General features: G+C 49.8%; 53 protein-coding genes (1 of these 53 running past the window's edge). 22 read left to right on the forward strand and 31 right to left on the reverse strand.

Translation table 11 applies throughout. From position 1 onward, the window contains the following. Nucleotides 1-565 precede the first annotated feature (565 nt). The gene (locus tag IE055_RS15900; protein WP_189402675.1) at nt 566-1,177 is read left to right on the forward strand and encodes an outer membrane beta-barrel protein; all 612 of its coding nucleotides are present in this window, start codon (nt 566-568) and stop codon (nt 1,175-1,177) included. 174 nt (nt 1,178-1,351) lie between these two features. Here the strand turns inward: IE055_RS15900 and IE055_RS15905 are convergent, their stop codons facing one another. From IE055_RS15905 to IE055_RS15920, 4 genes are all read right to left on the reverse strand, one after another. Then, entirely contained in the window at nt 1,352-3,301 is a 1,950-nt protein-coding gene (locus tag IE055_RS15905; RefSeq protein ID WP_189402676.1) for an acyltransferase family protein, read from the reverse strand. 968 nt (nt 3,302-4,269) lie between these two features. Then, nucleotides 4,270-4,734, reverse strand: coding sequence for a hypothetical protein (locus IE055_RS15910; RefSeq protein WP_229794328.1), 465 nt, complete (start codon nt 4,732-4,734; stop codon nt 4,270-4,272). An 85-nt stretch (nt 4,735-4,819) separates the two neighbouring features. Then, nucleotides 4,820-6,256, reverse strand: a complete 1,437-nt coding sequence (locus tag IE055_RS15915) for an SEFIR domain-containing protein (RefSeq protein WP_189402678.1) — start codon at nt 6,254-6,256, stop codon at nt 4,820-4,822. Between the two features lie 1,100 nt (nt 6,257-7,356). After that, complete coding sequence (locus tag IE055_RS15920) at nt 7,357-9,057, reverse strand: DUF8614 domain-containing protein (protein WP_189402679.1); 1,701 nt, start codon at nt 9,055-9,057, stop codon at nt 7,357-7,359. A 106-nt stretch (nt 9,058-9,163) separates the two neighbouring features. On the opposite strand from IE055_RS15920, the gene IE055_RS15925 reads away from it, so the two are divergent. Further along, complete coding sequence (locus IE055_RS15925) at nt 9,164-10,090, forward strand: M14 family metallopeptidase (RefSeq protein WP_189402680.1); 927 nt, start codon at nt 9,164-9,166, stop codon at nt 10,088-10,090. 9 nt (nt 10,091-10,099) lie between these two features. Here IE055_RS15925 and IE055_RS15930 read toward each other — a convergent pair whose 3' ends face one another. The 8 genes from IE055_RS15930 to IE055_RS15965 all read right to left on the reverse strand — a co-directional run bounded on the left by IE055_RS15930 (nt 10,100) and on the right by IE055_RS15965 (nt 16,474). Next, entirely contained in the window at nt 10,100-10,729 is a 630-nt protein-coding gene (locus IE055_RS15930) for a hypothetical protein (RefSeq protein ID WP_189402681.1), read from the reverse strand. Nucleotides 10,730-10,732: 3 nt separating this feature from the next. Beyond that, nucleotides 10,733-11,503: an AMP nucleosidase gene (locus tag IE055_RS15935; protein ID WP_189402682.1), complete on the reverse strand. Its 771-nt coding sequence runs from the start codon at nt 11,501-11,503 to the stop codon at nt 10,733-10,735. 83 nt (nt 11,504-11,586) lie between these two features. Beyond that, nucleotides 11,587-12,030, reverse strand: coding sequence for a YbjQ family protein (locus IE055_RS15940; protein WP_189402683.1), 444 nt, complete (start codon nt 12,028-12,030; stop codon nt 11,587-11,589). After that, complete coding sequence (locus tag IE055_RS15945; protein ID WP_189402684.1) at nt 12,023-12,343, reverse strand: YbjQ family protein; 321 nt, start codon at nt 12,341-12,343, stop codon at nt 12,023-12,025. The genes IE055_RS15940 and IE055_RS15945 overlap by 8 nt, the downstream gene beginning before the upstream one ends. Nucleotides 12,344-12,423: 80 nt before the next feature. Next, nucleotides 12,424-12,870 carry a VOC family protein gene (locus tag IE055_RS15950; RefSeq protein WP_189402685.1) on the reverse strand — a complete coding sequence of 149 codons (447 nt, stop codon included), beginning with the start codon at nt 12,868-12,870 and terminating at the stop codon, nt 12,424-12,426. Next, the gene (gene hemB, locus IE055_RS15955) at nt 12,870-13,877 is read right to left on the reverse strand and encodes a porphobilinogen synthase (protein WP_189402686.1); all 1,008 of its coding nucleotides are present in this window, start codon (nt 13,875-13,877) and stop codon (nt 12,870-12,872) included. Before hemB ends, IE055_RS15950 begins: the two co-directional genes overlap by 1 nt. A 35-nt stretch (nt 13,878-13,912) precedes the next feature. Further along, a complete protein-coding gene (gene mtgA, locus IE055_RS15960) occupies nt 13,913-14,710 on the reverse strand; it encodes a monofunctional biosynthetic peptidoglycan transglycosylase (RefSeq protein WP_189402687.1) in 798 nt (265 codons plus the stop codon). 9 nt (nt 14,711-14,719) lie between these two features. Next, complete coding sequence (locus tag IE055_RS15965) at nt 14,720-16,474, reverse strand: GspE/PulE family protein (protein WP_189402688.1); 1,755 nt, start codon at nt 16,472-16,474, stop codon at nt 14,720-14,722. A 111-nt stretch (nt 16,475-16,585) separates the two neighbouring features. On the opposite strand from IE055_RS15965, the gene IE055_RS15970 reads away from it, so the two are divergent. Both IE055_RS15970 and IE055_RS15975 read left to right on the forward strand, forming a co-directional pair. Then, on the forward strand, nt 16,586-17,068 hold the full coding sequence (locus tag IE055_RS15970) for a hypothetical protein (protein ID WP_189402689.1): 483 nt from the start codon (nt 16,586-16,588) through the stop codon (nt 17,066-17,068). Then, nucleotides 17,068-17,556 carry a hypothetical protein gene (locus tag IE055_RS15975; protein ID WP_189402690.1) on the forward strand — a complete coding sequence of 163 codons (489 nt, stop codon included), beginning with the start codon at nt 17,068-17,070 and terminating at the stop codon, nt 17,554-17,556. Before IE055_RS15970 ends, IE055_RS15975 begins: the two co-directional genes overlap by 1 nt. A 12-nt stretch (nt 17,557-17,568) precedes the next feature. Here the strand turns inward: IE055_RS15975 and IE055_RS15980 are convergent, their stop codons facing one another. Then, nucleotides 17,569-18,561 carry a serine/threonine protein kinase gene (locus IE055_RS15980; protein WP_189402691.1) on the reverse strand — a complete coding sequence of 331 codons (993 nt, stop codon included), beginning with the start codon at nt 18,559-18,561 and terminating at the stop codon, nt 17,569-17,571. A gap of 61 nt (nt 18,562-18,622) precedes the next feature. Here IE055_RS15980 and IE055_RS15985 point away from each other — a divergent pair, with 61 nt between their 5' ends. Next, entirely contained in the window at nt 18,623-19,444 is an 822-nt protein-coding gene (locus tag IE055_RS15985) for a glycerophosphodiester phosphodiesterase family protein (protein ID WP_189402692.1), read from the forward strand. 93 nt (nt 19,445-19,537) lie between these two features. On the opposite strand, the gene mscL is transcribed toward IE055_RS15985, so the two are convergent. The 3 genes from mscL to IE055_RS16000 all read right to left on the reverse strand — a co-directional run bounded on the left by mscL (nt 19,538) and on the right by IE055_RS16000 (nt 21,717). Beyond that, nucleotides 19,538-19,969, reverse strand: a complete 432-nt coding sequence (gene mscL / locus IE055_RS15990; RefSeq protein ID WP_189402693.1) for a large conductance mechanosensitive channel protein MscL — start codon at nt 19,967-19,969, stop codon at nt 19,538-19,540. 122 nt (nt 19,970-20,091) lie between these two features. After that, nucleotides 20,092-20,895: an endonuclease/exonuclease/phosphatase family protein gene (locus IE055_RS15995; RefSeq protein WP_189402694.1), complete on the reverse strand. Its 804-nt coding sequence runs from the start codon at nt 20,893-20,895 to the stop codon at nt 20,092-20,094. Nucleotides 20,896-20,910: 15 nt separating this feature from the next. Beyond that, a complete protein-coding gene (locus IE055_RS16000) occupies nt 20,911-21,717 on the reverse strand; it encodes a class I SAM-dependent methyltransferase (RefSeq protein WP_189402695.1) in 807 nt (268 codons plus the stop codon). Nucleotides 21,718-22,265: 548 nt separating this feature from the next. Between IE055_RS16000 and IE055_RS16005 the strand changes: the two genes are divergently transcribed. Then, nucleotides 22,266-24,473: a primosomal protein N' gene (locus tag IE055_RS16005; protein WP_189402696.1), complete on the forward strand. Its 2,208-nt coding sequence runs from the start codon at nt 22,266-22,268 to the stop codon at nt 24,471-24,473. A 16-nt stretch (nt 24,474-24,489) separates the two neighbouring features. Here IE055_RS16005 and IE055_RS16010 read toward each other — a convergent pair whose 3' ends face one another. Beyond that, nucleotides 24,490-25,011: a glycine cleavage system transcriptional repressor gene (locus tag IE055_RS16010; RefSeq protein WP_189402697.1), complete on the reverse strand. Its 522-nt coding sequence runs from the start codon at nt 25,009-25,011 to the stop codon at nt 24,490-24,492. A 121-nt stretch (nt 25,012-25,132) separates the two neighbouring features. Further along, nucleotides 25,133-26,692 carry a protein adenylyltransferase SelO gene (locus IE055_RS16015; protein WP_189402819.1) on the reverse strand — a complete coding sequence of 520 codons (1,560 nt, stop codon included), beginning with the start codon at nt 26,690-26,692 and terminating at the stop codon, nt 25,133-25,135. A 102-nt stretch (nt 26,693-26,794) separates the two neighbouring features. Here IE055_RS16015 and IE055_RS16020 point away from each other — a divergent pair, with 102 nt between their 5' ends. Next, nucleotides 26,795-28,486 carry a DUF3592 domain-containing protein gene (locus tag IE055_RS16020; RefSeq protein ID WP_189402698.1) on the forward strand — a complete coding sequence of 564 codons (1,692 nt, stop codon included), beginning with the start codon at nt 26,795-26,797 and terminating at the stop codon, nt 28,484-28,486. On the opposite strand, the gene IE055_RS16025 is transcribed toward IE055_RS16020, so the two are convergent. Together IE055_RS16025 and IE055_RS16030 are read right to left on the reverse strand one after the other, a co-directional pair. Continuing rightward, a complete protein-coding gene (locus IE055_RS16025; RefSeq protein ID WP_189402699.1) occupies nt 28,473-30,077 on the reverse strand; it encodes an AmpG family muropeptide MFS transporter in 1,605 nt (534 codons plus the stop codon). The two genes, IE055_RS16020 and IE055_RS16025, sit on opposite strands and share 14 nt — an antisense overlap. 21 nt (nt 30,078-30,098) lie before the next feature. Beyond that, a complete protein-coding gene (locus IE055_RS16030; RefSeq protein ID WP_189402700.1) occupies nt 30,099-30,914 on the reverse strand; it encodes an exodeoxyribonuclease III in 816 nt (271 codons plus the stop codon). Between the two features lie 65 nt (nt 30,915-30,979). On the opposite strand from IE055_RS16030, the gene pyrE reads away from it, so the two are divergent. Both pyrE and IE055_RS16040 read left to right on the forward strand, forming a co-directional pair. After that, nucleotides 30,980-31,639 (forward strand): orotate phosphoribosyltransferase, encoded by a 660-nt coding sequence (pyrE, locus tag IE055_RS16035; RefSeq protein WP_189402701.1) that lies wholly within the window; start codon nt 30,980-30,982, stop codon nt 31,637-31,639. 31 nt (nt 31,640-31,670) lie between these two features. Beyond that, nucleotides 31,671-32,891: a multifunctional CCA addition/repair protein gene (locus tag IE055_RS16040; RefSeq protein WP_189402820.1), complete on the forward strand. Its 1,221-nt coding sequence runs from the start codon at nt 31,671-31,673 to the stop codon at nt 32,889-32,891. Here IE055_RS16040 and IE055_RS16045 read toward each other — a convergent pair. From IE055_RS16045 to IE055_RS16075, 7 genes are read right to left on the reverse strand one after another with little or no spacing between them, the layout of a single operon-like run. Next, the gene (locus tag IE055_RS16045; RefSeq protein ID WP_229794331.1) at nt 32,860-33,405 is read right to left on the reverse strand and encodes a DUF7010 family protein; all 546 of its coding nucleotides are present in this window, start codon (nt 33,403-33,405) and stop codon (nt 32,860-32,862) included. The two genes, IE055_RS16040 and IE055_RS16045, sit on opposite strands and share 32 nt — an antisense overlap. A gap of 33 nt (nt 33,406-33,438) precedes the next feature. Next, nucleotides 33,439-34,833, reverse strand: a complete 1,395-nt coding sequence (locus tag IE055_RS16050) for a right-handed parallel beta-helix repeat-containing protein (RefSeq protein WP_189402702.1) — start codon at nt 34,831-34,833, stop codon at nt 33,439-33,441. An 18-nt stretch (nt 34,834-34,851) separates the two neighbouring features. Continuing rightward, the gene (locus IE055_RS16055) at nt 34,852-36,030 is read right to left on the reverse strand and encodes a dipeptidase (protein WP_189402703.1); all 1,179 of its coding nucleotides are present in this window, start codon (nt 36,028-36,030) and stop codon (nt 34,852-34,854) included. 10 nt (nt 36,031-36,040) lie between these two features. Next, nucleotides 36,041-37,603 carry a DNA recombination protein RmuC gene (locus IE055_RS16060; RefSeq protein ID WP_189402704.1) on the reverse strand — a complete coding sequence of 521 codons (1,563 nt, stop codon included), beginning with the start codon at nt 37,601-37,603 and terminating at the stop codon, nt 36,041-36,043. Nucleotides 37,604-37,607: 4 nt separating this feature from the next. Next, nucleotides 37,608-38,150, reverse strand: a complete 543-nt coding sequence (locus IE055_RS16065; protein ID WP_189402705.1) for a DUF2058 domain-containing protein — start codon at nt 38,148-38,150, stop codon at nt 37,608-37,610. Continuing rightward, nucleotides 38,147-39,025 (reverse strand): Hsp33 family molecular chaperone HslO, encoded by an 879-nt coding sequence (gene hslO / locus IE055_RS16070; protein ID WP_189402706.1) that lies wholly within the window; start codon nt 39,023-39,025, stop codon nt 38,147-38,149. Before hslO ends, IE055_RS16065 begins: the two co-directional genes overlap by 4 nt. Continuing rightward, nucleotides 39,022-39,822 (reverse strand): undecaprenyl-diphosphate phosphatase, encoded by an 801-nt coding sequence (locus IE055_RS16075; RefSeq protein WP_189402707.1) that lies wholly within the window; start codon nt 39,820-39,822, stop codon nt 39,022-39,024. The genes hslO and IE055_RS16075 overlap by 4 nt, the downstream gene beginning before the upstream one ends. Nucleotides 39,823-39,900: 78 nt before the next feature. Here IE055_RS16075 and IE055_RS16080 point away from each other — a divergent pair, with 78 nt between their 5' ends. The 4 genes from IE055_RS16080 (at nt 39,901) to IE055_RS16095 (ending at nt 43,250) form a co-directional block, all read left to right on the forward strand. Next, a complete protein-coding gene (locus tag IE055_RS16080; protein WP_189402708.1) occupies nt 39,901-40,641 on the forward strand; it encodes a pteridine reductase in 741 nt (246 codons plus the stop codon). Nucleotides 40,642-40,739: 98 nt separating this feature from the next. Beyond that, nucleotides 40,740-41,537: a DODA-type extradiol aromatic ring-opening family dioxygenase gene (locus tag IE055_RS16085; RefSeq protein ID WP_189402709.1), complete on the forward strand. Its 798-nt coding sequence runs from the start codon at nt 40,740-40,742 to the stop codon at nt 41,535-41,537. Nucleotides 41,538-41,631: 94 nt separating this feature from the next. Next, entirely contained in the window at nt 41,632-42,414 is a 783-nt protein-coding gene (locus IE055_RS16090) for a DUF4097 family beta strand repeat-containing protein (RefSeq protein WP_189402710.1), read from the forward strand. A 62-nt stretch (nt 42,415-42,476) separates the two neighbouring features. Further along, nucleotides 42,477-43,250 carry a type 1 glutamine amidotransferase domain-containing protein gene (locus IE055_RS16095; RefSeq protein WP_189402711.1) on the forward strand — a complete coding sequence of 258 codons (774 nt, stop codon included), beginning with the start codon at nt 42,477-42,479 and terminating at the stop codon, nt 43,248-43,250. A gap of 58 nt (nt 43,251-43,308) precedes the next feature. Here the strand turns inward: IE055_RS16095 and IE055_RS16100 are convergent, their stop codons facing one another. After that, nucleotides 43,309-45,402 carry a winged helix-turn-helix domain-containing protein gene (locus IE055_RS16100; protein ID WP_189402712.1) on the reverse strand — a complete coding sequence of 698 codons (2,094 nt, stop codon included), beginning with the start codon at nt 45,400-45,402 and terminating at the stop codon, nt 43,309-43,311. A gap of 160 nt (nt 45,403-45,562) precedes the next feature. On the opposite strand from IE055_RS16100, the gene IE055_RS16105 reads away from it, so the two are divergent. Continuing rightward, a complete protein-coding gene (locus IE055_RS16105; RefSeq protein WP_189402713.1) occupies nt 45,563-47,557 on the forward strand; it encodes a serine hydrolase in 1,995 nt (664 codons plus the stop codon). A gap of 183 nt (nt 47,558-47,740) precedes the next feature. On the opposite strand, the gene IE055_RS16110 is transcribed toward IE055_RS16105, so the two are convergent. Next, nucleotides 47,741-48,871 carry an acyl-CoA dehydrogenase family protein gene (locus tag IE055_RS16110; RefSeq protein ID WP_189402714.1) on the reverse strand — a complete coding sequence of 377 codons (1,131 nt, stop codon included), beginning with the start codon at nt 48,869-48,871 and terminating at the stop codon, nt 47,741-47,743. A gap of 537 nt (nt 48,872-49,408) precedes the next feature. On the opposite strand from IE055_RS16110, the gene IE055_RS16115 reads away from it, so the two are divergent. From IE055_RS16115 to IE055_RS16130, 4 genes are all read left to right on the forward strand, one after another. After that, nucleotides 49,409-49,981, forward strand: a complete 573-nt coding sequence (locus tag IE055_RS16115; protein ID WP_189402715.1) for a hypothetical protein — start codon at nt 49,409-49,411, stop codon at nt 49,979-49,981. A 748-nt stretch (nt 49,982-50,729) separates the two neighbouring features. Next, on the forward strand, nt 50,730-51,215 hold the full coding sequence (locus IE055_RS16120; protein WP_189402716.1) for an RrF2 family transcriptional regulator: 486 nt from the start codon (nt 50,730-50,732) through the stop codon (nt 51,213-51,215). 44 nt (nt 51,216-51,259) lie between these two features. Then, on the forward strand, nt 51,260-51,676 hold the full coding sequence (locus IE055_RS16125; RefSeq protein ID WP_229794332.1) for an ester cyclase: 417 nt from the start codon (nt 51,260-51,262) through the stop codon (nt 51,674-51,676). Between the two features lie 131 nt (nt 51,677-51,807). Then, nucleotides 51,808-52,311: a GrpB family protein gene (locus IE055_RS16130; protein WP_229794333.1), complete on the forward strand. Its 504-nt coding sequence runs from the start codon at nt 51,808-51,810 to the stop codon at nt 52,309-52,311. A gap of 104 nt (nt 52,312-52,415) precedes the next feature. On the opposite strand, the gene IE055_RS16135 is transcribed toward IE055_RS16130, so the two are convergent. Then, nucleotides 52,416-53,315: a LysR family transcriptional regulator gene (locus tag IE055_RS16135; RefSeq protein ID WP_189402718.1), complete on the reverse strand. Its 900-nt coding sequence runs from the start codon at nt 53,313-53,315 to the stop codon at nt 52,416-52,418. 131 nt (nt 53,316-53,446) lie between these two features. Between IE055_RS16135 and IE055_RS16140 the strand changes: the two genes are divergently transcribed. The 4 genes from IE055_RS16140 (at nt 53,447) to IE055_RS16155 (ending at nt 57,320) form a co-directional block, all read left to right on the forward strand. Continuing rightward, a complete protein-coding gene (locus tag IE055_RS16140) occupies nt 53,447-54,313 on the forward strand; it encodes an MBL fold metallo-hydrolase (protein ID WP_189402719.1) in 867 nt (288 codons plus the stop codon). Next, nucleotides 54,307-54,927, forward strand: a complete 621-nt coding sequence (locus tag IE055_RS16145) for a DsbA family protein (protein ID WP_189402720.1) — start codon at nt 54,307-54,309, stop codon at nt 54,925-54,927. Before IE055_RS16140 ends, IE055_RS16145 begins: the two co-directional genes overlap by 7 nt. A 117-nt stretch (nt 54,928-55,044) precedes the next feature. Continuing rightward, the gene (locus IE055_RS16150; protein ID WP_189402721.1) at nt 55,045-55,548 is read left to right on the forward strand and encodes a hypothetical protein; all 504 of its coding nucleotides are present in this window, start codon (nt 55,045-55,047) and stop codon (nt 55,546-55,548) included. Between the two features lie 302 nt (nt 55,549-55,850). Continuing rightward, nucleotides 55,851-57,320, forward strand: a complete 1,470-nt coding sequence (locus IE055_RS16155) for a right-handed parallel beta-helix repeat-containing protein (RefSeq protein ID WP_189402722.1) — start codon at nt 55,851-55,853, stop codon at nt 57,318-57,320. A 104-nt stretch (nt 57,321-57,424) separates the two neighbouring features. Here IE055_RS16155 and IE055_RS16160 read toward each other — a convergent pair whose 3' ends face one another. After that, nucleotides 57,425-57,671, reverse strand: the 3' end of a protein-coding gene (locus tag IE055_RS16160; protein ID WP_189402723.1) for an ATP-binding protein. It continues 533 nt past the right edge of the window; only the last 247 of its 780 coding nucleotides appear in the window; the start codon falls outside the window, past its right edge; the stop codon is at nt 57,425-57,427.

Consider the following 57,671-nt stretch of genomic DNA (forward strand, 5'->3'; position numbering starts at 1 on the left):
GTCCTTTTCAGTTGGTCCTTTTCAGTTGGTCCTTTTCAGTTGGTCCTTTTCAGTTGGTCCTTTTCAGTTGATTCTGAGCAACACGAAGCATCTCTAACACACTACACGATGGCACCAGTACCGCGAGAACGGGAGGTCATCACCATCTTCCCGCCGGCGTCATTCTGAGCGAAGCGAAGAATCTATCTTGTCATCGCCCATAGTAAGCCGAGTAAGAACATCGTCAGATTCGATAAACCTTCCAATAGCTTATTGCTGACTCGAGGCGTTGAACTTCGCTACCTTGATACACCCCAGTCTTTGTAAATGCAAAGCCCGAAGCCTATGCGCACATTAAAAACAGATGTCGGTCCAAATCAAAAAGGAGGAATAAATAGGCACCGGAAAAACTGTGTCAGCCGTACAGCAATGTCATGGTCGCGCTCGAAGACCGATAGCCAATTCTTTTAGTTACCGAGATCTTACAATCCAATTAAAAAATGGTTATCCAAAGTAAGAATTCGGAAACCACCGCTAGGATATCCGAATCGCTAACACGGACACCACCTTTCAAAGGAGGGAATCGATGAAAACCATCATCCTAGGACTAGTATTCTCACTCACCTCAACTTCTGCCATGGCAGAGAGAAATTTTTCATTCGACATTCTCGCTGGCCAAGCCGAACAAGCGCTTGTCTCGCCAGTGGCGCCAGCTGCCTTTAACATAAGCGGCGACGATCTGTCGTTCGGGCTCCGCGGAGGCTACAGGTTCAGCGATCACTTAGGTGCGGAGATCGCATATCATGACTACGGTGGTGCGGTGCAGACCCGAGTAGATTCAGCGCTCTACGTTATTGATGATGAGAGTAATCTCACCGCAATCAATCTAGGCCTTGTCGGAATGTTCTCCATAGGAGACAGGCTAAGCATCAATGCTAGAGCAGGCATTGCTGTTTGGGAGTTGGCACTTAGGCGTCGTGACACGGCGTTTCCTGGGCAAGTATTTAGAACAGGAACTGACGGCGAGGATCCCTACGTGGGCATTGGTCTTGCATATAAGATATCTGAGCGACTTTCTATGGGTGTCGAGTACGCATGGACGGACGTAAATCACAAATTTATATTCATGAGTGGCAACAGCATTGAAGGTACCAATGACCTGCGAAACCTGTCTTTCACAGTCGGTTCTCGGTTCTAGAGGTTAGATCGGTTAGATGGACACTCATCCCAATCAAACAGGTTAGATGGACACCCATCCCAATCAAACAAGCATACCATCGTCATTCTGAGCGCAGCGAAGAATCCCCAGTATAGGAATTTAAGCTTCCTTCAGGGCTTACTTAGACTATGGGTCTCCACCTCGAAGTGCGCATCAATTACTCGACAGCAAGTGTTGAAACCAATCAGTATCGTGGATGTCCTGCGCAAGGAATTTTGCGCCGTTTTCGCTTAAGTGGTTTTCGTCAAAAATAATGACGTACCCATCTTTAGTGAGTCTTTGACAACCATGTGTGTTGCAGAAGCGATCGAGTAAATCGAAATAGATGTAGTCGTCCGCCAGCTCTTTTAGTTGCGTGTTGATTTCGACTGTTTTTGGGTGCGGCGGTGTTCTCAACTCATGCGACTGAGGAGAAAAAGCGTGGCGGCTAACGAACTGTATGCCATTGTTTATCTGCACCTTGGACCCAAGCACCATCACCTTCGCTTTGGTCAGGCTTTTGAGGTGCGCGACTGTTTTGGGTATCGCGTTAACTTGATTTAAGTGCCACAGGTGACTGGCTAACACGATGCTGTCAGCGGCTTTAAACAAGTGTAGTTGCTCAAGAACCCTCGCGTGCTCGCGTTCACAGCGTGTGGCGGCGCCGCCATAAAGTCGTTGATACTGATTGCTCGAGAACCCAAACAGACTCTTGCAGTTGTCCCCAATTATCACGGCGGCGATGTCTAATTGATGGTCAGCGTCGGCGGCAATTAACACGTTGACTAAATCGGCCGCCATACTGTCACCGATAATCAGAACTTTGTTGCGATTATCGTTTTTAAAGCCATTCTCAAGACGCTTAATGTTGGCCCAAAAGAAGTCGGTGTAGTCGCCTTTTTGGTAGCTAAGCTGTGCGACAACGTCGGCCGGGTGGCGCCACAACCAGCCTTTCGACGTCACCGCGTTTAGACTGATTGCAACAGTGAGTAACGCGGCGAGTGTGGAGGCCAGTAGAAAAGGTCGGTTTGGTGATGAGTTGGAGTTGGTAGCACCAACTTTTATTTTCCTAAATGGTTGTTCAATGTACCGAACCATCAGATAGGCAAGCAGCACTGAGACGACGATCAACATGGCCGTATCCAATAGTGTGAGGTCGCGCGCAATCCAATAGGTGTAAAACACAATCATCGGCCAATGAATTAGATACAGCGAATAGCTTATTAAGCCCAGGCCTACCATGCCCCGATTAGACACAATCCAACTTAATCGATGCTTAGCGCCGCTGTAGATCATGAGCGCCGCGCCCAAGGTTGGTATCAACGCAGTCACGGACGGGAAAATCATTTTGCTGTTGAGCAGAAGAAACGAGCTCAATACCATGACGAGACCGATGGCAAAAAGACCCTCGGCGACAATCCGGCGTTGCGGGCCCCTGGTCCAAACCAGTAACGCCCCAATCACAAACTCAAATACGCGAAACGGCAGCCAGTAAAACGCAGTGGCGGCGGCACTGAGCGTCGTCTCACTGTCGGTCGAAGTCAACCATGCTAGCAGCCCGCTGTTGTCACTGAATAGTGCGATGTTCAACAGCAGACTTGCTACCCCCAACAGCAATACAACGATGGGTATGAATGACTTTCGTTTAATCGCAAATAGGCCGGTCAAGAGCGCCGGCCAAATTAAATAAAACTGCTCCTCGACTGACAAAGACCAAGTGTGCAACAGCGGCTTGAATGCGACGTCGGCGTCAAAGTAATCGCTGAGGTTCCAAAAGAAAATATTACTGACACTGAAAATTGCCGCGACTAAAGACTGCGCAAACTCAATAAGGTGCGTTGGCGAAAACAGCCAATACGCAAAGACCATGCAAAACAGAAAGGTGGCTAACAATGCGGGTAGCAGTCTGCGGATGCGGCGAACGTAAAAGTGCTTAAAACTAAACCTACCAGTCTCTATCAATTCCGAATGAATGAGTTTGGTGATCAAGTAGCCGCTGATGACAAAGAAAATATCAACGCCAACAAAGCCACCTGGCAACCACGTTTCTTGCAAGTGGTAGAGCACCACACTCGCCACCGCGATGGCGCGTAATCCGTCTATATCTGGGCGGTATGTGAGCATTGTTAAAACGAAAAGCTGGAGGTGGGCTTAGGAGTGAAACGACTCGGGCAAGAATAGCTTAAAACAGTGATCTAAACTGAGTTGTTTGGGTTTTGTTGTAGGCGTCGAAGCAGTTTAGCGAAGAATCTGCAACCAAATTCACTTACAGGCTATTGACAGTTTTGCCTAAATGCCGAGTAAGCGGCTTAGCAGACCTTGAGGCTGGTTAACTTTTGATCAGGCAAATATCCGCGACATGAGAAAGTACACTAGGCGAAAGTATGCAGCACAACAGCAAAGAGATAATGCGGCCAAGGCACACGCACGAGGTCTTAACTGAGTTACCGCTCCATACAGAAGAACCAAAGTACCGAATAGCAACCCACCATGACTCAATACCAAGAACGAAATAGAAAATGCCTTGAAGCCTGCTACGCTGCTAATGAATCCCTCAATTTTCGGGATTTCCATGTATTTGATTAGTACAATGCATAGCATTATTAACTGCATTGAAATTGACCACGCGCTCAGTGCACATAGTCCTATTATTTCGACCTTACTCGACTTCATGCGACGGAAACTCAGACCTTACCAAACTCAGAGATGAAACTTGAAACTTAGACATATATGGATACCTCCCTACTGTCAAGCCAAGCAGCGGCCTGACTCTCACTCAGTGAGCCGTTAGCTTGGATTAATCACGGATTGCCGACGACCAGGGGTCGAGTTGCGCTGACATATGTACGGTTTCTAACTGCTCGCGTTTGTTCGAGCGAACCTTGATGATGATCCGCACCTGAGCGGTCTAAACACCCACACAGCGTCGTGCGCCTTGTCCATCACAGACTCAGCTCAGGCGGGACTAACTCTTAACTCATCGTTATTAGAAATGGACACCCATTCAATTCGGTACTGACAAAGCTTAGTATACGAGCTGTGATAGGAAACCGCTCTTTCGAAAGTAGCTGTCCAGGTTTACACGAGAATATTCATAGAGCACCACATTTTGCGGCACTCATTTCTTTAAAGGGTTTGTTGTCCTTTAGACTGGCAAAACCACCCATCATTGGACAGACAAAACCCTTGTCATCATTTGGATCAATACCCTCAAGGTAATAGGAAACGGATACGACCCATCTTTCTAATTCTTTAAGTTCCCCAGTCACACTCGTCACTTGGTATTTATTGTGCGAATTAGTGCTCAGCTCCATTGAAATATTTTCTTCCTCTTTACCCATGTTGCGAATCAGGGACATATCTTGGAATCTGAAGCCTTCATAATCAGTAGGAGTGAAAATTTTGAAAATATACTGCCCTTTTTCTGGCCTATACGGAATTGCAAAAATTTCGATCTCTGCGTTTACATTCTTTTCTTGTACACAATCAAGCCCGTAGCCAGGGCTTGGTAGTGCTAACAGTAAAGAAATAAGGCCGGCTTTTAAACTAGGATTCATTTTGAGAGTTGAGTGGATGTCCATTGATTACTTCGAATCTGCAATTTTCGAGCTTAGCGTAAAACAAGTTCAACAATATGAGCTGTTATGCCTTTGTTGCCAGATGCTCAAAACCTAGCAAGGCTGAAGGACTAAAAGAATCAAAATCCCACCTAGGCAATGCTTGCCAATTTTCACTATATAGGGTTAGTAGTTCTTTTAGACCATCGGGGTCTTGTATATTGAGCAAGCATTTAACTTTGTCGAAGTAGTCTCTTGATATAGAGCGCGCAAAAACTTCGAAAGCACCATGATGTCTGCCCGCGTATAGCAGTGTTTCAGGCCACCAACGGTCATAAGGGTTTTCTTTATCAATTTCTGCTCTCATAAATAGAATAAAATCGGCCTGCATCAAATAACGAAAATCAATGCCAGATGTTTTTGAGCGCTGTTCGAGCAGGTCAGCTCTCAATGATAACCTACCAAGCTCTAACCTTTGGTTTCGACGATCCAAGCATTCCATGTATACACGAAACGCAGTAAAACTAACCATCACATCACGCCCGTACTCTGAATTACCTGATACGTAATATTGCCGGCCTACGAGTACATTTGCCTGCTCGTATCTTTCTGACTTAACTAAAATCGCGACCGCATATAGAAATAGCTCATGCACAATAAATTTGTAGTTATCGAAATCCCATTTTCCGCACCTGGTTATATGTTCAGGCCTATGCATATATGGGATCAGGGTTTCAAAAAAGCGATGTAGCTTTGACAGATTTTCATCGCTCGGTGCGTACTGAGAAATCGTAATAAACAACTGAATTGCCTCATTCCTATTTGGGATGAATTGTTCGATATTTTCTATAACTGCATCATCCGTTTCCCCTTCAACTTCTGATAGTCGAAATTTTTCAAGATTGGACGAAAAAAGCTCCAAATACTCATCTAGTGCTCCGGAAGAAAATGCTTTGTTCTCTTTTAGAGCGGAGATTACTCTTTTATGAGATGCTGAAGTCCCTAGAGAAATGTGGCCGGACTCATCTAAAAAAGCTGGACGCTTGCCTACTTCAGGCTTTACATACAACGGCTTGTTGTAAGTCCAGCGCAATAACGTCTCGAAGTTTTCCGCATAACGTTCGGATTCACTTAAATCGATGTATATTCGAGATTTATAGTAGGTAGGCAAACATGGCTTTCCTTCATCGTCTTTCTCAGCAACTACGGCAACAAATTTATCTTGCTCTTGATTGTCATATACTTCTTTGGAGATTATTTGCGTTTCAGTGCCGACGCCTCCATTTCGACCATCCGCTTTGGCAGCGTACAATTTGTCTGTCACAATTATGACCTTAGAAATCTCGGGGTCTGTAACCATTTTTTCCATAAATGCTACAGAGTCATGCCCTTCCTTCAAGTCCCACTTGTCGAGAATCACATCGATTCCAGACTCTCTTAACTCAGTTGCCAAATCTAATACCCACTGCTCATGAGACGGGCTTGACCAACTATAAGAAATAAATAACTTCGGTGCTTCCATACTGGGTAAAAACTCCTCTAGGTATAACGCAAAGTCAAGGTGTAGACGGCGCGAAGCGGATCGTGTCCGGCGGAGGGCACATGTTTTTGCGCCCAGAGTATATTGGGCGCTTCGTTAGGCATTTGCGATATGAATTAAATAGCATTTCGCACTATCCTTAGATTTATGTACAAAATCATTGGAGACAGTGATTAATGAGCCGAACAAACCTACCCCCTTAATTGAACTGATTTTGTCGTCATTTGTATGCGCTCCACCATGAACGATTATATTACGGACCTTTCTAAGATTTTGTAGGTCGCAATAAGCATTGTGAACAGGAGCGATATCGATGTTGCTTACTTTACATAGATATTTGTTGTAGGCAGATAGATCGTTGTCGCTACGAATGTCCTTATGCGATAGAGATAGCTGGAATTTATTTTGGTGATAATTACACAGCTCGCGCAGCCAAAATTCCAAGCACCCGTATAAGTCGGTAATCATGGTAAAGCGTGCACTAGCATTCAAATAGCTCCATTCTGGCTCAGATTCAATCGCATCTGAAACGAGCTTGAAGAATTTATCGAGCTCTGAAAAATCGTGTTCTATTCGCTGAGAGAGTTCCAACTTCTTTTGGTGCTGATCAGCTTACTATCGAGCGCGCCTGAATCCGCCCAAATTGATATTTGGAGATACTCCCATAACGCTCGGCTTTACCCCTACTTTTCTTCATTCCCTCGCTCTCCCTTGGTGTGATAGTGCGCGTGCACGCTATTAATCCTAGCAGTGCGTAATAACATTCTCAATGGAATATCTTAGGCTTTGTTTTTTTTGCTTTGTTTATTATTAGGAATCGCACAGTTTGGGTGTGTTTGGGCAGACAGTGATTTATGGAGATTCTTCGCGTTGCTCAGAATGACGGTGGCGGGCTCGGTTAGAGGGACTTATGGGGATTCTTCGCGTTGCTCAGAATGACGGTGAGGGGCTTGCTTTGATATGAAGGACGCGATGCTAGCTTGTGAAACGCGGTTACTGTGGAACGTGTTTTACAGTGCATAAATGACATGAAAAAGCCCCCGAGTTTCGGAGGCTTTTTTTGTTTACGTCTTGAGGTGAGCTTACAAACCTAACACGTCTTTGCCTTGCTTGTAGACGATGTCTACTGGGATGCTGGCGGCGGCTAAGTGGTCTAGGTCCGCTTGTAGTTGTGGGCTGACTGAGCCTTTAGCTTCGACAAATTCGGCGACTTTGTTGTAGTCGCCATCGCCTTGTAATATGAGTAAATGCTCGCTCAAGGATTTGATTGCGGCTTCGAAGGCGTCACGATTTACTCGGTAGGTTCCAGTTGCTTCGTCACGCGTGAATGCACCGGCGTCGCTGAAGTAGTTGAAGCGAATCATGTTGGCTCGACCGTGTGCGCTACTGGCACCAAAGCGAACTGAACGGAAGATACCGGCGAGGAAGGTGACGTAGTTGTCCATGAGTTCGCCTTCGCTGATCTCATTCTTCTCACGCAGGGCTTGAATCATATACACGCCGAGGATATCGGCCTTGCCTTCTTCGAGTGCCGAGGCATGTTCTTTGAGCGCTTGACGCACTGTGCCGTTGCCGGTGATGGTGTTCTTAATGCCGAGGCCGTGCGCCACTTCGTGAAACATGGTGTTGGCAAAGAAGGCATCGAAGGTGATGTGTTTGCGTTGGTCTTCGGCAATTAACTGCTCCGAAATTGGCAGCAAAATTTTGTCGAATTTGGCGCGCATGGCGTTTTTCAACTGCAAGCGACGCGTGCCTTTTTCGAGTTGTACTTGCTCGTCGTTTGGCAGATTGATGGCAATCGTTTTGGCACCCGAGTTACAGTCGCCCGCGCAATAGGCCATGTCATACGCGTTCAAGTCGGCGTCGGAACCTGGCACCTCTGCTTTGTACTGATCCGGCACGGGTAAACCTTGTTGCAGTTCCGGCATGTATTTTGCAAATCGCGCCAAGCGTTCGCTCCACGCCATATCCTTGACCAACACGAAGGTTTCAAACGCAGCGCGATAGCCAAACAAGGCGTCTTGATAGGTTTCGATCGGGCCAATCACGACTTCAACCTGATTGGTTTTATTGTCCATCCAAGCCATGTCCGACGCTTGGTAGTCGTTAGTGCGGAGTGCTTGTGCACGCAACTTCAGATAATTGGCAAAGCCTTCGTCTTCAGCCAGTTCAGACGCCTGTTGCAGTAAGTCGGCGACTTGGGTGATTTGATCAACGTACGCTTCGGTGTAAGACACCAAACTCAAGCTGCCATCTTCGGCGCGCTTCACAATAGAGTACAAACCGTCTTTGCCCTCTTGCTCCCAGGCTTCGAACTCTTCTTTGCTCATGTCAGCCGGGTAGTAACGTGCACCAGCTGGGCGCGGGCCAGCACCGTCAATAAACGGTTTATCGGCATCGAGGCGATCCCATGGGCCGTAGTTGTACACCGCAAACTGACGTGCCTTTGGGTCTTCAATACCGCTAAGCAGCTCGTTTTTGTCGCCCCATACTTGCAGCCAGAAAATTTCATCGGTGATTTTGGCGGCGTCGATCAACAGACTCACCATCTGTTTTTGTTGCTCGCTCAGGCTGCTGAGGTCGACGTCTAACTCCACTTCGGCGTAGATGTCGAATCGCGATGGTTTTTCGGCCTCAGGGGCAGACTCTGTGACAACCGGTGTAGCGACCTCAGCCGCAGGCGTTGCAGCTTGCTCTTCGGCGGCAGTTGTGGCGGTTTGCTGCTCACAGGCAGCCAAGGAAGCAGCCAACAATAGTGCGGATGCGATAGTAGTTTTCTTCATGGTAATTTGTGACTCGTGTGAAAGCGCACTACTATAGCAAACCAAATTAGAATCCGCGCGTTCCGTGAAAGTACCTTAAGGCACGCGCCAGTGAGCAGAATCCGACATGACCGAACCCTCTAATTACCCTATCGGCACACCCGGCAAAAAATGGGGCGACGCTGAACGACAACAATGGCTCGACGCACAGTCCGTCAAACGGCGCTACCAGGATCAGGTTTTAAACGCGCTTTCGCAGCTGCCCAAAGGCTTTCAGTGTGTTCAATACGGCGCACTGAGCTACAACCCGGCGCGCTACCCCCTGTTCACCATTCAGCCTAAGAGCTGGGATTCGAATAAGCTAACCGCTCTGGTGACCGGTGGCGTGCACGGTTATGAAACCAGTGGTGTGCAAGGCGCACTGCGCTTTATTCACACCAAGGCATCAGCCTACGCTGATCGATTCAATCTGGTCATTGCGCCCTGCATTAGTCCCTGGGCCTATGAAACGATTAATCGTTGGAACCCCTTTGCGGTCGACCCTAACCGTTCATTCGTCACAGACAGCCCGGCAGAGGAATCAGCCGCGTTGATGGCGTATATCGAGTCATTAGATTGCACCTTTGATTTGCATATTGACCTGCACGAGACCACCGATACCGACAACTCCGAGTTCCGACCAGCATTGGCTGCACGCGACAACGTGACACACAAAATCTGGGATATTCCGGATGGCTTTTACCTGGTTGGCGACAGCGAGAACCCTCAGCACGACCTGCAAGGCCACATCATTCAGGCGGTTTCGAAGGTGACGCACATTGCGCCAGCAGACGCCGATGGACGCATTATTGGTGAGCCAATCACTCAGACTGGTGTGATTAATTACCCGGTGAAAGCACTTGGCCTGTGCACCGGGTTAACGAGTGCCGCGTTTGGCACCACAACGGAGGTGTATCCGGACAGCCCCAAAGTCGACGACGAAAATTGCATCTTGGCCCAGGTTGCCGCGATAACCAGCGCGCTAGACTACGTTGCAGCCAAGTTGGCAGATTAGTAGGCCCCGCTATTGCGCAAACGAAGCCATTAAGAAATTAACTTGTTCGACGCGCTGCTGCGCGTCGACCCGCATCTGTGCATACGCGGCACCAAAGTCCTCGCAAGAGAAGCCAGCGCGATTGCCAAGCTGTTCGCTACCCGCTCGCAGCGCGCTGTGGTACGCAGATTCCAACTCAGGCCAGGCACCAGAAATATCTGCACGCACCAGCGACAGGCTGGACTCGAACTTTTCATCCAGCGCGCAGTACTTGGCACCAGCATCTAACTTGCCGAGCAGTTGATACAGATCACTGAACAGCGCCATTTGCAGGCCGTTGCCTTGATCGAACAAATCGGAGATGTCGGCGCTGCGCGCCCGAATACGCTCTTGTACTTCTTGGAACGCACTCACTTCGGACTCGCTGAGCGCCCGAGCTTGTTCGGTCTCGACCAACGTAAATGCCTGTTGGACATCGGCATCGTTGGCTGCTAACAAAGCCGCCAACTCAGTAGCCCAGGTGGTCAGACCCTGAGTCTTTTGTTCCAAGGCACCATGCTCATTGGCGTATAAGTCGCTCGGCCCGGTGTCCGGTGTGCATCCGGAAACACCAATAAGAACCAGCAAAACACACAGTATCTGATTACGCTTATTGGCCATCACCTAAAACTGCAAGTGTTTCACGGTGAGCGCGTTATTGATCAGCTGCTTGAGACTATCAATACCGATTTCCACGTGCATGTCGGCATGGCTCTTGGTGGCAATCGCATCGCTGGCATCGGTTTTGACGCCTTCTGGCGTCATCGGCACATCGCTGACCAACAACAAAGCGCCAGCGGAAAATTTATTCTTGAATGCTGCTGAGAATAAGGTCGCGGTCTCCATGTCGATCGCCATGGCACGGGTTTTGCCTAGGTAGCGTTTAAACCGTTTGTCATGCTCCCAAACTCGCCGATTGGTGGTGTACACCGTTCCTGTCCAGTAGTCGCGCTTGTGGTCACGAATCGTGGTACTGATGGCTTTTTGCAGCGCGAACGCCGGTAATGCTGGCACTTCGGGTAGCATGTAGTCGTTGCTGGTACCTTCACCCCGAATCGCGGCGATCGGCAGAATCAAATCCCCCACCGAATTCTTCTTTTTCAGCCCACCACACTTACCAAGGAACAAAACGGCCTTCGGCTTAATTGCGCTCAACAGGTCGCAGATGGTCGCGGTATTGGGTGAACCCATGCCAAAATTGATCATGGTAATACCACCACCGGTTGCACAGGGCATGGGGCGGTCTCGACCGACGACTTCGGCGCCAGTTTGCTTGGCAAAGTTATCCAAATAATTGGCAAAATTGGTCAGTAAGATGTACTCACCAAACTTATCCAGCTCCATCCCGGTATAGCGGGGCAGCCAGTTTTCTACAATTTCTTTTTTAGTTTTCATGCCGCTACAATTCCATTTTTTAGCGGTGATAGCAAGCACCGAATGCGTCTATTTACCCAGAGAACCAGGGGGTAATTTTTGACTTATCGCCGCACCGCGCTGCCATAGACCAGCACTTCGACTGAGCTCAAGGTGTTCGAGGCACCCTGCGAGGTCGCAGCGGTCTCAAATCGCACGTTATAGATACAATCTGCGCCTTGCTCCTTGGCCATCTGTTTCATACGCAGAATCGCTTCGCGGCGACCACGCTCCAACAATGTTTCGTAGCTGCGTAACCGACCACCAAAAAATTTCTTGATGGTGGCCACCACGGTTTTGAAGTAATCCGAGGACACGACCACGTTGCCTACCACCAAATCACCGCCCGCTTGAAAACCATGATCAGCGGGGAGCTTGTGATCAAATACCGTGATATGGCCCAAGGCCTGTTCACGCACCGCCAGGTCTGCGTAGTGGTTTTTCTCGCGGTACGAGCCCACGCCGTACCCAAGCCCCAGCAGGGTAACAAAGATAACAAGCTCAAGCATCGTCGAGTATCACGGCCGTACCGTACGCAAACAACTCGGCCGCACCTTGCGCAACAGAGGCAGTGGCGAAACGCACATTGATAACGCCGTTAGCACCCAGCTGTTGTGCTTGTGCCAGCATGCGTTCCTTAGCTTCTTCACGCGCCTCACTCATGAGTTCGGTGTAGCCGACTAGCTCGCCACCCAGAATGTTTTTAAACCCCGCCATAATGTCGCGACCGACGTGTTTAGCACGCACGGTACTGCCCTGCACCAAGCCAAGGTGTTGTTTGATGGTTCTACCCGGAATGACTTCCATATTCGATATCAGCACGAATAACTCCGTTGATTGTGATTGACTACTATGTAAATGCGGGCAACTCGGCTGTTTTTAAACCCGAAGGCCGCACCAAGCTACCAGGTGCCGGTATTCGGCATAGACGCCCATGGCTCCTCAGCTGGTAACGCATCGCCTTTTTGCAGCAATTCGATGGAGATGCCATCCGGTGTTCGGATAAACGCCATATGCCCATCACGAGGTGGCCGGTTAATCACCACACCTTGGTCCATCAGCGACTGACAAAGCGCGTAAATGTCGTCAACGCGATAAGCCAGATGACCGAAACTGCGACCACCGTCGTATTGGTTTTCATCCCAGTTGTAGGTGAGTTCCACCAGCGGGGCTTTATCTTGTTTGGCCCGTGCAAGATCGTGCGGTGCGGCCAGGAACACCAGCGTAAAGCGACCGGCCTCATTTTCCATGCGATTGGTCTCGATTAGACCCAATTTATTACAGAAGAAATCCAGTGCCGCGTCTAGATTACCAACGCGCAACATGCTGTGCAGATATTGTAAGCTCATCAGTTTTTCTCAGTGGTTAGCCAGTGTGCGACATCTTCCGCAAAGTAGGTGAGGATCGCGTCAGCACCAGCTCGTTTTATGCACAATAGTGACTCCAGTACGCAGTCGCGCTCATTGAGCCAACCTTGTTGTGCCGCCGCTTTAAGCATGGCGTATTCCCCGCTGACCTGATACACCATGGTTGGCACTTGTAACTCCGACTTGATGCGTTGCACGATATCCAGATAGGGCAAGCCTGGTTTCACCATGACATAGTCTGCGCCTTCGGCCACGTCTAACTGGACTTCATGCACCGCTTCATCCGAATTCGCCACGTCCATTTGATACGTGTACTTGTCTGCGCCCGCTAAATTGCCGGCCGACCCAACTGCGTCTCGAAACGGGCCATAAAATGCCGATGCGTATTTGGCCGAATAGGCCATGATCTGGGTGTTTACGAAGCCTTCAAGCTCCAGCGCAGCACGAATTTCCGCCACGCGTCCGTCCATCATGTCCGACGGCGCAACAATATCGGCACCGGCCTCGGCGTGCGACACCGCTTGCTTGACCAGAACGCTGATCGTTTCGTCATTTAATACATAGCCAGCCTCATCCAGAATTCCGTCCTGACCATGCACCGTAAATGGGTCGAGTGCGACATCGGTAATCACACCAATCTCTGGCACCGCCTGCTTGATGGCTCGGACTGTGCGCTGGGCCAGACCATCAGGATTGTATGCTTCTTCTGCCATTAACGATTTGTTTGCTTCGCCAACGACCGGAAATAACGCGATCGCCGGCACACCCAATTGATCCAACCGAGTGGCTTTGTTCACCACCAGATCCATGGTCATGCGCTCCACACCGGGCATTGACGGCACCGCTTCTGTGCGGTTTTCGCCTTCAATCACAAACACCGGTAGAATTAGGTCGCTGATGCTTAAGGTGGTCTCACGCATCAGGCGTCTGGCAAATTTAGCGCTGCGGGCACGCCGCATACGGGTGGTAGGATATTGTCTGTTCGTCATAGTGTCGATTCGAAAATTATCGTGTTACTCATCGGCTATAGGTCCCGCACCATGCGGCGGCCACCTACGCGCGGCATTTGATCTTGAATATACGCCGCGCGCTCTTTCAGATAGTCTGATGGGTCAGCGGGATTGGAGCGCGATGGTGTTGGCAAACTGGCCGCGATCAAGGCCGACTGATACGGCGTTAGGTCACGCGCTGGAACGCCGAAATAATACTCACTGGCGGCACCGATACCAAATACCGATTTACCGAATTGTGCAAAATTGACGTACAACTCCAGAATCCGTTGTTTAGGCACAATCAACTCCATCCAAACCACGAGCCAAGCTTCCAGTCCTTTGCGCAGGTAGCTGCGTTTGGGCCATAGAAACAGGTTTTTGACGGTCTGTTGGGTAATCGTGCTGGCACCGCGCGAAATGCCGTTCTCACGATCCTCAAGCACCTCGCGTATCTGCTTGATATCAAACCCAAAGTGATTCGGAAACTGCTGATCTTCTGAGGCGATTACCGCATTCGGGAAATACAAGGAGATGTCCTCGAAATCGACCCATTTATGTTTGATATTTGTATTGTTGTTACGAATGTTCAGCTCGATGAAACTGCTGGTCGGCGGATTGTAGTATCGCAGCACCACCATGGGTAAGGCCGAGATAAAACAAACCAACAGGATCAATCGAAACGTCCAGCGCCAAAACCAGCCACGTTTGCGTCGACCTCGACGGTACCTGCGAGCGCGTGGTTCATTCGGCTGCTTACCAATAAAATTGCTGCGCAGACGCCGGCGCTGCACTTCCGCATTTGAGCGGGTAGGTCGCATTAATTCAGACATAACAATACGTTACGCCACAAATGGGGTAACGCGCAATACTTCTTCGATGGTCGTGAGCCCTTGAGAGATTTTCTTCGCGCCACTGTGACGCAAGGTCAGTAAACCATCGGTTTTGGTTTGAGCGCGCAGCGTTTCAAGGTCGGAGTCAGGCTTCACTCGGGTTTTCAACGTGGAGGTCATCTCCAGCATCTCATACAAACCGACGCGCCCTAGGAAACCCGTTTGGCGGCACTCGATACAACCCACGGGTTTGCAAGGCGCCTCGAGCTCCAAGTCCATGCCATCCGTAAAACTTGCCCATACGGCCGGATCCAGTTCATCCGGCTGCTTACAGCTCGGGCACAAGGTGCGCACTAATCGCTGCGCCATCACACCCAGCACCGTGGCATTGATAAGATAAGCCGGCACACCCAACTCCAGTAATCGCGTTATGGCGGACGGCGAATCGTTGGTGTGCAATGTGGATAAAACTAAATGACCAGTCAGCGCCGCTTGGATCGCCATCTCCGCGGTGTGCAGATCACGGATCTCACCGATCATGATGATATCCGGGTCCTGCCGCAGCAAAGCCTTGACGCCAGCAGCAAAGGTCAGATCAATCGACGCATGCACCTGAATTTGATTGAAAGAGGGCTCAACCATCTCGATCGGATCTTCAATGGTACACACATTGACTTCGCTGGTGGCCAACTGTTTGAGCGTGGAATACAACGTAGTGGTTTTACCGGACCCGGTCGGACCGGTGACCAGAATGATGCCATTAGTATGCGAGGTTAGCTGGTTCCATACGCTTAACTCACGATCACTCAAGCCAAGCTGTTCGAAACCACGCTGCAAAACTTCAGGGTCAAAAATCCGCATCACCATCTTCTCACCCATGGCGGTCGGGATGGTGGATAGACGTAGTTCGATTTCTTTATCGTCCGGCGTGCGCGTTTTCAAGCGGCCATCCAAGGGACGTCGTTTCTCGGCGATATCCATACGCCCGAGGGTTTTCAGGCGACCGATAATTGCCAGTAGTACGTTAGGCGGAACTTGATACGCGTGATGCAAGATACCATCAATTCGAAAGCGCATTTCTCCCATGGCTTTGCGTGGTTCCAGGTGGATATCGCTGGCACGCTGTTCAAACGCGTACTGCAATAGCCAATCCACCAGCTGCACGATGTGGTGGTCTTCGGCGTCCAGCTGGCCGCGACGTCCCAGGTCGACCAGTTGTTCCAAGTTTTGCTGAATACTGACACCAGTGCGCTCGTCGGAAATCGTTGAACGGCTGATTGAATTAGCAAGCGTGTAGAACTCTGAGACATACCGGTCAACTTCGTTCGGGTTGGCGAACACAATATGAATTTCTTTGCGCAACAAACCTTCGAGGTCGTCTTTCCAGGACAGATCAAAGGGGTCCTTGACCGCCAGCGTGACGAACTCGGGCGAGTTACTGACGGCCAGAAATCCGTGTTTTTTAGCAAACTGCGGTGCCACCACTTGTGTCACTGAACCGATATCGATCTTCAGTGGATCGATGACGAAATACGGTATGTCGACTTGCTTGGCAAACCACTCAGACAAGTACTCCAACGTTATTTTTGTGCCCGTCTGCTCATGGGTTGGCAGGCTTTTGGCGATACCAGCCAGCGGATGCATCAGATCGGTGTGATCATTGAGCAAATTTGCATCAATGCGTTTAGCTTCGGCCACAGAAATCATCTGATCTTTGAACATCGCCTTCAAGATCGACTTGTGTGTTAATTTATCAATCGGCATTCACTACATCCGGAAATTGAGTCTTTGACGATGTTATGACATGAGGTGCTATCATGCCAGTCATATTACATTAGCGATCCTTGTGATCGACATTAAACTTCTGAGAAACCTGTGATTAGAGTTGTCATTGTTGTCTTAGTTTTGGTCTTGATCTGGATACTATTTTTATCCAATTTTCCAAAACGAACACGCATCATTTTGGCCAGCGCAACCGTGCTAGTGGCCCTGCTTGGTGCCTGGTTTGACGGCTTGGGCCAAAACCCGAAAACTGGTGTGATCGACCCGAGCGAACTCACGGTGTGCGGCTTAGAGGTAGCCCACACCTATCGAACCAACTTTGACGTCACATTGTGTGTCAAAAATACTGCTACCCAGGCCGATGTCACACGCCTTCGCTACACCATTATTGCTGAGCAATGTGATGACTCCGGAGCTTGCGAGCAATTGGCACAGGCCACGCGTGACACCTTGTTTGCCATTCAGGCCAACACCCAAACCAGCAAAACGCAGAATCTCGACTTTAAACCGGTTGACGCCTCGGTAGCCAACCTAACCTGGCGCGCCACCATCGACGGCGTCAAAGCGACCCAATAGTGCCACGCGAAACCCTGCTCAAACTTGTGCAATGGATGTTCTTGATGCTGGGACTGGCATTCCTGTTTGTGTTGTTCCGAAGCTTAAGCGGACCGCCGCTAACAGTCGATACTGGACACCCATTCGACGATGTTGAAACTGGCGAAACAGCGCTACGACGTATCAATGGTGACCGTGTCTGGGCTACTCGACTGAGCGCACTGCAACGCTCACAGGCGATAGAACTAGCCAACGTGGTAATGGACCCGAATAGCGGTTGCAAGGCCGTTGTGGCGGTTTGCGCGCTGCACGCCGAGACCCAACAGAACGGCATCGAAATTGCCTTCAGCCTCAAAGCACCACCTCAATTGTCGCGCCAGACGCCTTGGTATGGGGGATTTATCGATCCAACGACTGGGGCTGTTTATGATCGCCTCGGCAGAGCCTATCGACTGAATGACAACACTGCCCCTAATGCACTGCCGATTGCCACCACCATCATGGACTAGCTCGACAACCGTTTAACCGTACCAGACTAGCGGTTCTTCGTGCAGGACCGCCGCCTGCTCTCGCAGGCTGAGAATATGGTCCTCCCAGCAACGCTGCGTATTAAACCAAGGGAAAGCTAATTTAAAGGCCGGGTCGTCCCACCGTTTGGCCAGCCACCCGAAATAATGGATCAAGCGCAGTGTCCGCAAGGCTTCGATAAGGTGCAATTCCCGCGCATCGAAATCACAAAACTCGGTATAGCCAGCTAAAACCGCATCCAACGCGACGGTCTGATCCGCACGATCGCCAGCAAGGAACATCCATAAATCTTGTACTGCTGGCGCCATGCGCGCGTCATCAAAATCCACGATATGTGGTCCATCATCAGTCCACAAAATATTGCTCGGGTGACAATCACCATGGGTACGAATCATGCGCACTTCGCCAGCGCGCTCATAACACAACGCCACTTCTTTAAGCAGCTGCTCCGTTAAGGACGTGTAAGCATCAACTAGGTCCGCAGGGATAAACCCATTTTGCAAAATAAACTCGCGCGGTTCATAACCAAACGAGTTCGAATCCAATGTTGGTCGAAACGCAAACACCCCGCTTTGACTTACACGGTGAATACGCCCCATAAAACGACCAAGTTGCTCCAGATGTTCATCACTTTCCAGGTCCGGCGCACGACCTCCGCGATTAATAAATAAGGCAATTCGGTGTGCTTCAGTTTTAAGTAATGTCTGACCGTCGACGTTCATGGGTGCGACCACCGGAATCTCTAGATCCGCCAATTCCTCAGTAAACTGGTGTTCCTCTAGAATCGCATCATCGGTCCACCGGTGCGGTCGATAGAACTTGGCCACCAGACTTTGACCGTCTGCTAGGCCAACACGATACACTCGATTTTCATAACTATTCAGTGCTAAAAGTCGACCGTCACATTGAAATCCAAATCGCTCGATACTATTTAACACTTCATCGGGCGACAGGTTGGCAAAGGCATTATCTAGAAGTTTGATCACTCAGTTCAATGGCGCAAAAGGCTGGCCGCATACAGAAGGTTAATGGTAAGGTGAGGATAACATGGTGGATAACGGGGAGGACGATTTGCTTGTAACGAGTGACGATCTTCGGTTGGAAGGTGCACCGCCGATTCTGGTGGCACATCGGGGTTATTCAGGACGCTACCCTGAAAATACATTGTTGGCTTATGAGGCAGCCTATCAACATGGCGCGCGCTTTATGGAGCTGGATCTGCAAATGACAGTGGATCACGTACCGATTTTACATCACGATGTGAGCCTGGCTCGGATGGCTGGCATAGACGTGGATATTCGTGACACCCAAGCTAAACACATTAAAGCCATGCGGGCCAGCTACCCGGCCCGGTTCGCCACCGAGTTCAATGACAACCCCTTCACTACGTTTAAGAAATACGCCAAATGGGTCGCCACAGTGCCGGAAGTCACGACGTTTGTCGAGATCAAACAGGAGTCGATTGATCGGTTTGGCATCCCTTTGTTTGTCGATCAGGTCGAGCATTGTATCAACAAAACAAACACCGCTACACAATGCGTGATTATTTCATTCAACGCCGATGTCATTGACTACACACGAAAAACTGCGTCACTTCGAACCGGCTGGGTTCTGCCGGCGTGGAATGACCAAACAGAAGCCATCGCTCAGCGACTGCAACCAGACTTCATATTCTGTGACAAAAACTTATTGCCGACAGAGGACGAACAGATCTGGCGCGGCAACTGGGAATGGGCAATCTACAATCTCGACGATGTGCCGTCTGCCATACAGATGGCTAATCGAGGCATGCACTACCTAGAAACCAACCAAATCGGCACCTTAATGCGGCATGACGGATTGGCAAATCGTCGGCCAAAAACACCTTGAAAGGCGAACGTTGCTGCGAACGAACGCCTAGAATAGGTACCGTTAACCGACTGAAGTTTGGGCTCTTGCCGCTCCTTGGCAAGAACTGAAATCCTACTGTTTCGCCAACTGGTCGCGGATTTCAGTCAACAACTTAACTTCCGCTGAAGGCTCCGCAGGCGCTGCGGCTTTCTCTTCTTCCATTGCCGCTTTGGCTTTGTTCATACCCTTGATTACCATGAACAGCACGAAAGCCACGATCAGAAACGTGACGACGGCATTAATGAACACGCCGTAATTCACCGTGACAGCTCCGGCCTCTGAAGCGGCTTCTAAGGTAGTGTACGTGGCGCCTTCCACTGGATTGTCGATCACCACGAATAAATCACTAAAATCAACGCCACCGGTCACATAGCCAACCATAGGCATAATGATGTCGTCTACGAACGACTTGACGATAGTACTGAATGCGGCACCGATCACGATACCGACGGCCATATCGACAAAGTTACCCTTCATCGCAAATTCTTTAAACTCTTTTAGCATGGGCTGCTCCTCATGTAAGAATGGTTAAATGTGGTAGTTCTTTTTGCCAACATGGAACTAACGAGGTCTGCTGCAACAACACAGACACAGCATTATATCGCTTGAGGCCAAGGACCGTTGAGCTATTTAAAATCCAGCGTCACCTCATAATACGGATGATCCGACACACCGATCTCGACCATCTGACCTTCCAACACCTTAAAACCACGAGTTAGAATCCAGTCGATGCGATCACGATTCTCAAGATCAAGTCCAGCCACTGACACCGCATCCAGCACATCAATGTCTTTGAGCGCATTGGCCAATGCCGTCGTCTGCGCACGACTATTAAAGTCTCCGACCAAGATTGCACGCGGGTACTTAGCAAACTCCTGCAGCACGAGCTCCAGTTGTGTTTCGCGACCACCGCGTGTGTGCAAGTGCGTGTTGATGAAATGAAAACTCTGACCTTTCCATGCAACTTCCGCCACGGTCATATTGCGAAAGCTCTTATTGGATTGATCGGGCAGCATCTCGACCACCCAGTCTTTGATCTGGAGCTTACTCAACAGCGCGTTGCCGCGATGCTCTCTGAGCCATCGTCGACGTGTCGCGCAGAACAACCAACCGAAGCCACCGGCCTCGGCAATACGCTGCGTCTGAGCGCGCCCAATTCCTAACAAATTGCTCAGGCTGGGTGCATAGACTTCCTGCACGCCAACCAGATGTGCTGCCGCCATTACGCGAGCGCTTGCCAGTAGGTCGCGACGGCCATTCGCATCTTTGCCGGTTTGAATATTGTAGGTCGCAACCCTCAATAAGTCTGGCTCGCTGAGGTTAGCAGGCAAACCAATCAAACCATGACCGGCTTTGTCGCCCGCTGGTTTCGACTTTCTGGCGGCCAAAACCAACACAAGGATAAGAACAATGACGAAAATCCGAGACACGGTGCGACCCCCTGGTTACTTACTCGCGACTAAATATGCAACATAAGACAAGCAAGCCTCGCCCTGCTCGGATTTGGTAAATACGCCATTACCACTTTCACCATCGTCGTCCGTACCTTCCCAATAGCAGTCGACACTGCTGAAACCGGCGTCTTGGAGTATTTCCCGCAGCTCTGGCAGACCCCATAAACGCCAGTCGTAGGTAAAGGCATCGGTCATTTCAGTGCCGTCAGGAAATCGGAAGTGAATGTGCAACCGCGCTTCACCGGTGATCGGATTAATACTGTCTTGATCCCAAACGTAGGTGAAACTTTCATCATCCATTTCGGTCTCTTCTTCTAGCTCCTGAATACTTTCCGGTCCGCCGTGCAGGTCGCATACAAAGATGCCGTCCGCCGCCAGATCATTATAGACCCCAACAAAATACGCCAGCATTTCAGCGCGTGTTTTGAATACCCAGTAAGAAAAGTTTTGTGCGCAACGCACATCCGGCGCTTTTCGGCTCGGTGTCCGTGCATCCTCTTGATACTGCTGGACACGCTTGGCGACCGCACCCAAAGGTTGAAGATTATTTGCCAATCCCCAGGCCAACGGTTCCGGATCAATATCGTATGACTCCGTGGTATAGCTTTTACCCAATTTGGCCCATTCGCCGGACATAAGACAGGTACCACAGAAGTCCTCTCGTAGATGTTTTGGCTTCTTGCCGCGAATGGCCTTGTAAGTATCGACAAGAAATTGCACATCCTGATCGGCAGACTGCACAGCCTGTTGGTAAAGTACGTATTTATCGGCTGTCTTGGCGGTCAGTTTTTTGCCCATAGAGTATCTGCGGCGCGTGAGTTAAAAGTCGTCTACAGTGTAGCCGAAAAACCGATTGGCCAGTAGCGAAAACCCGCGTACATGGACAACCGACAAGAGACGCTGGGCACGAAGACAAGGCCACGCTTTCGAGATGCCGTATACTTATCCCACCTCATCAATATGAGTGAGCCAGTAATCGGCAATTGTTGAAAGATCGTTACAATAACAATCGCTAACTTATTGAAATATTTAGAATCTGGCAGACACGACTTTTATGGCCCAAAACGCACTTATACACATTTATTTTATGTCAAGAGATTTGTAGTTTTTTTTTGTGTTGTAATTTGAGTGTCACAAACCAGTTTACGTAAGTTATTGATTTTAATGATTAAAATAGATTGCTCAAAATTTAGGCAAAATTTGCAAAGCCAATGGTTACGGTGTGTTACGGCTGGTGTGGTGGTTTTATCAACAAAGTTATCCACAGGCTCTGTGAGTAAGTTTTTAAGTCCAGCATTCACGCGGCCTGCGCCGCGACAACGGGCAAGGCACGCGCAGCAAAACCTATGACCACACCTATAATCTCAGTCGCGGTTCCGGTCCCTTTGAGGCAGACTTTCGATTTTTTACCATCCGATGAATCGCACATACCGCCGGTCGGCGCTCGCGTAAAAGTCCCCTTTGGGACGCGTACATTAATCGGCATTGTGGTGGCTCAGAAAGAGTCCTCAGACCTGCCACAAAGCCGATTAAAACCGATCAAAGAAACGCTTGACCAGCATGCGGTGCTGCCGCCGGATCTGTTGCTGCTCGCGAACTGGATTAGTCAGTATTATTTAGCGCCCTTGGGTGAAGTCTGTGACCTAATGTTACCGGTTGTTCTACGCCAAGGCGGCGATGTGGCGCCACCTGCGGTTAAAAGTTGGCAATTGACTGAGTTGGGGCGCAGTTCACCGGCCGATGAACTGAATCGTGCACCACTGCAGCTCGCGATCATCAAACGCTTTATGCAACACCAAGTACTCAACGCCAGCCACTTCAAAGATGAGACTTCGAGCTGGCGACAGGCTTTGCGCGCGTTGATTGAAAAGGGATGGGTAAGCGAACATACCGCTCACCCAAAGCTCAGCGGCCCAGCAAGCAACACCAATTCGATCGATCTAAATACGGATCAACAAACAGCATTTGATGCGATCCGCACGTCCCTCGAGGAACAACAGTTCTCTTGCACTTTATTACATGGTGTTACTGGTAGCGGAAAAACCGAAGTGTATTTCGCCGCAATGGAGGAAGTACTAAGCAAACAGCGCCAAGTTCTTCTGCTGGTACCCGAAATTGGTCTAACGCCGCAGCTAATGGACCGTATCGCAGCACGCTTCTCGGTGCCTGTGGTGAGCATGCATTCAGCGCTTAACGATCGCGAACGACATATCGCTTGGTGGCACGCCGCCAACGGTGACGCCAGAATCATTGTAGGCACACGATCGGCGATATTTAGCCCATTCAACGACTTGGGTTTGATCGTGGTGGACGAGGAGCACGACGCATCCTACAAACAACAGGACGGAGTACGGTACCAAGCACGCGATGTGGCTATATTCCGCGCCAAGAAGGCCGACATTCCGATTATTTTAGGATCTGCCACACCGGCGCTGGAAACCTATGCCAACGCGCAGTCTGGAAAGTATCAACTTTGCAGCCTTAACCGCCGTGCGACCGACACCGCACTGCCAAGGGTTGAACTGGTCGACCTCAACCTGCAACCCAGTAATGACGGACTGAGTCCCGCTTTAATGGAGGCGATCAAAGGCACGCTTGCCAATTCACAACAGGTCATGTTGTTTCTTAACCGACGTGGATTCGCACCAGTATTGTATTGCGCTGCCTGCAAACAAACGGCAACGTGCCATCGCTGCGACTCACACCTGACGATCCACCGCCGTGCGAATCGTATGCGCTGCCATCATTGTGGCTATGAAGGCAGAATTACTCCGCAATGTGATCACTGTAAGGCAGACGAGCTGGTTGAAGTCGGCGATGGGACACAGCGCGTGGAGGAGGCGCTGACACTGCGCTTTCCGGACGCCGCGGTGCTGCGTATCGACCGTGACAGCACACGACGCAAGGGTGAGTTAGAAGCCATGCTGGGTCAGGCCCGAGATGGAGACGCAGACATCATCGTTGGAACGCAGTTGATCACCAAAGGCCACGACTTCCCAAATATTGGTTTGGTTGGCGTACTGGATGTCGACCAAGGTTTATACAGTACGGACTTTCGCGCTCCCGAGCACTTGTTTCAGCAGCTGGTGCAGGTCTCTGGCCGCGCGGGACGCCGCGATACCGTGGGGCGTGTGGTAATACAAACTCGGTTCCCCGATCACCCACTGTTTGAGTCGGTACGCTCACACGACTTCAATACCTTTGCGCAACAATTACTAACCGAACGTCGAGCAGCAGACTTTCCGCCATTTGGCTATTTCGCCTTAATTCGAGCCGAATCACCACACCAAGCAGCGGCCATGCAGTTTCTGCGTCGTGCCAAACAAGACATTCAGCCACAACCTGGTGTCATGGTATTGGATGCGGTTCCCGCACCAATGGAGCGCCGAGCCGGACGATACCGAGCCCAACTGTTAATTACCGCCGAACAGCGGTCTACCCTGCACACGACGCTACAGCACTGGCTATACCATTTGAGTACCGACAAAGATGCCAAGAAACGAGCCAGCTCGGTACGCTGGAGCCTGGATATCGACCCGCAGGATTTTTACTAAACTAAGCGACCTAGTGTTACTCGTCGAGGATCGACACCATTAGGTCATCCGACACACTCTCTAACAACGCCTCCAAGGCTTGCTCACTCACACCGTCCGGCAACGCTAGAAACAGGTGCGCGCGGAATAATGGGTAACCTGCCATCGACGCGCTTTCACACTCCGTGTCAATGTTGTCGACATTAACATTGGCATCGGCGAGCTTGTCGGTAATTTCTTTAACAATACCCGGGCGGTCATTGGCTTCGACCAAAATCTGTACGCTGTCAACTTCCTCCTGATCGGGCTCCACACTTGACGCGTCCTGCACGGTTACAAAAATCCCTTCTGCACTCAAGTCACGCAGCGCCACCAGCAAGGCCTGCTTATTCGTTTCTTCAACGGTGAGGTGCACGATACCGGTGAATTGCCCGCACAAACGAGACAAACTGCTTTCGAGCCAGTTGCCATCATGTTGAAGCACAGTATTTGACAGCGTTCTCACGATGCCGGGACGGTCTTTGGCGAACAGGGTAATTACAATTTTTTCCGTAGACATGATGGATTACTTACCACTAATAAAGGCTTATACTGATGTCGAGTATACTGCCAACGCACGAGCTTTGGGGGATTAACTCAAGCCCCTCGTCACCCATTCTTAGTTGCTGCGCAGCTCGTGGTCAACTAGAACAAGATAACATGGAGCAGCCGGCTTTGGTCTTAGCCCAGTCCGGTCTTCGAGCAGCGAAATGAGCGTACTCCGGTTGTGCATCATACGGTTTTCGCAACACCTCCAGCAAGGTATGAATGCGAGAATAATCGCCTGCCTCAGCCAGCTCAATCGCCTGCTGTGCAAGATAATTACGAAAGATGAATTTGGGATTCACCGCATTCATTGCTGTCGCGCGCTCTGCCTGAGACCGACCGTCTTGTGCTAGCCGTGCTTGGTAGGTCGTCAGCCACGTGGTAAGCGCCGACCGATATTCGACACTGATTTGCTCATCGTAGAAGGCGGGTTTAAACGTCGATACCGTCAACTCTGGTTGCGCCAAGCATCGAAAAAACAAAGTCAGGTCGGTCTCGGTCTGTGTCAACAACGACTCCAGGTCTGCTATCAACGCTCCATCCTCCGACTGGAATGCGATCAATCCCAGTTTGCTGGCCATCATGGCTTGCCACTGCGATTGATAACTGGCTTGAAATGCTTCCAGAGAGGCCTCCAAGGGCATACTGTCATTCACCAGCGGATACAATGCGTTGGCGAGTTGATAGCAATTCCACAGCGCCACGTTCGCTTGTTGACCGTACCGGTAACGACGGTGCTGTGCATCCGTGGTATTGGGGGTCCAATCAGGGTCGAAGTTATCCAACCAGCCATACGGTCCATAGTCGATCGTTAAACCCAGAATCGACATGTTATCGGTGTTCATCACGCCGTGTACAAAGCCAACACGCATCCACTCGACAACCATGCGCACGGTACGCTGACAGACCGCATCAAAGAATGCGGCAACCAGCGAAGATGAGTCAGGCTCAAAATCCTCCAGCAACTGCGGAAAATGCTGTTGGATAACAAAATTCGTCAACATGCGCAGCTCTGTTAACTCGTCGCGTGCGGCAAACAACTGGAAATTTCCGAAGCGCACAAAACTGGGGCTGACACGGCACACCACCGCACCGGGCTCAAACTCGGCATTCCCGTCGTACATCATGTCACGCATTACCTGCTCGCCGGTTTGAACCAAGCTCAAGGCACGCGTGGTCGGAACCCCAAGGTGATGCATTGCTTCGCTGCATAAAAACTCGCGAATCGACGAGCGCAACACCGCCAGCCCATCGGCGGTGCGTGAGTAGGGTGTGGCCCCAGCACCCTTGAGTTGCAGCGCCCACGGCTGACCATCCTGACCGACAACTTCGCCCAGATTAATCGCACGTCCGTCGCCCAGCTGTCCGGCCCAATTACCAAATTGATGTCCGCCATAACACATCGCAAATGGTTGTGCGCCAGCAGGCACTGTGTTGCCGGAAAATACGTCTAAGAAATCTTGACTACGACAATCCCTCGCATCCAGTCCAATCAGCTCCGCGACCTCGCTCGCAACCGCGACCAAACTCGGGTTGGCCACCGGCGTTGGGGTGACCCAAGAATAGCCGGCTTTATGCACCTGACGTCGTTGGTTGGTGGTTTCTGGGTCGGCGGGCAAGGCCGCGACAAAGCGATTATCAAACTGCAAATGCATGGTGAAGAAATGGCACTCTCGCCCTAGGGTATGGTACTTTTGCTGCAAGCATAACAAAGTTACTGCCAAGGTCGTGCAGTGATCGTGGATGGAGTAAAACAAGTGAAAGGAAATTTGGTTGGGATCCTGTTCTTTGGTGTCTTTGCTGCCGCTGGCGTCGGTATTTTCGCGTTTCAGGGTTTACCGTCGATTACCAACTCACTGGATGCACGCTCATGGAATCAGGCACGAGCGGAACTGTTATCGCACGAATTAAAATCGTACCGTGGTGATGATTCAACCACCTACAAAGCTGTTGGTGAATATCGCTATCAATACAACGGACAATACTACACCTCGGATCGCCTAAGCTGGTCATCAGGCAGTGACAATATCGGCTCGTATCAACAGGACCTTCATCGCGAGCTGTCCCGTATTGCGAGCCGCGGCGGCGAGTTTCTGGTCTGGGTTGATCCAGATGACCCTAGCTCAGCCGTGTTTGACCGTGATATGCGCTGGGGAATGCTGCTATTTTCTGGCATGTTCCTACTGATCTTTGGTGGCATCGGCTTCGGTGGTATCTACGCCATGATCAAATACCGTAACGCCGGTGAAAAACTGGCCGGTGTCAGTGACGCCACGCCGTGGCTGGCTTATGAAGAATGGAAGGATCCAGTACGTTTGTCGAACAGCAAAACCGGTACCACGTTTATGCTTTATTTTGCGCTGTTCTGGAACGTGATTTCATTGGCGGGCTTCTTTGCCGCAGCGCAGGCGATTATGAAGGGTCAGTACGCCGCGTTGCTGGTGTTGATTTTTCCAGCCATCGGCATCGGCCTGCTTTACTACTGGTATCGACTCAAGAAGAGCTACGACCTTACCGGCCCAATGCCCTTCACCATGGACCCGCACCCTGGTTCGATCGGCGGCCAATTGGGTGGTCACATTGACCTGAACATCCCAGTTCGTCAACAACCGAAATCCACTGAAGTTCGCTTACAATGTTTACGCAAATATCGCAGCGGAAAAGAGACACGCACGAACGTGCTGTGGCAACGCCGCATGATCCCGATCTTAAGTTCCACCGGCAACGGCCTGCGAGCCAGCTTTTGCTTCGATCTCGATGACACTCGTTTAGCGCCGTCAGACCCACCGCTGGGGCTACCCCGCGTGCACTGGGAACTCAACTTTGTTGTCCAGCTGGCGGATGGTACCAAGATTGATCGCACCTACGATGACCTGCCAGTATTCGAGACCGGCGAAGCTTCCTCCATCCGAAACCCAGAAGCGCACATAACGACGTCAACAGCAATGGCCTCGGTCCACCAGTTTCTCGTAGGCAACGTGCTGGACTTGCAGCGTTCAGCCGGTGCGTACAGCTTGACATACCCTGCGTTTCGACAAATATCGGGGCTTTTTATGGCGATTGTCGGACTCGTTTTCGTCGTCGCCGGACTGATGATTCCAGACCGGGTATTCAATATTGTGTTTCCACTTATTGGCGGGCTTACCACGATTGCAGGGCTAATATGGTTCGGCGGTGGCCTCACGGTACGATTTGGGCCAGAAGGAATTACCGCGAACCGCTCCGTTTTAGGCATCCCCTTAAAAAAGCAGTTTGTTCCATCATATTCCTTCAAAGAGTTTAAAGAACATGAAAGTCACAGCACAACCAGCGGTAAAACGACCAAGAAATACTATGCGTTGTTCGCACATGGTCGCCAAGGAGAAATCGCATTGGTGGCCAAAAACCTAAATGGATTAGAAGAAGTCGATGCTGCCAAAGAAAGGCTGCTACAAATTATCCAACCTTAGCTCGAGTTACTGGCTTTAGATCCACATGCCGAGAGACATAGAGAATGAGCACGATCACCGGCAAGCCTAAAGCACTGGCAAACAGAAAGAAGTTGGTGTACCCAAACATGTCCACCAGTGTCCCCGAATAACCGCCCAAAAACTTAGGGATCAGTGTCATGATGGAACTGAATAAAGAGTACTGAGTCGCAGTAAACGAAACATTGGTCAAACTCGACAACCAGGCAATAAACGCGATCAAGGCGATGCCCTGGGTGAGGTTGTCCATAATAATCACAAGCGTCAACTCTCGTGGCAAGGTTAAGCTGGTCCAGCCGCCCCAACCCTCACTAAAAGAAAAACTTGGCAATGGAATCGCCAGAAAGGTGAACTGGTCTCCGACCACGGTCAGCCAAACGAATAGCAAATTCGTCAGCACCACCAGCACTGCGCCCAATAATAAACTGCGCAACACGCCAATCTTCAACGCGAGAAACCCACCTAGAAAGCTACCCAAAATGGTCATCAAAACGCCAAACACTTTTGTCACGCTGGCGATTTGGGATTTGGAGTAACCCATATCTTGATAAAACACATTGGCAATGATGCCAAGCACGATATCTGATATTCGGTAGCAGCCAACAAGTATCAGCACCCAAACCGCCAAAGCACCGTAGCGCTTTAGGAAGTCCTTGATTGGTGCCACATAACCTTGCTCAACCATCAGTGGGTTAGCAAACTCCAAACGCAGACTCATGCGCGCGACCCAATACGCCACACTCAACGCCACACACAGCACTAGCGCACCGTAGACAAAAGAGATCAGATGTTGCAACCCGCCTTGGGCCAGCTCAGGCGCGCTTGGCGCTAGCCAAAATACGGCTACAGCGGCCACCACAGAGATGACAAACACCTCGGTAAAACGCATATAGTCACGCGTTGGGTAGGGGTAGTCGACACCTTCATGCTCAGGCTCTCGCACCATCAAAGTCGTGAGCACGCCGACCAGCATGAATCCCGCCATACAATAATAAGTGTTGCGCCACGCCGAATAGGAATAGACGTCAGTCGTGCTGCCAAAATATTCAGCCAGATACAGGGCGCCGGCCCCGGCAACAATCATCGCTACTCGATAGCCAGTCAAGTAAGTGGAGCTCAAAATTGCTTGCATGCGCGCATTGGACGACTCAATCCTAAATGCGTCAATCACAACGTCCTGGGTGGCTGATGAAAAGCCCAGCATTACGGCCGCCAAAGCCATTGCCACCAGACTGGACTGCGGATCGACGTTCGCCATCCAGCAAATCGCACCAATCACCGCCAGTTGAGAGATCAGTAGCCAGCCACGACGCCGTCCCAATGCCTTGCTCAAAATCGGCACCGGCACTTTATCAATTAAGGGTGCCCACATAAATTTGAATGAGTACCCGAGCGCAGCCCAACTGAAATACGTAACCGAGGACTTCTCAACGCCTGCTTCGCGCAGCCACAACGACAAACTGGAGAATATTAGCAGAATGGGGATGCCCGCGGAAAACCCCAGTAACAGCATGATCCAAACCGGTTTCTCTCGCCACCAGCGGATTGGTTCGTGTATCGCCTCGTGCGTCATCGAAGTTCCGGGCGACTAGCCTTAAAGGTCGTATTCAATCGTCAGTGGCGCGTGATCCGAAAACCGCTCGTCTTTATAAATGTGCGCCGAACCCGGTACCACCTTGTCTTTCAAGTTGTCGCTGATTACGTGGTAATCAATCCGCCAGCCAGTGTTATTTGCCCAAGCCTGACCGCGGTTTGACCACCAGGTGTACTGTTCAACTTCCTGGTTTATTAAGCGAAAGGCATCATGAAACCCCGCATTCCCGCGCACGGTCTCACTGGTCTCGCTCTCGGATTCACCAAACAGCCAGTCCATCCATTGCCTTTCCTCGGGCAAGAAGCCAGAGTTTTTTTGGTTGCCTCGCCAGTTCTTAATATCCGCCTTTTTATGCGCGATATTCCAGTCCCCGCAAATAATAGTCTTACGGCCCGATGCAATAATCTCTGCCAGCCGCGCTTCAAACCGCGCCATCATGTCGTACTTAAACACCTGACGCTCTTCTTTACTCGACCCGGACGGCATATACAAGGACACCACGCTCAGATCACCAAAGTCAGCCTGAATGTAGCGTCCCTCAGCGTCAACATCTTCAAACCCATCACCCAAGCCAACATGTACTGCGTCCGGCTCGTGTCGACAATGCAGACCAACACCACTGTAGCCCTTTTTTTCAGCTGAATGGAAATACGTGTAGTAGCCTTCTGGGTGATACGGCGCACCTTCGATCTGATCCGGCTGCGCTTTAAGTTCCTGCAAACAAACTACATCCGCATCCATCGTTTGCAACCAGTCATACATTCCTTTGCGAGCTGCGGCACGAATACCATTAACATTGATCGATATTACTTTCATGATTTTGAGTGGCGAATTCTGTGTCAGCGGGTATCATACTTGAATTGCCACAAAGATTAACGACTATGCTTCCATACCAAGAACAATTTATCGATTTTGCGCTCACAACTGGCGTACTTCGATTTGGCGAATTCAAACTGAAATCCGGACGCACCAGCCCCTACTTCTTTAATACCGGCTTGTTTAATAGTGGGGCGACTATGCTGCAATTCAGCCGCTATTTTGCAACCAGCATTGAACATTCCGACATCGAGTTTGATGTCTTGTTCGGCCCTGCATACAAAGGTATCACTCTGTCTTGCGCGGTAGCAATGGCACTGTCAGAAGCCTCTGGCAAGGAAATCCCCTTCGCGTTTAATCGCAAAGAGAAAAAAGACCATGGTGAAGGCGGTAACATGGTTGGTGCGGAGCTTCAGGGTAGAGTCGCGATTATTGACGACGTCATCACGGCCGGCACGGCTATCCGCGAATCAGTTGCCATGATCGAAGCCACTGGTGCAAAACCGTCTGCGGTATTCTTGGCCCTCGATCGTCAAGAGAAAGGGCAGAAAGGCGGCGAAGTCACCGAGATGTCCGCGATTCAGCAAGTCGAAGCCGAGTTTGACATCCCAGTTAAAGCCATTGCCACACTGGATGATTTGATCGAATACTTAAAGCAGCGCCCTGAGCAGGCCGAGAACCTTGAGCGCATGCACACCTATCGCGAAATCTACGGCATCCAATAGGCGTGCCCTGACAAATATTCTCATGAGCAGCATCAAGAGGTACCTGGTTGGCGGCGCGATTCGCGATCGTCTTCTGGGCCGAGAGGGTTTGGATCGCGACTGGGTGGTGGTTGGTGCCACGCCCGAACGCATGGTCGAACTCGGTTATCTGCCGGTAGGCAAAGATTTTCCAGTGTTTATCGACCGCGATAGCGGCGAAGAACATGCACTCGCACGTACCGAACGCAAAACGGCCAAAGGCTACCAAGGATTTCAGTTTAACGCGTCGCCCGATATCACGCTGGAGCAAGACCTGCAACGGCGTGACCTGACCATCAACGCGATGGCCGAAGATGAAAGCGGCGTTATTATTGATCCATTTCACGGCCAACAAGACCTACAAGCGGGAATTCTGCGTCATGTTTCGGACGCGTTCGTGGAAGACCCGGTGCGCGTTTTACGCACTGCCCGATTTGCCGCACGCTTCAAATTTAAGGTAGCGGCAGAAACGCAGGCATTGATGAGTAAAATGGTGGCCAATGGTGAGGTCGATGCGCTGGTCCCCGAGCGCGTTTGGGCAGAGATGCGTAAAGCACTGGATACCGACGCACCGCAAATTTTCTTCCAGGTATTGCGCGACTGCGGTGCGCTGGCGCGCGTGTTACCCGAAATCGATGCCTTGTTTGGCATTCCGCAAACGGCAAAGTATCACCCTGAGATAGACACCGGCGTTCACACCATGATGGTGGTGGAACAGGCGGTTCGCTTGAGTGACGACCCGCTGGTTCGATTTGCGTCATTGGTGCACGATTTAGGTAAGGCAGAAACACCGAAAGACGAATTACCCTCGCATAAGGGCCATGAACGGCGTGGTCTGCCCTTAGTTCGTACACTCTGCGCGCGCCTGCGCGTGCCAAAAAAGTTTCAGTCTCTGGCGCTGGCGGTCTCTGAGTACCACTTGCACATGCACAAAATGTTCGAACTGCGACCTCAAACCATTCTTACCATGCTGGAGAACACACGGAGTCTGATGGACGACGAGCGCGCACAGCAAATCGCCCTATGCTGCATCGCAGATGCGCGAGGACGAACCGGTTTCGAAGACCACGACTACCAACAAGCGGCATTGTATTTACGCTTTCAGCAGGCGGCAAAACAGGTGGATGCTGGCGCTCTAGCGAAAGGGCTAACCGATGGCAAAAAGATCCAGCAGAAAGTGCATCGCGCTAGACTTGATGCAATTAAAGCGGTGCCTCGCGTCGTGCCAGATTAAAGATCACCGCCGCGCCCAGCACCTCGATCACGCCACCAACAAATGCGCCGACTAAAAATGCGACTTGCAACACAAAGCAGGCCGCACCGCTGATCGCGAGCAAACCACCGATTACCCAGTACATGCGCATTCCATATAGGGATGAGAACATCAGGTAACGGCCACCGATGATTAACAGCATCACGGGGTAAAAATACTGGCTGTTTATTTGCAGCATCGCAAACGCCAAAAACAAACCGATAAACAATAAAATGGTGGTCTCTAATGCCAGCGGCAGCAACGGGTTACCCGGCATATGCTTACCACGTCGACCCAGCCACTTGGCCAGCAAACTGCCGACCGGATGAATCGCCATTCCACCAATGAATAAGGTGAATACACTGGCCTTCTGTGACACAACTAGCCCTACCAGACCGGCCAACAACCACACTAAGCCGGACACCAGCATGCCGGGCGCACCACCGAAGTATCCCGACCGCATATCGTGTTGTGCTGCGTTGAATTCTATCGTCATTGCCCCTTCAGGTTGACTAATTCACGTATTGCATCATCGCAGACACGGAGTGGTCCACGGCGCAGAAGACAGCGGCAAAACGACTGGCTCACCGTTGTGTGTATTGCCTTCAGCGCGGCCAGTAGTTCGTCGAATGCGGTAGGACCAACAGTAACGAGGGCTACCAGGGTCTGGGTGCGTCGACGTCTGATTATCAATCACCACCGCATTGTCAAACTCATTTAAAGCCAGAAAATAACCCGACCAGATATTACGTCGTATATCGGCATCAGCGCTTTTGTACATGTACATGCCACACCCGTTGCACACATTGTCGTGCACATAGGTGACTTCATTGTGCCCCTTTGGACCACCTCTGGAATACTGAATGTATCCCAGCAATCCATTCACCGAGCGACTTAACATGGTGATGCGATTATGTGCAATCACATGACTGGTTTTGTGCCAGGTGACAATCGGCCCATCAACGTAGGTGTTGCCCACACCTTGCTCCATCACGTTGTCGATAATAAACGTATTGCGCCCAGTACTGCTGACAATATCGCCGCCACGATTATGATGGAAATAATTTTTGCGGATCACAATATCACGATCACGCCGACCCGCGCCTTCGATATCAATCCCGAACTGCGGTGACGTCCCTTTGATGTGGTGAATTTCATTATTTTCAATTAACACACGCAGGCTGCCGACCAGTGAAACGCCCTGGCGACGGTTATTAAAAATGTTGTTGTTACGAATTGTAATGTCGGTCGCTTCATCCAATAGCAATAAGCCGTCACCAGTTAGATCACGAATCACCATATCCTCGACCAGCACACGCTGGCTGTTACTCCAAATACAAATCCCATGCCCTTCATCGTGCGCGGTGCCGCCATCCGAGCCTCGCGGTACATACTGATGCGTGGCCCGGTCACCGACAATAGTGCCGCCCTGAATCGTCACATTTTGCTCGCCGCTGACTCGCAGTACGCAATAGTTCCATTTGTCGTTGGCCGCCATACGCAACACGGTATTCGAACTCAGCACCAAACGCATATTACTGTGCAGATCGAGGCCTTGCTGATAAATGGCATTGCCATACTTGCCCAGCAAATACTGCCCATTTGGAATAATGACCTGATTGAAACCCTCTGCGTCTGCCCAATCCAGCGCGGCTTGCAAACCATTCGTAGTCGCAACTGAATTGCGTCCATCATTGGGAATATTCCAGCGCGTGAGCTCGACCGTGTATGAGTTTATTGGTGTGTGACTCGGCAGCTGGACTTTGAAGTCGATGGGCACCGGAAGTGGCTTCACGCCACTTAAGATGGCCGGCATGACGTCCAGAATAAAATCATCATCATCGGCCTGCACCTGGATCGGCCCCATCGCACTCAGCAACAACAGCAAACTTAATTGGAAAAACGTTTTAGCGGACAGAAACATCGTAGTAGACCTCGAGAATTAGCGTTCCGGCAGATAGCGAGCGAGAAATGCCGCCATATTTCCACCCATGACTAGGCGTACTTGAGCTTCATTCAGCCCTTTGGACAAGAGTGCATCGGTAAGCGCCACCAGCTCACTGGCATCAAACCCAGTCATCACACTGCCATCGAAGTCCGATCCTAGCGCAACGTGGTTCTCTCCGACTAAATTAACACCGTATACGATGGCATCCGCCACAGCGTCTGGAGTCACTCCACATACCGCAGCACGCCAATAACCGACCGCGATCAAGCCGCCTTTCTGCGCGATCTGCTGCATTAAGTCGTCGGCTATATTGCGTTCGGTGTTGCAATGCCCTTTAAATCCAGTATGGCTGACCACCAATGGTCGCTGCGCCATGGCTAGCACGTCGCGTACCACCGTCTCCGACGAATGCGACACGTCTAATACGATACCCAGTGCTTCGATCTTTGCAACTACATCACGACCAAAGTCAGTCAGCCCGGCCGCGACGACGCCATGCAATGAGCCGCCTAAACGGTTGTCGAAAAAGTGGTGCAGACTCATCATCCGAAACCCATCATCAAACAGACGTTGCACATTCTCCAAGTCTCCGTCTAAGGCGTGTGACCCCTCCGTGCCTAGCAGCGCACCGATTAACTTTGGCTGCGTTGCCCTGCGAGATAGAAACGTTTGTAGCTCGGCTTGGCTGCGAATGAGCATGATGTCGTCCGGATTCGCCGCAACCGTTTCGCGTAACCGTTGAGACTGGTAGCGTGCTCGCTCAAATAAACTGTTCCATGTACGCACCGGCCAACGCTGAGTCAACGCGAGCGACGTAATGTCATCATGCGCGTCAGCATCGTTTTTGTGAATATTTAGGCCCTTGGGCGATTTTGTGACCGTGGTAAACATCTGCAAGCCCACGTTGCCTGCTTGCAATCTTGGAATATCAACGTGGCCGTAATCGTGATGATCTTCTAAACGTCGCTGCCACAGTAAACTGTCCGCATGCCAATCACCAATCAAGAGCTCTGCATGCAATCGTTCCGCCTGCTCAGATACTGGCGCGTGGTTGAGTTTCGCCACCTCGTTAAGGCGCTTGTCGACGATCTTCGGCGCAAATCCAAAGAACCCAACAGCCAGTATTAATATCAGCCCCAGTACCGCTTTTACCAGCGTTCGTCGTCGTGCCATTGAGGGTCTCTCACTCGTTGTTATTATTGTTATCGTGGTCCGGCTTCGCGTCGATGCGCTGCGCAGTGAGTTTCGATGTATCAAACTCAATGTGTGAATGTTCCAACTCCGGCATGGTTTTGTTGGCTTTGGCCGACAGCTCATTAAAACGCTGAACTTTGCCTTGCAAACCTTGGTTGCCAGACAACGCGGTGACCGTTTGATTGAAATGCGTACTAGCGGTATTCAGTGTCTTGCCGAGCTTTTCCAAGCGCTCCGACACCAACACTACGGAATTGAAGATATCACCTGCGCGCTCACCCAGTAACCGGGCTTCTTTGTTACTGCGATCCAACATCCACAAGTTGGCGACTGTGCGCAAAATTGGGATCAGTGTGGTGTGCGACACCAACACCACGTTCCGTGTGTAACCAAAACCAAACAGTTCTGGGTCGTGCTTTAAGGCTTCGATGTAGGCGGGCTCGACCGGCATAAACATCAAGATAAAGTCGGGACTGTGGACGCCGTACAAATTGGTGTAATCCTTAGACGCCAGATCCATGATGTGACCCCGAACCGCTGCCACATGGGCTTTCATGGCCGCATCACGCTCAGCTTCATCCGCGCTGAAAGCTCGCTCATAGGCATTCAGGGACACCTTGCTGTCGATGACAATACACTTATCACCTGGCAGTTTAATCAAATAGTCGGTCTGCTTGCGGCGACCACTATCATCCACAAATGACGACTGCTTCTCATAATGGTCATGCTCCACCAGCCCACTCATTTCCAGTGTGCGTTCCAACTGCGCTTCGCCCCAGGCACCGCGCTGTTGTGAGCTGCCTTTCAATGCACTGGTGAGATTATTCGCTTCATCCCGCATTTGAATGCCCATCTTCATGACATTCTCGATCTCGGTTTTGAGGCTGGTATTGCCTTTGACGGCTTCATCGTGCACTTGATTAATGCGTCTTTGAAAGCCATCAATCTGCTCTTGCAATGGTTTCAGTAAGGCGCCAACACCTTCTTTATTTTGCTCCGCCAACATGGCTTGACGCTCACGAATGATTTCTTCAGACACCACTTTGAATTCGTTCTTTAGCTGCGCCTTCTGCGACTCGAATTGAACTTTGAGTTCCCGTAATTTTTCCTGCTCAGACTGCATACGCGCATTCTGCTCACGCACGTCGGCCTCCAAACGCGCGACTTTGCGCTGATAATTCTCCAGCATCTCGCGCAGCCCAAGCCGCTCTTTTTCGTTGGCAGAAAGCTGCGCCACTTTTTCATCGCGACTGCTTTTAAGCTCGGCTGTTTCGCTGGCCAACCGCGTGATCTCAAGTGCGGCTTTATCAGCCTTGTCAGCCAATTGTTGACGGTCGAATTCTAAATGCTCGACTTTCTGTGACTGTGTGGCCAAGCTAATCGCCTGCGTTTGCGTTAACTCAGCCAATGCGCTTGCACGTTTTTTGCCACGCAACGCCAAGACTAACAGGCACACCAGCAATATGAGCACGGAACCAACCAACCAATATAGCGAGATCGCCTGGCTTAACCATTCGATACTACGCTGGAGAAACGGGTGCGTATCGCTCATTGGCTTACCACATCAGATCATCAGGAATTTGATAATCCGCATACGGGTCATCCGCAGCCGGTGCATCCGCTTTGTCATTGGCCAATTGAATCACACGATGGGACTCGCGCTTGGCCACCTGCTCGGCCACCTTCTTAGGCACAATCTCATACAGTTCATTGTCCATGGCAACGATGACCACTTGATCGTTGCTTAACAAGCGGTGCTGTTGCTCAGTCACATAGATGGTTTTGACTTTTTTCTTATGCGTAAAGTTGAACGCGGTTTCGCCTTCTTTGCGATCCAGCTTACCGCCGTCCACTAGCTGCTTGATTTGCGCATACCGCGCTTTTCGCTCAGCTTCGGCTTTTCGTTGCGCATTGAGGGCCTTATCCTTCTTCGCCTTATCAAGCATTGCACGCTGAGCGCGCAAGGTCGTGTCGCTTAATTTATTGCGCTTTTTCTTAGGGGCACTCGGGGCTTTTTTCTTTGCTGACTTGGCGTTTTGAACGTCTTTCTTTTTGACGAGTCCGGCAGCAAGCAGCTGATCTTTCAGTGAGGTACTCATGACGTAAACAGGTTGGTTAGGTCGTTAAAATCGAGTTCGTAGCGCTGGAAGCAAAAGTGGCAATCGACCACCAAAGCTGGATGCCCAGCGTCTTGTTGTTCCTGAATCAATGCACGTACGTCTTCTTCACCCAATGCGGCGACTGCATCCAGCGACTTCTGTGCTGAACACACGCAGCCAAACTCAACCGGGTACGTATCAAACAAGCGACAGGCTTCCTCGTGGAATAAGCGGCGAAGAATATCCTCCGACGACAAGGTCAGGGCTTCTTTCTGCGTCAAGCTCGACAGTAACATTTCAAGACGTGAAAAGTGTTCCACGCTGAGCGCGGCGTCGCGTACTTTTTCTTGAGGCAAGGCATGCAAGGCAATGCCTAAGGCTACATGCCCATCAGTGAAAAATTGAAACAAGCTAGGCAGTTGCTCCGAACGGGCAAAGTAATCTTCCAAACACTGGCTCAGCGTTGGCTGCTCAATCGGCACAATGCTCTGGTAGCGCTCGCCTTCTTCAGGGGTGATGGTGATTGCCAACGTTGAACCATTACCCATCTCATTCAAATGAATGGCCGAATCTGCCGGCAGATTTTCAGACGTGTACTCAGCAATCGCACGCACCCGTCGATCAGCCATGCAATCCGCCATCATCAAGGAGATCGCACCAGCCGTACGCAACTGGATCGTCACACCACCAGGCACTTTAATTGAATCGCGCAACAAGGTTGCGGCCAGCGCAAATTCATTCAGCGTATGCGCCAAATGGGGCGGGTAATGATGGGTATCCTGAATGGTTTGACTGGTTTTATCCAACCGTACAATACAGCCACGTACATCGAGCTTGTCGAAGACAAAGCGCTGGCGAAAATCGGTGTCACTCATACCATTAATCCTACTATAACCAGGCTCAATAAAATTCGGTAAATAACAAATGGCAACATGCCAACTCGCTCGACAAAACGCATAAAGACCTTCATGCATAAAAATGCGACTGTCGCCGACACCACCACGCCAACAGCAATAGCGTACCAGTCTGCCGAAGCCGCCTGTTGGGTCAACTCCATGGTCTTCAGCAAACCTGGCAAAGCGATCGCTGGAACCGCCATCAAAAACGAGAATCGTGCTGCTGCAGTGCGGGTATAACCCAAGGCAAGTAGCGCGGTCATGGTGATACCCGAACGCGAGGTACCGGGAATCAAAGCCAGCGCCTGTGCGGCACCGACCAGCAAAGTGTGCTTCCAACCCAAGCTTGTCATTTGACGTTGATTGCGATCGCCACCTCGATCCGCCCAACCCAACAGCAGACCAAACACCAATGTGCTCGCCGCAATAACCAGCGCCGAGCGCAGATTCAGTTCAATCCAGTCACCAAGTAGCAGGCCAACCAGCCCCACTGGGATAGTTGCCAAGATCACCAGCCAGCCCAGCTGACCGTCGGCATTCCATCGACGCGTACCCCAACCAACCAACCAAGCGGGAACGATGCGTCGAATTTCCGGCATTAAAAACAACACCACCGCCAACAAAGTGCCAACGTGTACGGCCACATCAAACGCCAGGCCTTGATCCGGCCAGCCCAGTAGCTCCGGCACTAGAATTAGATGTGCCGAACTCGATATAGGCAGAAATTCGGTGAGGCCTTGTAAAATGGCCAGCACCACAGCGTGAAATAAATCCATACGGATAGCGTGGAAGTTAAATGCGAATTGACGGGAATGCGATATAGTAAGATTTTGTCGTGTTATTTGCATCCCAAAATGAACGCTTCTGCCAAATCCATTTTAATCACCGGTGGCGCTCGTCGTATCGGTCGCCAGATCGCGCTGACCTTGCACGCAGCCGGACACAATATTGCGGTGCACTATCGCTCCTCGGCCGCAGATGCACATGGGCTGATTGAAGCGTTGAATGCCACACGGCCTGATAGCGCAATCGCGGTCCAAGGAGACTTGCTCGATTTAAGCTGTATCCCAGGCATGATCGAACAATGCGTGACGGAATTTGGTCATCTGGATGTGGTCATCAATAACGCCTCCACATTTTACCCCACGCCAATCGAATTAATCGAAGACGACTTTTGGGGCGACCTGGTCGGCAGCAACTTGAAAGCACCGGCATTTATTGCCAAAGCGGCCGTCAAGCATCTGCGCAAACGCCAGGGCTCGATTGTAAATTTGGTCGACATCCACGCGCGCCACCCAATGGCCAATCACCCGATTTACTGCTCTGCCAAAGCCGGCTTGGAAATGTTAACCAAGTCGCTGGCGCGTGATCTGGCACCGGATATCCGCGTAAACGCGGTCGCACCCGGGGCAATTTTATGGCCCGAGCACTCATCGCTGGAAGCAGCACCCAAAGAGGTGTTGGAAAAAATTCCCATGCAACGCATGGGGCAACCTGAAGACGTTGCCAAACTGGTTCAGTTTTTAATCGACGATGCCGACTACATTACCGGACAAGTCATTGCCGTTGACGGTGGTCGCTCGGTAATGTTTTAGGCACCCGGGGCCGCACAGCGGCCACTTGTAATTGCGCCCTGTGAACCGATGAATTTGGCACGCCTTGGGAATTCATCAACCCAATCGTAACGGTGGTCATGATTAAGAAATCTCGTGCACTTTTTGTCTCGCATGGCGGTGGACCAATGCCGCTACTGGGCGACCCTGGGCATGCTGAGATGGTGGATTGCTTACGCGCCGTCGCCAACCAGATTGAAAAACCAAGCGCTATTGTGGTGGTCAGCGCACACTGGGAAGCGCCTCAAGCCACCATGACCGCTGCTCCGAACCCTGATCTGATTTACGATTACCATGGCTTCCCAGCTGCGGCCTACCAACTCGCGTATCCGGCCCCCGGTGACCCTGCGCTGGCTGAGCGTCTATACCGCTCGCTTCAGGCTGCCGGGATTAGTCCCAAGCTTGATACGCAACGCGGTTTTGACCATGGCATGTATGTGCCGCTCAAGATCATGTACCCAGAAGCGGATATTCCCTGTGTGCAGCTGTCACTGCTGAACCACCTTAACCCGGCAGCGCATATCGAATTGGGGCAGGCCCTACGCAGCACCATCAATGACAATCTACTGATCATCGGCTCCGGGTTTTCATTCCATAATATGCAGGCATTCTTTCAGGCACGCAGTGCAGGAACCGACGCCAAAAACGCCGCCTTTGAAAATTGGCTAGCGACGACCTGTGGCGATCATGCCTTAAACGAACAGCAACGCAGGCAGCGACTTGTCGACTGGGCTTCTGCACCGTTCGCACGCTATTGCCATCCACGTGAAGAGCACCTGTTGCCACTGCACGTCTGTTACGGCTTCGCCGGAGTGCCATGCACCACCACGTTCAAACTTCATATTTTAAACCAACGCGCAAGCATGTACTTGTGGTGAGCAAATTTTAAAAAATAATTTGCATTTGTGTAATCCAAAATCGCAAAACCTGCATCTAAGATTACACACGCAACACAAACAGAGACATTGAACAATGAAGAAAAGTACTTTGCTGGGCGTCATCGGCACCTGTGCCCTATTAGTGGTGGCGAGTTTTTCCATGGCCAAACCAGCAACACTGAAGCGCGCATTCCAGGTTGAACAAGGCGGCAGCCTGTTTATCGACTCCGACGCTGGCTCAATTGAGGTCTCCACTCATAATCGCGACACCGTTGAGGTCGAAGTGGATAAGCGCGGCCGCAATGCCGACGACTTTACCATCACCATGGATCAGTCCGGCGGCGACCTAAAAATCAACGGCAAGAAACCCAGTAGCTGGTTGAAAGGTTTCAGCCTGGATGTGCACTACAAAGTGACTGTGCCCGAGCGTTATGACGTACATCTGCGAACCGGTGGCGGTTCGATTGCCTTAGAGAAGCTAACCGGTGATGTTGACGCGCATACGTCTGGTGGCAGCATTCGAGTCGGTGCCATCAACGGCGACGTCAACGTACGCACGTCTGGCGGCTCAATCAAGATTGAAGAAGTAGCTGGCAACCTAAAAGCGCACACCTCGGGCGGCAGCATCACGGCTAAACTCACCAAGCAACCGACCGAAGACAGCGCGCTAACCACGTCGGGCGGGAGCGTGACTGCGTATCTGGCACCGAACATCGCGGTTGACCTCGATGCACGCACCAGTGGCGGCAGCGTCAGTAGCGAGATTCCCGTAAACGGCACTTTGAAACAAACGCGTATTAAGGGCGAAATCAATGGCGGTGGGCCAGAACTGAAGCTGGCGACCAGCGGCGGCAGTGTGCGTGTGAAGGAACTCTAACTGTTACTCGGCAGTGTCGGGACCACGCACGGAGGCCCGACACTACTGCACAGGTTTAACTTATGAAATTACACCATCTGGCTTGCGGGCTGGTCGCGTTCGCTCTAATTGGCACAAACCCGGTCCAGGCCGAGGAAGCTCGCAAAGTCTTAATCATTGCATCCAATATGCAAGACATGGGCGACCCAGAAAAGCACGAAGCTCGAAACAATCTTTGGGAAGTGGCACCGCCGTATCATGTTTTTGTGAGCCACGGATTCGAGGTCGATTTTGCATCGCCGAGCGGCGGCGAAGTCCACTTCTTTATGGAACCCCTTGGCATCAGCAGCTACACCATTGAATACGAAGGGTTTATGGACAAGGCAAAAAACACCCTGACACCTGATCAGGTCGACCCCAATGACTATTGGGGAATTTATATTGGCGGCGGTGCAGGTCCGGTATTTGACGTGGCGCACGACGAAGGTGTGCAAAAACTTATCGCCAAACTTTATGAGGCTGGTGGCATCGTCGGCGCTGGTGGCCATGGGTCCGCCGGGTTCGCGAATGTGAAATTATCGACCGGGGAATACTTGGTAAAAGGCAAGCGTATTGCTGCGTTTCCAGACTCAACCGAGAAAAGTAAACCGTGGGCCAAGCAAGGCACCTTACTACCCTTCTTGGTCGAGAGTCAGTTGAATAAAAACGGGGCAATCGCCCTCAACAAAGAAACCATTGCTGACAAACGTGACGTCGTTATCGACCAACGTATCGTCTCAACCATGTTTCTCCCTTCCGCGGCGCTCGTTGCTAAGGAAATGATCCTGTTAAATGAACGCACTCAAAACGATGACTAAGTCGTTCGCCGGATTCGCCATCATTTGCTCGGTTGTCCGTGAGAACTTGTCTGGGTTTCTATTCAGCTAGGGTAAGTTCAACGATTTCTTTCTTCGCGGCGATGACGTAGGTGAGCAGTAACAAATCATTTCGGGCATCAGTAAGGTAGTCAATATTCTCAGGCAAGAAATTTAGCAGGGTGAACTCTTGATGTTTAAGTTTGTACGTCCACAGCTGAAAGTCTTCATTTACGCCATAGAGAGTTTCACCTTTCAAGATAAAGCGCTTATCACTACCTTGCGAAATCAATGGTGTGATTAAAACATCTTCAACCACATCTGATTGCCAGTACTGATTTTTATGATCCAGATAAATCAATTGGCCTGCCTCGCTCATGGCTGCCCACACGACGGCGCTGTCTCTGAGCTTAATATGTTCACCGGTAGTCAGGTCTACCTGTGCAAAAACTTCATTGCCTCGCTCCAGCATGTTTACCACCGCCATGTTGGTATCACTATGCCAGTAGAACAACTTAGTGATCGGGCCACTCGTGATGATGCGCTGTTCAGTCCCGTTCAGCGGCATCGCAACCAGCAGTCCATCAACATTGGCCAGCAGCCTTGAACCATCGGTGGACCAACGGAACCCGCGTATTCTTGAGTCCAACGGCAGATCAGTTAGTTGAGTCAGAGAGTCTCCGTCACTTAGCCAGAGTTGTTCAGTGCCGGTACGTGTCGACTTGTACGCTATGGCGTTTCCACCTGGCTGAAAAACGCCCTCTGCATCGCCAGAGTTAGAGCGTGCTATGTTGGTAATTTGGTTCTCAGATATTGATGGTGACAAAGAATTCTCCAATTTGGACAAATCAAGCGTACCTATGTCGCTGTCATAGACCCCTTTAATTGCAAGCGCTTTCTTAGCGTTTGGTCCAAATAGTGGCGTTCCCATGGCTTCGTCTAAGGGCAGCATGACTCGTTGAACCTTGCCCTCATACGACAACGTAAACAATTGACGACCGGTACTGAACATCAACGATGATTCATTCGGTACGAACCGGGGGTAAAACATTTTATGCCCGGTAATTCCTGGATGTTCCTGCACTTTTTTACTTGAAGTTCGTTCGCCATCGCCAGTTATCAGTTCGAGAATAGGCTGATTAAGTTCATCTAGCATGATGAGTGCGATGCGTGGTTCGGTAGGTGCTATATCAAAACTTTGTATGGTCCCAGCTTGAGACTGATACAGTACTTCGCTGTTCGAGTCAGTGATGGAAAACTTAACCAGTTGCCACTGATTTGTCGGCTTGTGCATCAGCACTAGGGTTTCATCCGATAGCCAGCGCGGGTTCTTGATCTGCGCGTTGTTGCAGGTCTTTAATATCGATACAGCAGTGTCTCCTGCGAGTGCTTTTTCAAAATCTAAGCTTTTCAATGAAAAGCACGGCGTTACGGGCTGCGGCGTATCGCAGCGCTCGCGTTCGATAAACGCCAACTGGGTGCCATTTGGCGAGAGGCTGATGCTGCCATAATTTCCCCATGGGGTTAGTAAGGTTTCTTGCTGCGAACCAAGGTGCTTGGCCCAGATTCGGCTGCGACAAAACTTCTCATGGTAGCGATTAAAAATGATGTACTCACCGTCCGCTGAATAAATCGCATTAAATTCCTTGTTGTCGGTCGCGGTCATTGCTTGAATCGACTCTATGGAGAAGGGCTGCGAACTTTGAACTCGTTTAAATAGTATCGCCGCGCTCAAAACGAGAGCGACGCCAACAAAGCTCAAGAACAACTTTCGATTGCGCGACATCGGGAGAGAATCCGAGGCTGGCGAAGGCAGTAGCGCTCTACCGTCAAAGCTGTCCTGCCACCTTACCGCAAGCTCCAAGCTATAGCCTCGCTTTGAATGTGTTTTTATGGCCCTTTGATGTTTGGCATCGTCATCAAATGCTTTTCGCAATTGCGCGATGCTTCGTTGCAATGTGTTTGGGCTCACGACCGTATTGTTCCAGACACGATCAAGCAACTCATCCTGAGTAACCACCGAACCTTGTCTTTCTGCCAACAATGTTAAAACGGCGAGCGCTTTGGGCGCTAAAGTCAGCACCGTCGCATGACGAGTGATTTGATTTCGAGTTAGGTCAATATATCGGTCACCAACCCAGTATTGCATTGCCATGCCGTGTGGCCCTATTAAAGCTCGTCGAGTGTGCAGTTGTCCGAGACTACCATAACAATTAGACCAATTGAGGGGCAACAAACGCGTGTTTGGGTGTTGCACCCAAAATTCACCAAGAAATCAGGTAAACGTCAGGTTTTTTAGTCGTGGCGTACTGAAAATGAAGCACCCAATAACCGTCATTCAAATCAATCGCCACATGTATCGACAATTGTGTATAAGTCTAATTTGTTTTATCTCGTTTTCAGGTAGCCTTGCTTCCGAACGTCAAGGGTTTCAAATACCCAGAACCGAGATAGTTCCCATTGAAAACAGTGCCACAGGTGGTCTGTATGAGTTGTATATAAAACTGCCAAACACTTACTCAGACGGTTCTGAGGATGAGTATCCAGTCATCTACTTTACCGACGCAGATTGGCATATTGAACTATTGTCCGCTGCCCAAGAGTACCTGTTAGAAGAGGTCATTCTGGTCGGCATTTCGTGGCAAAAGGATATGCCAACGAGGTTGCTTGAAGAGGTTGGACCCCACGTGAGTCGATTCCGCGACTACACACTGTTGGAATCAAGCAATGCAGACCGACAATCAAAATATCAATTTGGAAACGCCGGCAGCCATTTACGATTCATTCGCGAAGATGTAATCACCCATGTCGAGAAGCATTATCGCGCCAACTCACATAATCGAAGCTATTTCGGCTATTCGGCAGGCGGCTTATTTGGAAGTTACATTGCTATAGCACGCCCTGATACGTTTAAAAACTACCTGCTCGGCAGCCCATCACTGGATGGCGACATCCCTTACTTGACTGAGCTATTAGAAAAATCCGAGTCGAGCCCGGCAAAGATGGATGCAAATATTTACATTACGCATGGCTCATTGGAAAAGGGGCGGCAAGGGTATATCGATCAGTACATTGCACTACTCAACAGTATTGGCGACGAAACATTGTCGGTGTCCAAAGTCCAAATTGAAGGTAGTCATCAGACGGCTTTCCCAATGACTGGGGTACGTGGCGTGACTTGGTTATCTAACTTGATAAACGAAGCACTGGCGGAACAGACAGAGGTTACATTTCGAGACATCGCACCATTAAAACTGGAGTTTGTCGACGCAAGCCCCGCTGACCTTAACGATTCTATTCCAGTTGGTGTGTTAGGTCATGATGCTAGTGACCGACGTAGGATTATGCAAATAGCCCACGAGATAGCCGATCAGAAACATGCTCGTGTTGATAGCCTGCTCATCGCGCATAAAGGCAAGTTACTATTCGAATCGTATTATCTTCGCGGCCGCAGGAACATGCCTCATCCGCAAGCATCCGCAACCAAAGCCTACACTGGGTTGGCGCTGGGTAGGGCCATTCAAATGGGTTACATGACTATGGAAGATTTGCATAGGCCTGTTATTAGCTTTCTTACCGATCTTGATAAAAACACACTTGTCGAAGGCGCTGAGTTGGTTACGCTGCATCATGCGTTAACCATGACGTCTGGCCTACGAATTCCTGAAGGAACGCTTGACGAGTTAGAGAAAAACCCAAAGCAGCTACAAGGCCAAGGCTTGATACAAGCCTATTTTGAGCACAGCGAGACAATAACGCCGCAGTCGCAAACGTTTCTGTATCAAGGCACCGACCCATCGATGGTTATGCACGTGTTGGAAACGGTTGTGCCAGGCAGCGCAAAACAGTTTATCGAGCAAGAGGTTTTGACCAAGCTTGGCATCACAACATTCGACTGGAATGAGAGCGTTAGCGGTCTGCCAAGCGCCGGTTCTGGCTCCGCAATGACGTCACGCGATATGCTCAAATGGGGCATGCTGGTCGCCAACAAAGGAAGCTGGCAGGGCGAACAATTGATCCCTGAGGCGTATCTCGATATCGGAACCAACAAAGTGATCCACATAGAGCCCGATGACATCTTTTTCACTAACAGCGTTGTCACCAACCCCGGTTACGGCTATTTTTGGTGGCAGGCTGACTTGGAATATGACGGTAAACGCTATTTCAGCCGATCAGCACAAGGCGGGGGCGGGCAATATATCATTTTGATCGACGAACTTGACCTGATGGTGGTAACAACGGGGCATGATCGAGAAATGAGGCCGTTGCGATTAACCGCAGAGAGAATTTTGCCTGCTTTCATTAAATAGGTCAGCGGCGGTGCAACATACGAAAGCCAGCATTCCACTTTGACTACTTAAAACCCAACCTAATTTTCAAGAATATCTGCGGGTTTGAGAGCGCCAGCGCGATGACTTTCCTTGGGTTGCCGTTCCTAGGTCAAAAACAGACAGGACACGCCGCGCTGGTCACTCAGAGCAGCGAGTCCGAGATTAGCGCCCCAAAATACTCCGGGCCACAATCTCTTTCATGATCTCGGTACTGCCCGCGTAGATCGTCTGCACGCGCGCATCACGGTAGAAACGTGAAATCGGGTATTCATCGGTGTAACCATAACCGCCGAACAATTGCAGACATTCGCTAATCACGCGCACCTGCATGTCAGTGGCGGCGTATTTGAGCATCGCCGCGTCTTCGACGGTCATCTCGTCACGCTTGAACTTAGCCAGGCACTTCTCCATCAATGCACGACACAACTCTAATTCGGTTTTAACATCAGCCAGCTTAAATCGCGTGTTTTGAAATTTTGCGACAGACTGACCAAACGCTTGACGTTCCTTCACATACTCAACGGTCATATCGAGCGCGCCTTGCACGTGACCAATTGCTTGCACTGCCACACCGAGGCGCTCGCGTGGCAGCTCGCTCATCATATAGGCAAAGCCGTGCCCTTCTTTACCCAATAAGGCATCTGCGGGCACACGCACATCTGAGAAAAAGAGTTCCGCTGTGTCGCCACTATGTTGGCCCATCTTCTCGATCTTTTTGCCTTTTTCAAAGCCCGGCAAGCTGGCGTCCACCAAAAACAAAGACACACCTTTTGCGCCTTTTTCTGGGTCGGTTTTGGCCGCTACCACCACCATGTCGGCATGAATACCATTGGTGATAAATACCTTGGATCCGTTAATGATGTAGTCGTCGCCATCGCGCACCGCACGCGTTCTCAGCGCGGCCAAATCACTGCCCGCACTCGGCTCCGTCATGCCTAAGGCCGTCACAATCTCGCCCGACGCCATGCCCGGCAACCAGTGCTGCTTCTGCGCATCGGTTCCGATATTCAAAATATATGGGGCAACGATATTCGCGTGAATATTGTAGGCCGACGCCAAGGCGTGATACCCCATGCGGCACATCTCTTCCTGCACCATTAGACTCACATCAAAGTCGGCTTCCGCACCACCGTGCTCCGCCTCAAAATCCACCAACAGTAAACCCGCACCGCCCATCACCGGCCAGAACGACTTGGGCATTAGTTTATCCGCCTCCCATTGCTCGATATTCGGCTCAACTTCAGCTTGCAAAAAGCGCTGCACCATATCTCGAAATTCGTTCAACATGTCCATCTAACAATTCTCGCTGCGAAAGGGTCACGGTGGACCGCGTGATTTTGGTGCACCATCCTAACCAAGCCGCCCTCGCTGGGCAATCGTTTAATATCTGGTATTGGTTTGGTTAATAGTGGTGACCCGTTTAAACGATCCAATTGCGGCCTCGCCATGTTTGACTCAGTTTTAACAGGAAATTAATTCGCTGTTGCCGCTGGCAGGAGATTTTCCCGGCACAAAGGGTAGTATTGTCAACCTAATGACCCACATTACATGCTTTCTTAGTTACTGATGGAGTTACTTATATCCCGTGCTAGATCCACCGGAGGTATCGCCGTCAAACCGACTTGAATGAACTGCGACTCGGGCTAGCCCTGAATTGAAATTTGAGCAATAAACGCGTGAGAGGATTTCGGGTATAATACCTCGCCAGAAGGGGGATAAGGAGGGAGAGGTATACCTCCTGAAACCACCTCTAACGCCGCAGAACTTTTCGCGAATCGCTTTAGTGATAGCGACTGAAGAAAAACACTTTTAACATCTAACCAACTATCTATGAAAAAACTATTAAGAACGCTGACATTTTTGACACTTTCTCTGTCTATACTGAATGCCAACGCAGGCTTCCCTGATGACTTGAGTGACGTGGTTTTCACTGAAGCGCCACAAGTTAAATCCTGGCCAGTCGGAGCAAGCATGAATTTAAGCATCGGCAATGGAGTTATCAATATGCCCTTTAATGCGACTAACTCTTGGCCTGGAATCAGTATTTATGGTACGCGAGTTAATGCCAACGCTTGGGGTATCGTTAAAGAGAATGGTATTTGGAAGGCTGGCACATGGGAGTGGCTACGACCAGGCCAGACAACCAAGAAGCAGAGTGCGTGGCAGCGCGGTCATTTTAGATTTATTCGAGATATATCTCCTAAGAACGGCGATATTTTCGGCTTTTTCGTGTCAGGAACTGCTCGGGGCGGCCAGCCAACGAATATCGCGCGACGCTCAAATTTCGTAGTCTACGAGTGGGGTAAAGGTGTAATTTCTATTGAAGGTCAAACTGCGCCGGAAGTAAAACCATCTTTTTCCAGCTATCCTGCGATAGACCTACTGTTGGACGACGCAAATTAATCGTAACATCGGTTCTAGATCCTAGATGGCTTAGCGCAATGCATTGTATTGGCCCGTATGTTACTAGCCTACTTGACCAAACTCTCCGGACAGACGGCGGTTCAAGTAGGTTAATTGTGACAAACAACGGTTCCTAACAAATATACAAACCGTAGCAATAGAACGAGTCCCTACCACAGACTTGCGCAGGATACTAAGACTGGACACCGATCTATTGGAGTACTTGCCCTACGTAGTTAGAAAGTAAGCCAAGAAGAAAAATACAATGGAGTGTATGGATACAGCGAGCAAGTACTTGCATCCAACCTTTGCTGCCTTATGCGCTGTCGTACTGGCGAATGAAGGACAACACTGTAGCAAATTTTGATTCATCACCTTTGCGCTTACTCTTAGACGCCGCCTGCTTGCTAACTACGTCATTCCTAAATCACTACTCAATAACCGAGGGCTGCGATGGCGTTCACTAGCGATCCAAATGTGTATCGTGCTAGCGATAGCGGTTTTTGGCTATTTATATACTCAATGGACATCTACATTCTGAATCAAGCTGGACCATAAACACACATGAACCTAGCATACTAGATGGCCTGGTTCGGGTTAGCCAGTTTCTATTGGAAGTAGCTTAATAGCTTGGGCGATGCGGCGAGAATTGAAGGCTCAGTTTATCCGCATAGAAATTCATAAACTCAACCGCTGAGTATTGGATTTCAATTGACACCTTAAATTAGGTATTGTTAATATCTAGTTTATGAGATTAAACAGTTCAGCTGAAGCAGCGCTTCACATCATGCTTGTTCTCGCGGCTGCGCCTGAGAAGCGCGAGCTTGCGGCTTCTGACATTGCGGCATTCCACGACTTGTCTGCCAACACCCTAGCCAAAGTCCTCAAGCAACTCAGGGCTGCGGGCGTAATCGCAGGCTCTCCTGGTCGCACGGGTGGCTATGCGCTTGCTAAACGCGCGGATAACATTACGGTTCTCGATGTTGTGAAAGCATTAGACGGTGTAGAGCCAATTTTCTATTGCCGAGAGATTCGGCGCAGTGGCCCTTGTGCTGCGAAGTCAGGATATTCATCACGATGTGCCATTGCGCGAACCATGGACAAAGCAACCAATGCTTGGCGCGAAGCGTTATCAAAGGTAACGATGGCCGACTTGCTCGACCAAGTTGGTGACGAAACACCCATGTCAACACGTACCAAAAGCGCGAATTGGCTTGATACCCATTCGAGATAAACGCACCAACTGGAGTCACTAGATTGAACATCAAACAAAGAAACATGGCGGTACTTGCTAAACATACGGCGGCAGAAGCGAAATTTGACATGGAAACAACGTTAGCGACTCTGCATCCCGATACCCTGTTCGAAGATCAGCCTATTGGCCTTAATTTAACAGGGCGCGAGGCATGCGCGCGCCACTATCAGATCTGGTGGGACGCGTTCGACTTGCATTCCGACGGTGGTATACTGCATTGGGTCGATGACAGTCTATTGATTGCCGAGTCGCATTTCGTGGGCACTCACAAAGGCGAGTTTCTCGGGGTTGCTCCAACCAACAACGCTATCCGTTTTCCATTTACTGTCGTTGTGCGCTTTAAAGATGGCTACTTAAGCGGTGAAAAATTTTATTACGATTTGAATGATGTTATGCGTCAATTGGGGCAAAAGAGCTTTAACACTTTGCAGCAATCCTAATCTCAGAAAGCACCTCTAGTCCGGTCACGTATTTTGAAAACTACTCACCTAATCGAACTGTCATACAACATCGGACAGCTAGAAAGTAGTTAATTGACAACAATCTACTGCGCTCTCAGCGCTTAAAGGCGATGCGTGAGCGATCGCGCGAACAAGGAATGTATATATATCCATACAACCATGATTGGCCTCACGACTTTCAAGAAGAAGCGAAACTGATTCGGTCGATATATGTTGGTTCAATCCAACTAAACCATATCGGTTCTACTGCAGTTGAGGGGCTCTGTGCAAAAAACTGTATTGATATTTTAGGGGTTGTAACAAACCTAGAAGATGTTCGAGAAAACCTGCAAAACCTAGAAAGAATTGGGTATCACCACAAAGGTAGCTACGGGATTGAAGGTCGAGCGTACTTCAGCAAACAGAAAAGGAAAGTACACTTCCATATTTTCCCAGTCGGTCACCACGCCATCCGCACGCATTTAGGCTTCGTTGAAACTATGTGTGCAAACCCATCGTTGGTGCAAAAACTAAACAAGCTCAAAACACAGCTACATTCTAAATACCCGCAGGATAAAGACGCCTATCAAAAAGAGAAAGCTGTCTTTTACGCTGAAATTCAGAAGAAACTCTAACAACATCCACTAGGCTCATGCGCTAGTCAAGAAGTGAGACCCGCCTTTGCTGATTGGCGAATTCAGTTACGGTGCGACACGAACACGTGGTGCCAAATAACTATTCACCAAGGATTATCCTGAAAATACGCCGCTAAGTGATCTATCAGCGCTCGCACTGTTGGAGATAAATGCTTTCTAGAAGAGTACAACGCGTAGACATTCATGGCTTTGAGCTTCCACTCAGGGAGGACATGAATCAGTTCGCCATTCAGAATGAAGCGATTGGCTAAATAGGTTGGCAACATACCGATACCCGCACCATTGAGTGTTCCATGCAGTATCGCGGTGGCTTCATTAATGGTCAGATGACAATCTACGGGAACAGATTCAAATTGATCAAATTTGGATAAGTGCCATATATGCCTTTCAAAGTGTTTGTAACCTAAACAATCGTGATCAGTTAGATCTTGTGGCTCCTGAATCTGACCGAGTGCTGCTTGAGCTTTTTCTAAGTAAACAGGCGAAGCAACAAGCACGGACTCACAACGGGCAATCGGCTTACCGATCAAAGAGGGATCTGGGTTAGAAGCAATACGCAAAGCAAGGTCGATACTTTTTTCAGCGAGGTTAGTCGTGTTGTCTTCTAAATCAATATCTACTCGCACTTCAGGATGGGCCCGCATAAATTGTTGGATGGCTGGCATAAGTTGCGAAGAACCAAACGACATACTGGCCGTAACTCGGACAAGACCAGACAATTCTTTTCCTACACTTGCTAACGAACTTAGTTTATCCGCTTGTTCAAGCCAGAGTTCAACGTCATTTAAACAAGCTTCGCCAGCTGAAGTCAGTGAGATTCTACGGGTCGTGCGATGAAACAGCCTAGTGTTGAGCCAATCTTCCATGGCTGCCACGTACCGAGTAACCATTGGTCGAGACATATTTAAACGATCTGCAGTAACGGTAAAACTGTTGGATTGTGCAACGTCAATAAATACCTTAGCGGCGATCACTCGATCCATTTCATGACTCCAAGCATGATTGGTGCGATTTATGAAACAATAATGACCATTTTTGTATGTTTTTCTGAATGAGTCAATTTCTTATTATGAGTTCATGAGTTAAACAATCACTCTTCAAGGAGTAACTAAACATGAAAAAACTGATTTCCTTCGTAGCCTCAGCCCTTATGGCACATTCTGCCTTTGCAGCTGACACCAAGCCACTAACTATCGACGTATACAATGCAGCCCCTAGCAGCTTTGGTGTTACGTCCACCCTTGTTTATGGTGAAACTGAAGCAATGGTCATTGATGCTGGATTTACCAAAGCGGATGCATTGCGCATCGCAGCAAAAGTTTTCGATTCCAATAAAGAATTGAACAGTATCTTTATTAGCCAGGCAGACCCTGATTATTACTTTGGCGCTGAAACTTTGCATGCGATCTTCCCCAACGCGGAAATCATCACTACACCTGCGGTGCAAAAAGCGCTTGAAAAAAAAATGCCAAGTAAAGTTGAATTTTGGGGGCCTAAAATGGGTGCAAACGCGCCTCTAAAACCGATTGTTCCTAAAATTTATACCAAGCCTAGTTTAACCATAGATGGGCAGACGATTGAGATTCGTGGCACTGAAGGTATTTTAGCTCACCGACCATACCTATGGATTCCCTCAAGCAAAGTAATTTTGGGCAATATTGGAGTTTTTGGAAACATGCATTTATGGATGGCGGACGCGCAATCTGATGAATCTCAAGAAGCTTGGAAACAACAATTGAACGAAATGATTGCGCTCAAGCCAGCAATGGTTATACCTGGTCATATGTCTCAGGGCACCCCAACAACAGCGGACACTATTCAGCACTCGCTTGATTACATCAACGCATTCCAAAAAGCGAAAGAAGACAGCAACAACAGTGCTGAGTTAATTAAGACTCTGACTGCGAAATTCCCAAACGCTCAAGGTGCTTTAAACCTCGAGATTGCAGCGAAAGTACATAAGGGCGAAATGGAATGGTAAAGGTACATTATTTTTTCGATCCAATGTGTGGCTGGTGTTACGGCGCAACGCCACTCGTTGGTATATTGGCAGAAATGCCAGAGTTTGAGATCACTTACCACCCGGGCGGAATGATTAGCAAGCAAGAGATTGATCGTTCTTTTAGACAACATATCTTACAGGCTGATGGTCAAATCGCAGCAATGACAAAAGCACACTTTGGTGACGCGTATAAAGCAAGACTCGCAAGCTCTGAGAAGTTTGTTCTTGACTCGTATCTACCAACCCAGGCACTTCTCGTTGGTATTGAGATGGGGATCAAACCACATATCATGCTCAAAGCAATTCAAACCGCGCATTATCAAAATGGTAAAGCACTTGGAAAACCTGAAGTGCTCCAGGCTTTGGCGGTTTCATTAGGGCTTGATGAGGCAATATGGAAAGAAAAAATGGCTGCTGCGGAATTCGCTACGAAGAACTGGATCCAATCCAGCCATAACGTAATGGGGCAATTACAGGTAAGCGGCTACCCAACCTTAATCGTCGAGAGAGACGGTCAATTTATTCGCCTGCCACACAGTTCGTACTACGGAAAGCCGGCCGAGTGGAAAGACTACTTGCACAGTTTGAGGTAACAGCTACGCTTGATTCAAGGATTTTCGTTCTAATATCCCTTATTTAAGGGATACAAATTCACAGTCTAACGGTTATAAGATTGAAAACCATCTTAAGTACATTTTTCGGAGTGACCAGTGAGTACGTTAACCTCAAAAGCTTTAGCCATAATTTGTAGCCTGTGTGTTTTACTACTATCAAATCAACCATCTTACGCACAACAAAAAGTGGTCGTGGTACCGCTACTCGGTAACGAGTCGGAGTTGAAACCGATCCAGCCGAACAACCTGATTGATATTCGAACTGCATTTACAAACTCCTCAAGCCGATTGACACTCGGCACGGTGACAAGCTCAAGAGCAATCGTGCTGACCTCGTTGCTAGTTGCTCCAGAGTTTTACCCGAGCAGCCGCCTTCCTATTTCCCTGCGGTTTTGCCGCGTTTTTAATGCTCAAACAAGTTGTAGCCACTCTTGGGCTGTACCAAATGATGACGTGACAATGCTGAATTATGGTATTGGTGAAATTTTTGATTCTGAAGGTCAACATTATATCGATATCACCAGTCGTGGCGGACTAGCATCGAATAACGCAGCACAACAAATCATCGTTCAAGCGTCTGGATACTTCTATAAAAAATAACGTTTGCCTGGTAATTATCTCAACCAACTACGGCATAGATAGAACTAGCGCAGGCTCACGAAATCAAATACGAATCTTTGAACAACATTCGGCCTAGGAAACTACTCTTATAACCGCTCACCTATCGTTTCCTGTCCAAGTGCGGCGCGCTGATGCTCTAGAGCAGTGAATTCACGCGCAAAGAACACTCTCGCGCGCCGCCAAACTAGCCAGCTCATCAGAATAAATTTTCGATATTACTTGAAATATCAATGTGTTATGATCCGCCGCCAAAAAATCATAACCATTTTTTTTGTGATTGTATGAAAGCTAGAATAATCACGTCAATTTTGTTTTTAAGTATCTTAGTTTTACCATTGAACGATGGTTTTGCGCAAACAGATGCGTCAGCATTATCGCCTGTAGTAAATTATTTACTGTTGCAGGATTCCGATGCCGGAGAGTTTCCGCCCAAACCTAAGTTTACCGTTGAGTTGCCAATCCACTCTTCCGGGCCAGTTTATAACGTTAGTTATGCACAATGGAATATTCAAACTGGCGCCGATGCGAACCCAGAGGAAAACTCAGAGCGTATGCAAGCGGCAATTAACTTCGCTGAACAGCAAGGATTCAAAACCATTAGCTTGCCGCCAGGTGAGGTTATTCTCGGAGACCCGTTAGGAAACCCGGCCTATTATTACGAAGGATTTCGACTCCCAAGCGATGTTACATTGTTAATGGATGAAAATACGATTCTCAGAATGAGACCGAATGCCGCATGGAATCAGTGCCTTATTTACGTATATTTAAGTGAGAATGTGACTATAAAAGGGGGGCAATTAGTTGGTGATCGAGAGGAACATGACTACGTGCCAATCATCATTAATGTCAACCCGGTTACTAACCATGATGAAGGCCATGGTATCTGTGTTACACAGTCAGATCATGTATTGATTGAGAATACAAAAATCAGCAAATTTACCGGTGATGGCATCTTAGTGATCGGTACTGATTCACGCCATGTGACGATTAGAAACAACGAGATATTTTATAACCGACGTCAGGGTGTGTCGCTAGTGGGGCCACACTTAGTAAAAATCGAAGACAATCACATCCACGATATTATCGGTATTCCACCACAATTTGGGGTCGACGTTGAAGCAACTCCAGATCAGTTTGGATTGGACCGAGACATTTTGATTCAAAGAAATATTTTTGAGGGCAACCGTGGCGGCGGCGTAACGCTGCAATCAGGCCGCAATATATTTGTTTTAAACAACACGATGACAGAGAGCGCCGAACCTGGCAGGGAATGGCGAGGTGCGGGGGTTACCTTTTTCAACCGCGCAGAAGGAATTATTCAAGGCAATGTGATTCGAAAAGCAGTTGTCGATAACATACAAACTACCGGTAGCGGAATTAAAGAATTACCGGTAGGCGAAGAAGAAACCAACAGACAACTTTATATTCACGATAACGTGTGCGTAGGTTGCGGACTTCTTTTGACAGGTTCAAAAGTCGGACCAGACGTTCGGCGCAATAAATTTGGCGGTGACATCTTTTGGTTTATTGACGTTGAAAACCTGACTCTGATTGATAACAACCAGATGGGCGCGTCATCGACCAACTGTTTTAATGTAAAATTTCAGCGTACAACCGGCTACGCGCGTGGCAACACTTTCAATAGTGAGCCGATCGAGTATCCGTTAAGTCGGTCTACACCCTACAACTCGCCAGGAAACTCAGCTATTCCAGGCTCAACCAGCTGCCCTTTTGTTGATCTGGGTGACTAGAGTTAAATGTAGCAGTTCCAACCAAACCTAACAATCACCACACTCGGGCCGTAAGCAGCACCGCCTGATCATCGCTGTAATTTTTACAGCCCGGGTGCATGTGATCATTCAGTCTTTTTCTGAAAATAGCTGTTATAAAATTGCTTTGCCGTTCGACCACTCTTACTCGCTCTCGTTTGCGCAAAACTTAACGCCTCGGCTCTGAGTAACTCTCGGTCTCCTTCATAGTCTTTAAAATAACTTTCTACGACGTCCAAATACGCCTGCTGATTACCGTGATAAAAAGATAGCCAAAGACCAAACCTGTCGCTAAGCGATATTTTCTCCTCGACGCTGTCGCCATAATGAATT

The sequence above is a fragment of the Arenicella chitinivorans genome (assembly GCF_014651515.1).
In the GTDB taxonomy this organism is placed as follows: Bacteria; Pseudomonadota; Gammaproteobacteria; order Arenicellales; family Arenicellaceae; genus Arenicella; species Arenicella chitinivorans.

Bases quoted from the DNA above. Each gene is read 5' to 3' on its own strand.
- IE055_RS15900 (WP_189402675.1), top strand. From the start codon at position 566: ATGAAAACCATCATCCTAGGACTAGTATTCTCACTCACCTCAACTTCT.
- IE055_RS15905 (WP_189402676.1), bottom strand. From the start codon at position 3,301: ATGCTCACATACCGCCCAGATATAGACGGATTACGCGCCATCGCGGTG.
- IE055_RS15910 (WP_229794328.1), bottom strand. From the start codon at position 4,734: ATGAATCCTAGTTTAAAAGCCGGCCTTATTTCTTTACTGTTAGCACTA.
- IE055_RS15915 (WP_189402678.1), bottom strand. From the start codon at position 6,256: ATGGAAGCACCGAAGTTATTTATTTCTTATAGTTGGTCAAGCCCGTCT.
- IE055_RS15920 (WP_189402679.1), bottom strand. From the start codon at position 9,057: ATGAAGAAAACTACTATCGCATCCGCACTATTGTTGGCTGCTTCCTTG.
- IE055_RS15925 (WP_189402680.1), top strand. From the start codon at position 9,164: ATGACCGAACCCTCTAATTACCCTATCGGCACACCCGGCAAAAAATGG.
- IE055_RS15930 (WP_189402681.1), bottom strand. From the start codon at position 10,729: ATGGCCAATAAGCGTAATCAGATACTGTGTGTTTTGCTGGTTCTTATT.
- IE055_RS15935 (WP_189402682.1), bottom strand. From the start codon at position 11,503: ATGAAAACTAAAAAAGAAATTGTAGAAAACTGGCTGCCCCGCTATACC.
- IE055_RS15940 (WP_189402683.1), bottom strand. From the start codon at position 12,030: ATGCTTGAGCTTGTTATCTTTGTTACCCTGCTGGGGCTTGGGTACGGC.
- IE055_RS15950 (WP_189402685.1), bottom strand. From the start codon at position 12,870: ATGAGCTTACAATATCTGCACAGCATGTTGCGCGTTGGTAATCTAGAC.
- hemB (WP_189402686.1), bottom strand. From the start codon at position 13,877: ATGACGAACAGACAATATCCTACCACCCGTATGCGGCGTGCCCGCAGC.
- mtgA (WP_189402687.1), bottom strand. From the start codon at position 14,710: ATGTCTGAATTAATGCGACCTACCCGCTCAAATGCGGAAGTGCAGCGC.
- IE055_RS15965 (WP_189402688.1), bottom strand. From the start codon at position 16,474: ATGCCGATTGATAAATTAACACACAAGTCGATCTTGAAGGCGATGTTC.
- IE055_RS15985 (WP_189402692.1), top strand. From the start codon at position 18,623: ATGGTGGATAACGGGGAGGACGATTTGCTTGTAACGAGTGACGATCTT.
- mscL (WP_189402693.1), bottom strand. From the start codon at position 19,969: ATGCTAAAAGAGTTTAAAGAATTTGCGATGAAGGGTAACTTTGTCGAT.
- IE055_RS16000 (WP_189402695.1), bottom strand. From the start codon at position 21,717: ATGGGCAAAAAACTGACCGCCAAGACAGCCGATAAATACGTACTTTAC.
- IE055_RS16005 (WP_189402696.1), top strand. From the start codon at position 22,266: ATGACCACACCTATAATCTCAGTCGCGGTTCCGGTCCCTTTGAGGCAG.
- IE055_RS16010 (WP_189402697.1), bottom strand. From the start codon at position 25,011: ATGTCTACGGAAAAAATTGTAATTACCCTGTTCGCCAAAGACCGTCCC.
- IE055_RS16015 (WP_189402819.1), bottom strand. From the start codon at position 26,692: ATGCATTTGCAGTTTGATAATCGCTTTGTCGCGGCCTTGCCCGCCGAC.
- IE055_RS16025 (WP_189402699.1), bottom strand. From the start codon at position 30,077: ATGACGCACGAGGCGATACACGAACCAATCCGCTGGTGGCGAGAGAAA.
- IE055_RS16030 (WP_189402700.1), bottom strand. From the start codon at position 30,914: ATGAAAGTAATATCGATCAATGTTAATGGTATTCGTGCCGCAGCTCGC.
- pyrE (WP_189402701.1), top strand. From the start codon at position 30,980: ATGCTTCCATACCAAGAACAATTTATCGATTTTGCGCTCACAACTGGC.
- IE055_RS16045 (WP_229794331.1), bottom strand. From the start codon at position 33,405: ATGACGATAGAATTCAACGCAGCACAACACGATATGCGGTCGGGATAC.
- IE055_RS16050 (WP_189402702.1), bottom strand. From the start codon at position 34,833: ATGTTTCTGTCCGCTAAAACGTTTTTCCAATTAAGTTTGCTGTTGTTG.
- IE055_RS16055 (WP_189402703.1), bottom strand. From the start codon at position 36,030: ATGGCACGACGACGAACGCTGGTAAAAGCGGTACTGGGGCTGATATTA.
- IE055_RS16060 (WP_189402704.1), bottom strand. From the start codon at position 37,603: ATGAGCGATACGCACCCGTTTCTCCAGCGTAGTATCGAATGGTTAAGC.
- IE055_RS16065 (WP_189402705.1), bottom strand. From the start codon at position 38,150: ATGAGTACCTCACTGAAAGATCAGCTGCTTGCTGCCGGACTCGTCAAA.
- hslO (WP_189402706.1), bottom strand. From the start codon at position 39,025: ATGAGTGACACCGATTTTCGCCAGCGCTTTGTCTTCGACAAGCTCGAT.
- IE055_RS16075 (WP_189402707.1), bottom strand. From the start codon at position 39,822: ATGGATTTATTTCACGCTGTGGTGCTGGCCATTTTACAAGGCCTCACC.
- IE055_RS16080 (WP_189402708.1), top strand. From the start codon at position 39,901: ATGAACGCTTCTGCCAAATCCATTTTAATCACCGGTGGCGCTCGTCGT.
- IE055_RS16085 (WP_189402709.1), top strand. From the start codon at position 40,740: ATGATTAAGAAATCTCGTGCACTTTTTGTCTCGCATGGCGGTGGACCA.
- IE055_RS16090 (WP_189402710.1), top strand. From the start codon at position 41,632: ATGAAGAAAAGTACTTTGCTGGGCGTCATCGGCACCTGTGCCCTATTA.
- IE055_RS16095 (WP_189402711.1), top strand. From the start codon at position 42,477: ATGAAATTACACCATCTGGCTTGCGGGCTGGTCGCGTTCGCTCTAATT.
- IE055_RS16100 (WP_189402712.1), bottom strand. From the start codon at position 45,402: ATGGCAATGCAATACTGGGTTGGTGACCGATATATTGACCTAACTCGA.
- IE055_RS16105 (WP_189402713.1), top strand. From the start codon at position 45,563: ATGAAGCACCCAATAACCGTCATTCAAATCAATCGCCACATGTATCGA.
- IE055_RS16110 (WP_189402714.1), bottom strand. From the start codon at position 48,871: ATGGACATGTTGAACGAATTTCGAGATATGGTGCAGCGCTTTTTGCAA.
- IE055_RS16115 (WP_189402715.1), top strand. From the start codon at position 49,409: ATGAAAAAACTATTAAGAACGCTGACATTTTTGACACTTTCTCTGTCT.
- IE055_RS16120 (WP_189402716.1), top strand. From the start codon at position 50,730: ATGAGATTAAACAGTTCAGCTGAAGCAGCGCTTCACATCATGCTTGTT.
- IE055_RS16125 (WP_229794332.1), top strand. From the start codon at position 51,260: ATGGCGGTACTTGCTAAACATACGGCGGCAGAAGCGAAATTTGACATG.
- IE055_RS16130 (WP_229794333.1), top strand. From the start codon at position 51,808: ATGCGTGAGCGATCGCGCGAACAAGGAATGTATATATATCCATACAAC.
- IE055_RS16135 (WP_189402718.1), bottom strand. From the start codon at position 53,315: ATGGATCGAGTGATCGCCGCTAAGGTATTTATTGACGTTGCACAATCC.
- IE055_RS16140 (WP_189402719.1), top strand. From the start codon at position 53,447: ATGAAAAAACTGATTTCCTTCGTAGCCTCAGCCCTTATGGCACATTCT.
- IE055_RS16145 (WP_189402720.1), top strand. From the start codon at position 54,307: ATGGTAAAGGTACATTATTTTTTCGATCCAATGTGTGGCTGGTGTTAC.
- IE055_RS16155 (WP_189402722.1), top strand. From the start codon at position 55,851: ATGAAAGCTAGAATAATCACGTCAATTTTGTTTTTAAGTATCTTAGTT.